At 68.9% G+C, this 44,968-nt stretch carries 39 protein-coding genes and 1 tRNA gene; 11 read left to right on the top strand and 29 right to left on the bottom strand.

Annotation, left to right across the window (positions count from 1 at the left end; all coding sequences use genetic code 11):
- Nucleotides 1-898: 898 nt before the first annotated feature.
- Entirely contained in the window at nucleotides 899-2,203 is a 1,305-nt protein-coding gene (locus tag CXP56_RS04335; protein WP_245566572.1) for a GGDEF domain-containing protein, read from the top strand.
- A gap of 283 nt (nucleotides 2,204-2,486) precedes the next feature.
- Here the strand turns inward: CXP56_RS04335 and CXP56_RS04330 are convergent, their stop codons facing one another.
- From CXP56_RS04330 to CXP56_RS04320, 3 genes are all read right to left on the bottom strand, one after another.
- Complete coding sequence (locus tag CXP56_RS04330) at nucleotides 2,487-3,878, bottom strand: FAD-binding oxidoreductase (RefSeq protein ID WP_028846880.1); 1,392 nt, start codon at nucleotides 3,876-3,878, stop codon at nucleotides 2,487-2,489.
- A gap of 76 nt (nucleotides 3,879-3,954) precedes the next feature.
- Entirely contained in the window at nucleotides 3,955-4,611 is a 657-nt protein-coding gene (locus CXP56_RS04325) for a permease prefix domain 1-containing protein (protein WP_051309892.1), read from the bottom strand.
- Complete coding sequence (locus CXP56_RS04320; RefSeq protein WP_028846881.1) at nucleotides 4,608-4,931, bottom strand: helix-turn-helix transcriptional regulator; 324 nt, start codon at nucleotides 4,929-4,931, stop codon at nucleotides 4,608-4,610. The genes CXP56_RS04325 and CXP56_RS04320 overlap by 4 nt, the downstream gene beginning before the upstream one ends.
- A gap of 118 nt (nucleotides 4,932-5,049) precedes the next feature.
- Between CXP56_RS04320 and CXP56_RS04315 the strand changes: the two genes are divergently transcribed.
- From CXP56_RS04315 to CXP56_RS04305, 3 genes are all read left to right on the top strand, one after another.
- On the top strand, nucleotides 5,050-5,520 hold the full coding sequence (locus tag CXP56_RS04315) for a hypothetical protein (RefSeq protein ID WP_211227487.1): 471 nt from the start codon (nucleotides 5,050-5,052) through the stop codon (nucleotides 5,518-5,520).
- Entirely contained in the window at nucleotides 5,517-7,061 is a 1,545-nt protein-coding gene (locus CXP56_RS04310) for a multicopper oxidase family protein (protein WP_028846882.1), read from the top strand. The genes CXP56_RS04315 and CXP56_RS04310 overlap by 4 nt, the downstream gene beginning before the upstream one ends.
- Before the next feature lie 80 nt (nucleotides 7,062-7,141).
- Nucleotides 7,142-7,654 (top strand): hypothetical protein, encoded by a 513-nt coding sequence (locus CXP56_RS04305; RefSeq protein ID WP_028846883.1) that lies wholly within the window; start codon nucleotides 7,142-7,144, stop codon nucleotides 7,652-7,654.
- Here the strand turns inward: CXP56_RS04305 and CXP56_RS04300 are convergent.
- From CXP56_RS04300 to CXP56_RS04290, 3 genes are all read right to left on the bottom strand, one after another.
- On the bottom strand, nucleotides 7,644-8,405 hold the full coding sequence (locus tag CXP56_RS04300; RefSeq protein ID WP_084609088.1) for a metal-dependent hydrolase: 762 nt from the start codon (nucleotides 8,403-8,405) through the stop codon (nucleotides 7,644-7,646). The genes CXP56_RS04305 and CXP56_RS04300 overlap by 11 nt on opposite strands.
- Nucleotides 8,406-8,809: 404 nt before the next feature.
- The gene (locus tag CXP56_RS04295; protein ID WP_051309894.1) at nucleotides 8,810-10,450 is read right to left on the bottom strand and encodes a BCCT family transporter; all 1,641 of its coding nucleotides are present in this window, start codon (nucleotides 10,448-10,450) and stop codon (nucleotides 8,810-8,812) included.
- Nucleotides 10,451-10,919: 469 nt separating this feature from the next.
- Nucleotides 10,920-11,005 (bottom strand) — tRNA-Tyr (locus CXP56_RS04290).
- Between the two features lie 263 nt (nucleotides 11,006-11,268).
- Here CXP56_RS04290 and CXP56_RS04285 point away from each other — a divergent pair.
- Nucleotides 11,269-11,760, top strand: coding sequence for a YajQ family cyclic di-GMP-binding protein (locus CXP56_RS04285; RefSeq protein WP_028846884.1), 492 nt, complete (start codon nucleotides 11,269-11,271; stop codon nucleotides 11,758-11,760).
- Between the two features lie 139 nt (nucleotides 11,761-11,899).
- On the opposite strand, the gene CXP56_RS04280 is transcribed toward CXP56_RS04285, so the two are convergent.
- On the bottom strand, nucleotides 11,900-12,187 hold the full coding sequence (locus tag CXP56_RS04280; RefSeq protein WP_051309897.1) for a hypothetical protein: 288 nt from the start codon (nucleotides 12,185-12,187) through the stop codon (nucleotides 11,900-11,902).
- A gap of 399 nt (nucleotides 12,188-12,586) precedes the next feature.
- On the opposite strand from CXP56_RS04280, the gene rfbA reads away from it, so the two are divergent.
- Nucleotides 12,587-13,468 carry a glucose-1-phosphate thymidylyltransferase RfbA gene (gene rfbA / locus CXP56_RS04275; protein WP_286899927.1) on the top strand — a complete coding sequence of 294 codons (882 nt, stop codon included), beginning with the start codon at nucleotides 12,587-12,589 and terminating at the stop codon, nucleotides 13,466-13,468.
- On the opposite strand, the gene CXP56_RS04270 is transcribed toward rfbA, so the two are convergent.
- The 3 genes from CXP56_RS04270 to CXP56_RS04260 form a co-directional block, all read right to left on the bottom strand.
- Nucleotides 13,426-13,701 carry a hypothetical protein gene (locus CXP56_RS04270; protein WP_156899123.1) on the bottom strand — a complete coding sequence of 92 codons (276 nt, stop codon included), beginning with the start codon at nucleotides 13,699-13,701 and terminating at the stop codon, nucleotides 13,426-13,428. The genes rfbA and CXP56_RS04270 overlap by 43 nt on opposite strands.
- Before the next feature lie 164 nt (nucleotides 13,702-13,865).
- Nucleotides 13,866-14,033, bottom strand: coding sequence for a hypothetical protein (locus CXP56_RS04265; RefSeq protein WP_156899124.1), 168 nt, complete (start codon nucleotides 14,031-14,033; stop codon nucleotides 13,866-13,868).
- 78 nt (nucleotides 14,034-14,111) lie between these two features.
- Nucleotides 14,112-15,290 carry a helix-turn-helix domain-containing protein gene (locus tag CXP56_RS04260; protein WP_286899924.1) on the bottom strand — a complete coding sequence of 393 codons (1,179 nt, stop codon included), beginning with the start codon at nucleotides 15,288-15,290 and terminating at the stop codon, nucleotides 14,112-14,114.
- A gap of 453 nt (nucleotides 15,291-15,743) precedes the next feature.
- Here CXP56_RS04260 and CXP56_RS04255 point away from each other — a divergent pair, with 453 nt between their 5' ends.
- Nucleotides 15,744-15,920 carry a hypothetical protein gene (locus CXP56_RS04255; protein ID WP_156899125.1) on the top strand — a complete coding sequence of 59 codons (177 nt, stop codon included), beginning with the start codon at nucleotides 15,744-15,746 and terminating at the stop codon, nucleotides 15,918-15,920.
- A 496-nt stretch (nucleotides 15,921-16,416) separates the two neighbouring features.
- On the opposite strand, the gene CXP56_RS04245 is transcribed toward CXP56_RS04255, so the two are convergent.
- From CXP56_RS04245 to ddaH, 3 genes are all read right to left on the bottom strand, one after another.
- Nucleotides 16,417-16,869: a DoxX family protein gene (locus tag CXP56_RS04245; RefSeq protein ID WP_051309899.1), complete on the bottom strand. Its 453-nt coding sequence runs from the start codon at nucleotides 16,867-16,869 to the stop codon at nucleotides 16,417-16,419.
- A 555-nt stretch (nucleotides 16,870-17,424) separates the two neighbouring features.
- Nucleotides 17,425-18,270 carry a zinc metalloprotease HtpX gene (gene htpX, locus CXP56_RS04240; RefSeq protein WP_028846889.1) on the bottom strand — a complete coding sequence of 282 codons (846 nt, stop codon included), beginning with the start codon at nucleotides 18,268-18,270 and terminating at the stop codon, nucleotides 17,425-17,427.
- 772 nt (nucleotides 18,271-19,042) lie between these two features.
- A complete protein-coding gene (ddaH, locus tag CXP56_RS04235) occupies nucleotides 19,043-19,903 on the bottom strand; it encodes a dimethylargininase (protein ID WP_342665094.1) in 861 nt (286 codons plus the stop codon).
- 74 nt (nucleotides 19,904-19,977) lie between these two features.
- Here ddaH and CXP56_RS04230 point away from each other — a divergent pair, with 74 nt between their 5' ends.
- From CXP56_RS04230 to CXP56_RS04215, 4 genes are all read left to right on the top strand, one after another.
- Nucleotides 19,978-20,421: an Lrp/AsnC family transcriptional regulator gene (locus tag CXP56_RS04230; protein WP_028846891.1), complete on the top strand. Its 444-nt coding sequence runs from the start codon at nucleotides 19,978-19,980 to the stop codon at nucleotides 20,419-20,421.
- 34 nt (nucleotides 20,422-20,455) lie between these two features.
- Complete coding sequence (locus CXP56_RS04225) at nucleotides 20,456-21,250, top strand: enoyl-CoA hydratase (RefSeq protein ID WP_051309901.1); 795 nt, start codon at nucleotides 20,456-20,458, stop codon at nucleotides 21,248-21,250.
- A 160-nt stretch (nucleotides 21,251-21,410) separates the two neighbouring features.
- A complete protein-coding gene (locus tag CXP56_RS04220; RefSeq protein ID WP_286899920.1) occupies nucleotides 21,411-23,357 on the top strand; it encodes a 2-oxoacid:acceptor oxidoreductase subunit alpha in 1,947 nt (648 codons plus the stop codon).
- Complete coding sequence (locus CXP56_RS04215) at nucleotides 23,354-24,412, top strand: 2-oxoacid:ferredoxin oxidoreductase subunit beta (RefSeq protein WP_028846893.1); 1,059 nt, start codon at nucleotides 23,354-23,356, stop codon at nucleotides 24,410-24,412. Before CXP56_RS04220 ends, CXP56_RS04215 begins: the two co-directional genes overlap by 4 nt.
- A gap of 206 nt (nucleotides 24,413-24,618) precedes the next feature.
- Here the strand turns inward: CXP56_RS04215 and CXP56_RS18985 are convergent, their stop codons facing one another.
- The 16 genes from CXP56_RS18985 to CXP56_RS04135 form a co-directional block, all read right to left on the bottom strand.
- A complete protein-coding gene (locus CXP56_RS18985; protein ID WP_353744527.1) occupies nucleotides 24,619-26,790 on the bottom strand; it encodes a sunset domain-containing protein in 2,172 nt (723 codons plus the stop codon).
- Nucleotides 26,791-26,849: 59 nt separating this feature from the next.
- Complete coding sequence (locus CXP56_RS04205) at nucleotides 26,850-27,848, bottom strand: polyprenyl synthetase family protein (protein ID WP_038044656.1); 999 nt, start codon at nucleotides 27,846-27,848, stop codon at nucleotides 26,850-26,852.
- Nucleotides 27,849-27,923: 75 nt separating this feature from the next.
- On the bottom strand, nucleotides 27,924-29,516 hold the full coding sequence (gene nuoN / locus CXP56_RS04200) for an NADH-quinone oxidoreductase subunit NuoN (protein ID WP_038044657.1): 1,593 nt from the start codon (nucleotides 29,514-29,516) through the stop codon (nucleotides 27,924-27,926).
- Between the two features lie 6 nt (nucleotides 29,517-29,522).
- Nucleotides 29,523-31,070, bottom strand: a complete 1,548-nt coding sequence (locus tag CXP56_RS04195; RefSeq protein WP_028846897.1) for an NADH-quinone oxidoreductase subunit M — start codon at nucleotides 31,068-31,070, stop codon at nucleotides 29,523-29,525.
- Nucleotides 31,067-32,962 (bottom strand): NADH-quinone oxidoreductase subunit L, encoded by a 1,896-nt coding sequence (gene nuoL / locus CXP56_RS04190; RefSeq protein ID WP_028846898.1) that lies wholly within the window; start codon nucleotides 32,960-32,962, stop codon nucleotides 31,067-31,069. Before nuoL ends, CXP56_RS04195 begins: the two co-directional genes overlap by 4 nt.
- Before the next feature lie 64 nt (nucleotides 32,963-33,026).
- Nucleotides 33,027-33,326: an NADH-quinone oxidoreductase subunit NuoK gene (gene nuoK / locus CXP56_RS04185; protein ID WP_028846899.1), complete on the bottom strand. Its 300-nt coding sequence runs from the start codon at nucleotides 33,324-33,326 to the stop codon at nucleotides 33,027-33,029.
- Entirely contained in the window at nucleotides 33,323-34,198 is an 876-nt protein-coding gene (locus CXP56_RS04180; protein ID WP_286899914.1) for an NADH-quinone oxidoreductase subunit J, read from the bottom strand. The genes nuoK and CXP56_RS04180 overlap by 4 nt, the downstream gene beginning before the upstream one ends.
- Nucleotides 34,195-34,746: an NADH-quinone oxidoreductase subunit NuoI gene (gene nuoI / locus CXP56_RS04175; RefSeq protein ID WP_028846900.1), complete on the bottom strand. Its 552-nt coding sequence runs from the start codon at nucleotides 34,744-34,746 to the stop codon at nucleotides 34,195-34,197. Before nuoI ends, CXP56_RS04180 begins: the two co-directional genes overlap by 4 nt.
- On the bottom strand, nucleotides 34,733-36,109 hold the full coding sequence (gene nuoH, locus CXP56_RS04170) for an NADH-quinone oxidoreductase subunit NuoH (protein ID WP_028846901.1): 1,377 nt from the start codon (nucleotides 36,107-36,109) through the stop codon (nucleotides 34,733-34,735). The genes nuoI and nuoH overlap by 14 nt, the downstream gene beginning before the upstream one ends.
- Nucleotides 36,106-38,652 (bottom strand): NADH-quinone oxidoreductase subunit G, encoded by a 2,547-nt coding sequence (locus tag CXP56_RS04165; protein ID WP_286899911.1) that lies wholly within the window; start codon nucleotides 38,650-38,652, stop codon nucleotides 36,106-36,108. Before CXP56_RS04165 ends, nuoH begins: the two co-directional genes overlap by 4 nt.
- Nucleotides 38,649-39,947, bottom strand: a complete 1,299-nt coding sequence (gene nuoF, locus CXP56_RS04160; protein WP_028846902.1) for an NADH-quinone oxidoreductase subunit NuoF — start codon at nucleotides 39,945-39,947, stop codon at nucleotides 38,649-38,651. Before nuoF ends, CXP56_RS04165 begins: the two co-directional genes overlap by 4 nt.
- Entirely contained in the window at nucleotides 39,940-40,650 is a 711-nt protein-coding gene (gene nuoE / locus CXP56_RS04155) for an NADH-quinone oxidoreductase subunit NuoE (RefSeq protein ID WP_028846903.1), read from the bottom strand. The genes nuoF and nuoE overlap by 8 nt, the downstream gene beginning before the upstream one ends.
- The gene (locus CXP56_RS04150) at nucleotides 40,647-42,038 is read right to left on the bottom strand and encodes an NADH-quinone oxidoreductase subunit D (protein ID WP_286899906.1); all 1,392 of its coding nucleotides are present in this window, start codon (nucleotides 42,036-42,038) and stop codon (nucleotides 40,647-40,649) included. The genes nuoE and CXP56_RS04150 overlap by 4 nt, the downstream gene beginning before the upstream one ends.
- Nucleotides 42,035-42,724, bottom strand: coding sequence for an NADH-quinone oxidoreductase subunit C (locus tag CXP56_RS04145; RefSeq protein WP_051309998.1), 690 nt, complete (start codon nucleotides 42,722-42,724; stop codon nucleotides 42,035-42,037). The genes CXP56_RS04150 and CXP56_RS04145 overlap by 4 nt, the downstream gene beginning before the upstream one ends.
- A gap of 127 nt (nucleotides 42,725-42,851) precedes the next feature.
- Entirely contained in the window at nucleotides 42,852-43,490 is a 639-nt protein-coding gene (locus CXP56_RS04140) for a NuoB/complex I 20 kDa subunit family protein (protein WP_084609049.1), read from the bottom strand.
- Complete coding sequence (locus tag CXP56_RS04135) at nucleotides 43,481-43,873, bottom strand: NADH-quinone oxidoreductase subunit A (protein ID WP_028846905.1); 393 nt, start codon at nucleotides 43,871-43,873, stop codon at nucleotides 43,481-43,483. Before CXP56_RS04135 ends, CXP56_RS04140 begins: the two co-directional genes overlap by 10 nt.
- Nucleotides 43,874-44,968 lie beyond the last annotated feature (1,095 nt).

The following is a 44,968-nucleotide window of genomic DNA, read 5'->3' as shown; positions in this document are numbered from 1 at the left end:
CTCCTCACCGCAGAACCCAACCGGCTGCCGCTGTCAGTTGTCCCGATTCGCCACCGCACACCTCCGCTCGACTCGCTCCCGCTCTCCATCGCCCGCTCAGTTGTCCCGATTGGCCATCACGCACCTCCGCTCAGCCACGCACGAAGACCGCCATCTCCTCGACCGCTCAGTTGTCCCGGTTCGTCATCTCGCACCTCCTCACCACTCGCGAAATCCCTTGCTCGGCGGCCGCTCAGTTGTCCCGATTCGCCATGTCCACACCTCCTCGCCGCACACAGTCGTCCTTCACCTGCGGATCAGTTGTCCCGGTTGGTCATGTCCAGCACCTCCCTTGCGCCCGAAAGCCCACGCGTCACCTGCCGTTCAGTTGTCCCGGTTCGTCACCACGAACACCTCCTCGCCATCCGTCGCCGGCGAACCATCCGCACAGACGTCAGTTGTCCCGATTGGCCATCGCCAACACCTCCTCTCCAGGCCGGACCTGCACCTCGTCCGCTGCTCAGTTGTCCCGGTTCGTCATCTGCGCACCTCCGCTCGACCTGCTCTCACCACCGCGATCGCTCGCTTCAGTTGTCCCGGTTGGTCACCGCGCACACCTCCCATACAGCGCAAAACGGACCCCGATCGGAATACTCAGTTGTCCCGGTTGGCCACCGCGTACACCTCCTCGCGCAAGCAACGACCGGACGCACACGAACGGATGGATCAGTCGTCCCGGTTGGCCATTCACGAACTCCCCTCGACTTGCTGGACGTGGATTGAACGACGGCATCAGTTGTCCCGGTTGCGCATGGCAGGCCTCCTTCCGCGCCAGCCGGGCTTGCCTGTGCATCTTTCCCGAACGGGTGAGGTGTGATTGAGTGGTCACAGACCGTCTGCACCGCGCGGGGGAGCACCCATGAGTATGGACCGACCGGACGCCTTGTCCAGCCCGGACCTGCGCATTTGGTGGAATCGACTGCTCCCTTCGCAGTGGGAGCTGTGGGCGCAGCCGCTCCGGGTACGGCTGTACTGCCTCGTCACCGAACTGGCCGCAGTCGTGGCGGTTATCACTCTTCTGGGATCAGAAGAAATTACCCAAAGTGACATCTGGGTGTTCCTGGCGCTGGTCGCTTTGGGGGTCGGTCAGGCCGAACTCGGACGCCGGGTAGAGCGCATCCGGCGCCGGGTGAGCGGCGTGGCACACATCAACATGACGTCGGTGTGGACCTTCGCCGCGGTCATGTTGCTCCCGCCTCCGCTGACCGCGGCCCTGGTCGTCGTCCTGTACTGGCACCTGGCGGTACGCAGCTGGTACCGCCTGCAACGGGTACCGGTGTGGCGAACGACGAACAACGCCACCGGGGTCATCCTGACCTGCCTGGCCGCCCATCAGGCGATGGTGCTCACCGGCATTCACGACATGCGCGAGGCGCTGGCCCACGACTGGCAGGGCTTCGCGGCGGTCGCCACCGCGGTCGCGGTCTACTTCGTGGTGGGCGCCCTGGTCGTCATCGGCGCCCGGGAACGCATCATCTGGACGCCCAGCGGCCTGTTCGGCAGTTGGACCGACAACCTGCTCGAGCTGGCCACGCTCGGCCTGGGCGCACTCAACGCACTGGCGCTGGTCACCATGCCCGGCCTGGCCCTGCTCATCCTGCCGTCGCTGCTCCTGCTGCACCGCAGCGTGCTGGTCAAGCAGCTGGAGGTGGCCGCCACGACGGACGACAAGACCGGCGTCTACAACACCGCGGGCTGGCACCACACGGCCGAGCGGGAGTTCCACCGCAGCCGGGAGCGGGAGAGCCCGTTCGCGCTGCTGATGATCGACTTGGACCACTTCAAACGGATCAACGACACCTACGGCCACCTGGTCGGCGACGCGGTGCTGCGTGCGGTCGCGCAGGCCATCAAGTCCGAGGTGCGTGATCGCGACGCGGTCGGGCGCTTCGGCGGCGAAGAGTTCGTGGTCCTCCTGCCCGACGTACACGCCGCGGAAGCGCACCTGGTCGCCGAACGCATCCGGCAGGCCGTCATGCGCATCCAAGTTCCGGTGGACGCCGACGCGGAGCTGGTCACCGGGCTGTCCACCTCGATCGGTGTGGCCATCTACCCGGATGCCGGCACGGGCGTGCAAGAACTCCTGGACGCGGCCGACACCGCGCTCTACCGGGCGAAGAACGCCGGACGCAACCAAGTCGTGCACGCCACGCCGGTCGGCTGACTGCGTCGACGCCCTGACCCGCGAGTCACCGAACCCGGACAAGCCGCTACGCCACCACTCGGTTCACACGTGGCGACGCGGCAAGTGGGTACCCGAGCCGCTCGGCTCAACGACGGAACCCACGACTGGACCAGTGGACTGCGACCGTTCGCCGGCTCATGGCCATGATGACCAAGAACGCCCGCTCCGGTACTCGCAGCGCGCGGCAAGCCAGACGCGAACCCGCACCTTCGTGCCACAGCAGCTCAGCCGCCGCCATCCGGCGCTGCAGTTCGGCGGGCAGTCACGTCATGGCGAACATCGACCCCGGGTTGAACAGGTTGTCCGGGTCCAGGGCCGCTTTGATCTGCCGGTGCACGCGCATGCCGACCGGGCCGATCTCCCGCTCCAGCCAGTCCTGCTTGATCTTGCCGATGCCGTGCTCGCCGGTCACCGTGCCGCCGAGCGACAGCCCCAGCGCCAGAATGTCGTTGAACGCCTTCCTGGCTCGTGCGAACTCGTCCGCCGAGGAAGCGTCGTAGACGATCGTCGGATGCATGTTGCCGTCGCCGGCGTGACCGACGACCGCGATGCGCAGCCCCACCTGCTCGCTGATCCGTTCGCAGCCGGTGATCAACTCGGCGATCCGGGTCCGTGGCACGCACACGTCGTCGGTCAGCCAGGTGCCGTAGACCTCGAGGGCCTTCAGCACCACCCGGCGCGCCTGCAGCAACAACGCACCCTCGGCCAAGTCGTCCGTCGCGTAGACGAAATCGGCTCCCGCGTCCTTGCACAGCTGCTCGATCGCCGCCAGCTCACGCTTGGCAGGCTCGCCACCCAGGTCGGACTGGCACAGCAGCAACGCCTTGCAGTTGGACCCTGCCCCGATGTCGGTCTTCAGATACGCCTCGGACGCCTTGATCGACGTGGCGTCCATGATCTCCATCAGCGACGGCACCAGGCCCTCGCGCACCACGCGCGCCACCGCATCCCCGGCCTTGCCGGTGTCGTCGAAGGCCGCCACCAACGTCCCAGGCGCCTGCGGGAGCGGTTTGAGCGCGACCGTCGCCTCGACGATCACGCCCAGCGTGCCCTCGCTGCCGATGAACAGCTTCGTCAGGTCGTAGCCCGCGACGCCTTTGACCGTACGCCGCCCGGTCTTCAGCAGTGACCCGTCCGCCAGCACCACCTTCAGCCCGAGGACCGAATCCGTGGTGACCCCGTACTTGACGCAGCACAGCCCGCCGGCGTTGGTGGCCAGGTTGCCGCCGATCGTGCACCAGTCGTAGCTGGACGGATCCGGCGGGTAGAACAACCCGTGCTTGGCCACCGCCTCGCGGAAGTCCAGGTTCACCACGCCCGGCTGCACCACGGCCAGCCGGTTGCCCGGGTCGATCTCCAGGATGCGGTCCATCTTGGTCAGGACCAGCACCACACAGCCCTCCACGGCATTCGCCGCGCCGCTCAACCCACTGCCGGCGCCACGCGGGACGATCGGGACCCCAGCCTCGGCGCACGCCCGGACCGTGGCCTGCACACCCTCGACATCCTCGGGAAACACCACCGCCAACGGCTGAGCCCGGTCCGCGAGCGGCATCATGTCGTGCGAATACGACGCCGTCACGTCCGGATCGTCCAGCACCGCAGCAGCCCCCAGCTCAGCGCGAAGCCGCGCGACGAGCCGTGCACCGTCCATGGCGAACTACCCCACCTCGGGTCGACTACCCGCCATCGTAGAACGGTCGCGGCGGAGAAAAAGGGGCCAAAAGGCGTCAGCCTTCGCGGTGCGGCCCCGCCAGGTGCAAACAGCGTACGGCCCGCACCACCAGCCACACGCCGAGGACGACCGACACACCGCTGGCGGCGACCACCGTCGGGACGTAGGCGGGATGCTGCGGGACGCCGGTCACGTGCATGGCCACCGACGCAACGGCGATCACCCCGACGCCGGCGATGACGGCCCAGCCGAGGAGGCGCACTGCCCAGGTCGACGGCACTCGGTTGGCGACGGCCAGCAGCACCAGGGCCACCGCACCGCACCCTGCGGTCAGCAACGACGCCGTGTCCACCACGGACGACAGCACCGGGATCAGCGGCCCCGGGTTCCGCCAGGCCGTTGCCGGTGCGAGCTGCCAGATGAGGTCCCACAGCAGGGTCAAGGCACCGAGCACGACCGCCAGCAGCAAGGCGCTGCGCAGCCCGTAGCGCGCGGTCAGTTCGGTTTGCAGCTCCGCGGCGATCACTTCCGCGTCGCCGAACTCCTCTTCGGCGCGCTGCCGCGCCACGGCGGGCGGCAGCCCCGCGGCGCAATAGGCGTCGGTGGCGTCTTCCAGGCCGTCACGCACTTCCGCCAGCATGTCCGCACGGGCGCGGCGCGGCCCCCGCAGCGAGCGGTCCAGCCGGTCCAGTACCGACGACTGCGCTGTCATGCTCCGCCTCCCAGCACCGTGCCGATCACCCCGGTGAACCGCACCCACTCCGAGCGCCTGCGTGCCAGTTCCTTCTTACCCGCGGGACTGAGGGTGTAGACACGGCGTTTCCGGCCGTCGACCACGGTCCAGGTGCCTTCGATCCAGCGGGCCCGTTCCAGGCGCCGCAGTGCCGGGTACACGGTACCGGTGGGCAGCTGCAGCGCGCCTCCGCTGCGGCGCTGCAGGGCCTCGATGATCCCGTAACCGTGCAGCGGCCCGCTTTCCAGCACCGCCAACAGCAGCCCGTCCAGATGACCCCGCACATCACTGGCGTCCATAGTGAGGCAGCCTACAGCGCGAACACGCTCCCCTGAGCCGTTCGTGCCGCACAACCAGGGAAGTTCTCAGGGTTTTCCCGGATTCATATGTAGTTTGCCTACGTATAGCGTGGGCCGCGTGACGACATCCGAACGCTCCGGACCGCGGGTGACGCTGTGGCTGCTGCGCTGCACGACGGCGGTGGTGACCGTCGGCGTGCTGCTGCAACCGGTGCTGGCAGGTGGCTATCTCTCGGGTGACTTCGACCTGCTCTGGTGGCACGCAACGAACGCCAGCGTGCTGATGAGCGTGGCGCTGGCGCAGATCGTCGTCGCGGTCTGCTTCTGGTTGATCGGACGCGGCAAGCCATGGCCGGTCCTGCTCAGCGTGGCGCTGTTCTTCGCGGCCGGGGTGCAGACCGGCATGGGGTACGCGCGCGTTCTGTGGGTGCACATCCCGCTCGGCGTCGCCCTCGTTCTGCTGGCCTTGGGATTGTTCGCGGTGGTGTTCCACCGCTCCGCCAAGGTCGGGCGTCCCAAGCGGGAGGGTGCGGCTGCACTGACCGGCGAACTCGGCCCACCGCGACGCTTGGGGGTGTTCCGCCGATGACCGTGTCTCGCAGGAACTTCTTGGCACTGTCGGCATTGGGCGTAGCCGCGGTGGCACTGCCGTCGTGCGGGCGCAGCGAGGGCATCGAGCAGACGGCCGAGCTGCTGACCAGCGAAGGCCCGCTGCCGAAGCCGTTCACCGTGCCGCTGCCGGTACCTGCGGTGAAGAAGCCGGTGCGTACCGACGCGACGACCGACTACTACGAGATCACCCAGCGAGTCGCCGACGTGGAGATCCTGCCCGGACGGCGTACGCCGGTGTTCTCCTACGACGGCACGTTCCCCGGCCCGACGATCCGGTCGCGCTCCGGCCGCCGGACCGTGGTCACGCACCGGAACAAGCTGGACGTGCCGACGGTCGTGCATCTGCACGGCGGCCACACGCCGCCGGAACACGACGGGTATCCGACCGATTTGGTCATCCCCGAAGGCGGACGGCTGGCCGATCACGTCGGCCACGGCGGCCACCCGCTCGGCGACGTCAGCAAGGGATCGCGGGAATACGTGTATCCGCTCGACCAGCCTGCGGCGACGCTGTGGTACCACGACCACCGCATGGACTTCACCGGCCCGCAGGTCTGGTACGGGCTGGCCGGCTTCCACCTGGTGCACGACGAGGTCGAGGACGAGCTGCCGCTCCCTCGTGACGAGCGGGACATCCCGCTGATGATCTGCGACCGCGCGTTCGACGGCGACGGCCGGTTCCGTTATCCGGCCATCGACCAGAGCCTGCGGCACACCCCCGGCGTGCTGCCCGAGTACATGGAAGGCGTCGCCGGCGACGTGGTGCTGGTCAACGGCGCACCGTGGCCGCTGCTGGAAGTGGACGCGGCACGCTACCGCTTCCGCCTGCTCAACGCGTCGAATGCACGCCGGTACCGGTTGCGGCTGGACGGTGGTGCGTCGTTCGTCCAGATCGGCTCGGACCTCGGCCTGCTCGACCGGCCGGTCCGGCACCCGCACATCGACCTGGCACCCGCCGAGCGCAGCGACGTGATCATCGACTTCTCCGCCGTCCGGCCCGGAACGCGCATCGTCCTGCACAACGATTTCGGCGCGGGCTCGACCGCGGTCGTAATGGCATTCGTCGTCACCCGCCGGGCCGCCGACGACAGCCGGATCCCCGGCCGCCTGGCGCACATCGAGCGGTTGGACCAGCAGCGCGCGGTTCGCGTGCGGACGTGGCATTTCACCCGCGGCATCGTCGGCGGGCACAAGGGATGGACGATCAACGACCGGCCGTTCGACCCGGAACGTATGGACGCCCGGCCTCGGCTCGGCGAGCTGGAGATCTGGCGGTTCTACAGCGATCTGCACCACCCGGTGCACATCCACCTCTCACCGTTCCAGATCGTCAGCCGCGGCGGACACCCACCGGGCCGGTTCGACCGGGGGTGGAAGGACACCGTCGACGTGCGTCCGGCGGAGTACGTGGACGTCGCCGTCCGCTTCACCGGCTACGCAGGCCGGTACATGCTGCACTGCCACAACCTCGAGCACGAGGACATGGCGATGATGAGCGCTTTCGAGACGGTGGCATGAGCAGGCAGCCGCGCGTTCACCCGGATGGCCGGTCGTCACTGAGCTGAGTTGGCGCTGGTCCGCTGTCTAGAGTGCAGGCTATGCGCACCTCACTGCGGATGCTCGCTGTTGGCGCCGTGCTGGCCGCGGCCCCGGTCCTGACGGCGTGCGGCCAGGGAGAAGTCTCGGCCGCCCGGGACGACGGAGACCGGGACTATCGCGCGATGCAGCCCGAGCAGGTCTGCCAGCTGCTCACCGCCGAGGAGGCGGCGCAGATCATGAAACCGCTCACCACGGACCGGCTGACGCCGAGCGGGGAACAGCACAACTCGCTGCCCGCCTGCAACTACGGCGCCGGTGACGGGGCGAAGTATCTGATGCTGTCCATCCACCAGTCGAGCGCGCTGGGCGAGGACGACGACGCGGAGAAGGTGTCCGTGGCGGGCAAGCAGGCGCTGCAGATGCGGCCGTTCACGGGTTGCTCGGTGGCCATTCCGCTGGAGAAGCAGCTGTACCTGCTGGCGATCGTCGAGTCGTGGGAGTCCGGGGACGAGGAGTCCTGCACCGCGGCCACCGAGGCGCTCGCCAAGGCCTACCCGCGGCTCACCGGCTGATCACCTGGGCCGCGACGTCCAGCGCCCACTCGCTCGCCCCCGGCACCAGAGCCACCGCGAGCACCGAGAACAGCGGGACGATCACCCAGTTCTCCGCGGGGCCGCTGGTGCGGAAACGCAACGCCTTCGGCGGCCGGATCTCGTACCACGTCTCGCCGCGGATCGGAATCGGCCACAGGAACGGGCAGCCGGACTTGGTGAGTGCGTCGCCCAGGCAGTGCACGATGCAGCCCAGCGCGACCGCATAGCCCAGCCAGCCGGCCAGAGGACCCAGTTCGTCGATGCCTTCCGGGGTCGAGCTGATCCACCACGTCACCGCCGCGGTGGCCACCGGGAGCAGCCAGTCGCCGAGCGCGTCCTCGGCCAGCAGGACCGCGAAGAGGGCGACGGCAGCCACCGCCCACGGCCCACCCGCCTCGGTGCCCAGCGCGGTCAGCAGGCCGAGCAGCACGGCGAACACCACCGTGTGCGACAGGTGCCGGTGGGTGCCCTTGACCTTCTCGTCGCGCGGCCCTTTGGTCACCGCGTACAACCCCGCCGACGCCCTGCGCAGCAGCCAGGAGAGCGCCTTGGTCACCGGGCCGAGCAGGCGCGACGCCCGGGCTCCCGGGTGATCCAGATCCGGCAACAGCGCGAACCCGGCGGTGACCGTCGCGAACGCGACCGCCTTGTGCAGATCTCCTGCCCCCACCACAGGGGCGAAGGCCAGCCCCGCGCACCATCCGGTGAGCGCGTGCGTCCGACCCATCATCGGCCGGACCTCCTCGCCCTCCCGGCCGTCCCGCATGATCTCGTGGCTCCGAATCGACTCACCAGTTCCCGCTGACCGGGCACAGTCACCCTCCGTCCTTCCGCCAACGCGGGCCGGTCGACCCAGCACCGGCCGTGAGAAGTCGATCATGGAATGTAACGGGCGGTGCCGACGCTTTCGCGGCCCGTGGCACACAAGTACGGAGCGGATGCGGCGGGCCCCGACGATGCGCAGGTCAAGCCCCTTTCGCGCGGTCGGCCGTACGACGGCGGCCCACGCTCGGTACACGCGACGTTCGCAAACCCCTGCAGCGCGGCCGGCCGCCCACCGGAGGCCAGCGCGTGCCATACCAGGGCGAGGCCATGACCGACCGGCCCGTCAGGCCGGATGGCCAGTCGCCCAGGTCAGCCTTCCTGGCTCACGGCCGGGTCGGCAGCCGAGGCCTCGCCGGAGTTCACGGCCGCCGCGCCGTCGCCGGAGCCCGGACCGCGCGCCAGCTCCTGCGCCGCGCGCTTGGCCTCGCGATCACGTGCTTCTTGCCGGAAGGCCTTGATCAGTCCGACGGCGATGAGCGCGAGCACGAAGGAGAACGGCAGCGACATGATCACCGTGATGTTGGTCAGCTGCACCAGCCAGTTCTCACCGCCCACGGTCAGCATGGCGAAGGTGAGCAGGCCGATGGTCACCGACCAGAAGATGCGCACCGGGACCGCGCAGTCGGCCATCGGGTGCGGCAGCTTCGAGGTCAGGTTGCCGGTGACCAGGGCACCGGAGTCGGCGGAGGTCACGTAGAAGAGGAAGCCGGTGATGGTCACCAGCGCGATCAGGATCCCGGCCCCCGCGTACTGCTCGATGAAGTCGTAGAAGCCGGACGCAGGGTCGGCGTAGGTGTTCTCCCCCAGGGTTTCGTCACCGTTGCGCACGGTTCGGATCGCGCTGTTCCCGATCACCGAGCCCCACAGCAGGATGTAGACGAACGGAATCGACATCACGCCGAGGATGAACTGCCGGATCGTGCGGCCCCGCGAGATCCGCGCCAGGAACATCCCGACGAACGGCGCCCAGGCGATCCACCAGGCCCAGAAGAAGAGCGTCCACAGGTTCATCCACGCGGTCACCGTGGTGTCCGGGTCGCCCGCCAGGGTGGCGCCCTCCGCCTGGCGGTAGGCCAGGGTGTCGAAGCTCATGCCGGGAAGCTGGCTGAGATAGTCGCCGAGGTTCATCACCAGGGCGTTGAACAGGAACGCGCTGTCGCCGGAGATCAGGATGTAGCCCAGCAGGGAGACCGACAGCAGCACGTTCAGTTCGGACAACCGGCGGATTCCCTTGTCCACCCCGGAGACCGCCGACGTCGTCGCCAGCACGACCGATGCGACGATGAGCGCGATCTGCAGCGAGGTCCCGGCGCTGACCCCGAGCCAGCGGCTGAAGCCGACGCTGAGCAGGGCGATCCCGATGCCCAGCGACGTGGCGACGCCGAAGATGGTGCCGACGACGGTGGCGATGTCGACGGTGTCACCGGTACGGCCCTGGATGCGCTTGCCGAAGATCGGGTACAGGGCCGATCGGATCGCCAGCGGCAGGCCGCGCCGGAAGGCGAAGAAGCCGAGCGCCATGCCGATCAGGGCGTACAGGGCCCAGCCGGAGAGGCCGTAGTGGAACAGCATCCAGGTGACCGCTTCGCGCGCCGCCTCCGGCGTGCCGCCCTCGCCGGCCGGCGGGTGCAGGTATTGGGCCACCGGTTCGGCGACGGAATAGAAGATCACGTCGGTGCCGATCCCGGCGGCGAACAACATCGCCGTCCAGGTGAACAGGTTGTAGTCGGGCCGTGAGTCGTCCGGTCCCAGCCGGTAGTTGCCGTAGCGGCTGAAACAGATGACGATCACCACCACGAGCATCGCCGCGATCAGAGCGAAGTACCACCAGCCGAACGCGTCGCTGACCCACGCCACGACGGTGCTGGTGACGGTGCTGGCCCATTCGGGCGCGACCAGGCTGACGATGGCGATGCCGAGGACCGTCGCGGCGGAGCCGAACAAGACCACGAGGTTCGTGCGCGGTTTCGCGTCCCGGGGTCCAGCTGACGGTGTCGAGGATGTGCTGCCCGGATCCGGGCGGTCGGGCCGAGCGTCGGCTGCGGGCTGTTGGTGTATCGACTTGTCCATCTGCCGTCCTCGTCGTCCTCGTCGGCCGCCCGCAGGGATCACGAACCGTGACGACAGCAACCCCAGGAGCGACCGGTCAACCCACCCGCCGGCTGGACAGCACGGCTGGACGGATCGCGGCCGTCACCGAACGGGTGCCAAGGATGCAACCGAACGTGATCGCCGTCAAGCGAACGCCGGGCACCGCGACCCCTCGGCCATGCGATGCCGCCTCGGCGCCGGCATCTGGGCGCAGCGGGTGAAGGGGCGAGGACACGGCCGGGCAGGCCGATCGCGCCCGGCACCCTGCGGCGGCAATGCAAAACGCCCCGCCGACCGCATTGCCGCTGGTCCGCGGGGCGTTTGCCGCTGGTGGCAGGTGAGGGATTCGAACCCCCGAAGGCGTAAGCCGTCTGATTTACAGTCAGATCCCTTTGGCCGCTTGGGTAACCTGCCGTGTCTGGGTCAACCCCAGCTGCCATCAGATTACCCAACGACACCCAGGGGCCGCGCAAGGGGGATGCTTTTCTCCGCACCTCCGCCCACCCGCGGCTCGCACCGGACTCGGCGGATCACCGGGCCGTCCCCGTCTCATGATCATCAGCGCCGTGCGCTTGCCCGGAGGGGAGGCCGGGCAGCACGACCGAGCCCGCACGACGGTGCGGCCGCGATAGAGTGCGGCCGACGAGTTGGTACGACGCACGGGGTGTGAGTTTCCAGTGGCGGATTCATCGTTCGACGTGGTGAGCAAGGTCGACCGGCAAGAGGTGGACAACGCGGTCAACCAGGCTGCCAAGGAGCTGGCCACGCGTTTCGACTTCCGCGGTACCGGAGCCACCGTGTCCTGGGCTGGCGAGTTCGCGGTGACCATCGAGGCGGAGACCGAGGAGCGGGTCAAGGCCGCCGTCGAGGTGTTCAAGGAGAAGCTGATCAAGCGCGGCATCTCGCTGAAGGCGTTCGAGGCGGGCGAGCCCACGCTGTCCGGCAAGACCTACAAGGTCGCGGGCAAGATCCTCCAGGGCATCCCGTCCGACAAGGCGAAGAAGATCGCCAAGTTCATCCGCGACGAAGGCCCGAAGGGCGTGCAGGCGCAGATCCAGGGCGACCAACTGCGGGTGTCCAGCAAGAAGAAGGACCATCTGCAGGAGGTCATCGCCATGCTGAAGAAGGAGGACTTCGGCGTCGCGTTGCAGTTCACCAACTACCGGTGAGCCACGCGCTGCAACCGTGAGAGGGCATCGGGGGGCAGCGCGCATCGCGCTGCGCCAAGCGGAGACCAGGCGGTCGTGTTCACGTGCGGTCCTGCGTTGAGCCGCCTGGGCAGCGGCGATACGCGCTGCCCCGATCGCGCTATCGCTTGCGGAAGATCAGGTAGCTGACGCCGAGAATGATGTCGACGCCCGCCCACAGGACGATGATCAGCCCGACGCCGATTCCTGTCCCGATCGCGGTGCCTGCCTGACACGCCTCGAGCACCTGGCCGGTCTTGCCGTCGCAGTTGTCGGCGACGGCATTGAGGCCGCTGACCAGCCACAGCACGAACAACACCTGCACGGCGAGGAAGAACCACCGGAACACGTGCCGTTTCTTCTTGCCCTGGGCAGTCACGTCGCCGACCTGAGACGATTGCTGAATCACGTCGTTCCTTTCCGACAGAACCGCACGTGCGGTGGGGTGCTGGCAGTGGATCCGAAGCCTTCATCCCGGCCATCAGGACGTCGTTACCGGGGGTGCACGCACGTTGCTACCGACGCATTCACACGCATCACCCGGCCGGTCTCTTGCCCGGCCACCGCACACCCGGTGTCAACCACCCGGTGTGCTAAGAAGAAGCCGGGCATTCGCACGAACCGGTTGCACTCGCAGCCGAGGTCACCCTAACGTGTGGATCGCCGTGACCCCGTTGATCATTCAGGGGAGCGCGGCACACTGGGGTGGCGTGATGCGTGCGCCAGACGCAACGACGAGGGGTCGCATGGTGAACGGCAGTCCACGCCGCAACTCCGCCCGGCCGCTGACGACTCGTGGGTTGATCGCGTGAAGGGGATCGTGCTCGCCGGCGGCAGCGGCACCCGCCTGCACCCGATCACGCAGGCGGTGTCGAAGCAGCTGCTGCCGGTCTACGACAAGCCGATGGTCTACTACCCGCTGTCGGTGCTCATGCTGGCCGGCATCCGGGAGATCCTGCTCATCTCCACCCCGACCGACCTGCCCAGCTTCCAGCGCCTGCTGGGCGACGGCAGCAAGTGGGGCCTGAACATCAGCTACGCGGAGCAGCCGACGCCGAACGGTCTGGCCGAGGCCTTCCTGATCGGCGCCGACTTCATCGGCGACGACCCGGTGGCGCTGGTGCTGGGCGACAACATCTTCTACGGCCAAGGCTTCTCCCGCCGGCTGCGCAAGGAAGTCCGCGAACTGGACGGCTGCACGCTGTTCGCCTACCCGGTCAAGGACCCGCAGCGCTACGGCGTCGGCGAGGTCGACGAGAACGGCAACCTGATCTCCATCGAGGAGAAGCCGAAGCACCCGAAGTCGGACAAGGCGATCACCGGGCTGTACCTGTACGACAACACGGTGGTCGACATCGCCAAGGAGCTCACCCCGTCGGCGCGCGGCGAACTGGAGATCACCGAGGTCAACCAGGCCTACCTCCGCCAGGGCCGGGCGCGCCTCGTCGACCTCGGCCGCGGCTTCGCCTGGCTGGACACCGGCACGCACGACTCGCTGCTGGAAGCCGCGCAGTTCGTGCAGGTGCTGGAGCACCGCACCGGCGTCCGGATCGCCTGCCCGGAGGAGATCGCCTTGCGCATGGGCTTCATCGACGCCGACCAGTGCATGGCGCTCGGCCGCAAATTGGCCAACAGCGGGTACGGCGACTACGTCATGTCGGTGGCGCGCAGCTTCGGGGCGAGCGACTGACACCCCGCAGGGGAATCGTCGACCCTGGAAATCACTGTGTCGCCGATTCGGCGGACACGCTCACCTGGCTGACGCTGAACTTCTGGATCGAGCAGGCCACAGGCGGCGTCGAGCTCGTTGATCAGGATGTGCAGGGTGCGAACAATCCCCGGATGGGTCTGCGCGACCGCGGTGAACAGCTCGGTGTCACGGTCGACAGCGTCTTTCATCGCTTTCGATTTGTCGTTGCACATCGGATGCCGCAGCCGCCACGCTCCTGTTCGCACCAGCCAACGCAACGGCGTCCTGGCGCATTGGCTTCAGAATTCCCTTTGGTCCGCACCGCTGTCGGCGATGAGCCCTTACCGCCGTGGGTCTTGTCGTCGTGCGGATGGTTCACTCCGGCCGGGGAGATCATTCACGACGTCTCGGACCCCTCAGCACTCATTTCTTCCTCCGCCAACCGTTCGGCCTCTTCGTCACGAACGTCGGCGTCCTCGATCCGCACGATTCGACCGTCGAAGTCGGTCACGAACGCCGCACCGCCGTGAGCGGCGCCAACACATCCCCCTGAGTTCCACGACATGTACTCAGCGTGACCTCGGTTCGGGTAGCACGCCGGGACGATTCCTCCCCCTTTGTCTGCGGGTACAGGTCGTACCCGTCAAGCGGTGACACCGAGCGCAGTTGCGAGGCGCTCGGCATCGTCACGCACCGTTGCCCCACCGCTGTTCGCTAGCTCGGTGACAGCGAACCGGGCGAAGAGGTTGTAGCGGGTGGTTTCCGGGGCGATTTCGTTGGCCCGCCTGAGGAGGGCGACGGCAGCCACGTACTCACGTTGTGCGTAGAAGGCGCGTGCCGTCTCGATGGTGTGGAACGCGCGACGCGTCATGGATCCCAGCGCCGCAAAATCCAGCGCATCTGCCCGACGCACGGCCTCACCAGACTTCTGCAGATCCGCCAGCATCGTGACCTGGTAGGCATGCACCATCCCGGGGCCGAACTTCAGCCACGGATGTTCGACACCGCGCGCCGCCTGCTCGGCCACGTCCCAAGCCCGCCACGCGTCGCCTTCACGGCCAACCTTGGCGTGGGACAACGCAATGGCCAGGTACAACAGGCCGTACTCCGCGCGATCGCGCTCCGGGTCGAGAAGGCGCGCGGTGTCGTGAGCCAACTGCACCCGCACTTCCTCCGCTTCTCCGGCATCGCGATGCACGTGGTTGACGTACCAGGCCGCGGCCGCCATCGCCCGCGGATCGTCCGCGTCTTGCGCCGCGGTCATGGCCCGGTCAGCGGCAAGCATCACGAGGTTCGGCACGGGCTGGAACGACAAATACAGCTGTGTCAGGTGATACACCTGCGCCAAGGCGACCAGGGCACGGCGGCGATCGTTGCCCTCGACCAACCGAGGCAGGACGCGCGCATCGCGCAACAGTGACGGTAGAGCCACGGCAACGGCGGTGCGGTGCCGTCGGGAGCCGTGCCAGAGCTCCCACGCTTGCTCGACCCGTCTGACGATCCCGTCGACGTCCGGTTCGACGTCATCGGTCAGCGGGTAGTTCAGCAAGGCGCGGGAAATTGCGGGCAACTGCTCATGGGCCGCGTTGCTGTAGCTGGGCATGGCCAGCCGCTCGTCTCCGGTCAACTCTGCCAGGTCGTCGGCCCTGAGCGCTTCCGCGAGCCGCACCATCATCGGAAGGCGGGGCGGCAAAATGCGGCCCGTCTCCAAGGCCTTGACCCATTCGCCACTGCGGCCAACCAGGCCACCGAGTTGTGGCCTGGTCATCCCGGCACGAGTGCGCAGCCGCTTCAATCGCGATCCGAACGTTTCCTCGTTCACCGGCGTCACCCGTTTCCGCATTCGAGCACTTGGCGCATCCCACCGATGGTCTTCGTGGCAATCAGATACCACAGTAACCGTTCGATCACGCACAGCACGCGTAGCAATTGAGCAGGCCGTCAATACCGACATGAACGCCACCGTGGAGCGACGCCAATGGCGGTGAACCGGCTTTGCCGCGGCTGCCCGACGAGCCAGCCGCCTCGCTGCGCACTGCTGAACTGATCAGCGTCAGACACGTCGACATGTCGGCGTCTCGGCTCTGTCATGGCCTGTGCCGAACTCCGAGGCACTGCCGGACCGCCGATACGCCGATGCCGAAAGCGGGCCTCGAGCGACAGCGGGCAGGTTGGAGCAGGGCACGATCTTCGTCTCGGTAGCTGGCCGTGCGCGAAACGTGAGGGAGGGTCGTGCTGGGGGCGAGCGATCTGCGGACGAGCGGGCGCCCGAGAGATGGAACAGGCAGGTACGCTCGCCCTGGAAGCGCTGGCTGTCGGGCGTCGCTACCGATCAGAACGGATAATCCTGCGCGTTCGCGGTCTGCGCGCCGCACTGCCCCAGCGCACCACCGCGACGAAGGAACTGGACGAATCCCTGACCGCGCTCTTCACCGAGGACACTGCGCCGTGACCCGAGTCGCCATCACCGGCCATCGCGGACTTCCGGCCGCCACGGAACGACTGGTCGACGCCGCGTTGCGCGCGGAGATCGCCCGGTACGAATCCGGTTTGATCGGTCTCAGCGCGCTCGCCGACGGCGCCGATGCTCTGTTCGCTCGGGCCGTGCTCGACGCCGGCGGGGATCTCGTGGTGATCGTTCCCGCCAAGAAGTACCGCGACGGCTTGGCCGCCCGAACACTACGCCACCTACGACGGCCTGCTGTCGCAGGCCGCCAGGGTGATCGAGCTGGATTTCGTCGAATCGGACAGCCACGCGCACATGGCCGCCAGCCGGCGCATGCTCGACGAGACCGACCATCTCATCGCGGTGTGGGACGGCAAACCGGCGCGCGGTTACGGCGGCACTGCCGACGTGGTAGCCGCCGCCCGTGAGCGCGGTGTTCCCATCACGGTCGTGTGGCCCGAGGGGGGCCACACGGGACTGAAGAAGGCGTTGCCGCCTGCGACTAGGCCGCCTCGGCAACGCGGCGCGACCGCCGCGCGCGGGCCAGCACCGACTCCAGGGCCCAGGCGCCCGGGCCGATGAACACCAGCACCAGCATGGCCCAGCAGAACAAGGCGGCCGCCAAGCCACCGTTCTGGTGCGGCATCAGGCCCAGCGGCTGGTGCACCACGAAATAGGCGTAGGCCATGGCTCCCGAGGCCACGAACGCGGCACCGCGCATCCCGACGCCGAGAGTGACCAGCGCACCGGTGACGAACTCGATGAGCCCGGCCCACCACTGCGGCCAGGAGCCGAACGCGACGGGATGCCCGGGATTGGCTGGGTCACCACCGAAGATTCCGAACAAGACGGCCGCGCCATGGGCGAAGAACATCACCCCGACGGCGATCCGGAACAACGCGATGACGCGATCCCGATTTCCTTCCACCACTTCGCGCACACGCTCGGCAGGCATTGCTGTCCTCCGTTCCCCCGCGTGGAGGCACGTTGCACCCCCATGAACGAGTTCGTTTTCCTCGAGCAGGACCGGCCTCCCACGGGCCGTCTCGCCGCGGACGGCGCTGCCCACGGCCATGATCAACCTGCTCGTGAGGCACAACGGGATGGCGGGAGAACCTGTTCAACGCGTCAGCGTCGTTGCCCTCGACGTCACACCCCTACGCCTGAAAGGGCAACGACTGGCGAGCGCAAGCCGCCGCTCGTGGGTGGGAGTTCCCAGTTGACCAATTCCCAGTCGACCAAGGCCGTGTGCGTGCGGCGACGGACACAAGGCCCGGATGGGCAGCAGAAGGATCCGGACCGACACCTGGGCGTCAAGACGATCCGGGGCGGCACCCGCGGGTCGAACGACGAGCGTCCTGGTCGTTCCGGCATGTCCATCGGCGTCGAGGTGGCGTCGGCCGCCAATGTCGATGGCACAGCGTCCGCCACCCTCGGCGGGTTGACCGCTACCGCTACAGGTCCCGGTGGCATCCGCTGGCGGGCACGGAGCACTTGTGTCGCGAACGGCTCAGCCGCGCCGGGCGAGTTCCTCCAGCCGCCGGATCCGCTCCTGCATCGGCGGGTGGGTGGAGAACAGCCGGGCGAAGTTCTCCCCCGGCCGGAACGGGTTGGCGATCATCAAGTGCGACTGCGAAACCAGCCGCGGCTCCGGGGCCAACGGCCGGGCCGCCGTGCCGCTCTCCAGCTTGCGCAGGGCGGACGCCAACGCCAGCGGATCGCCGGTCAGCTCGGCGCCGGACTGGTCGGCCTGGAACTCCCGGGACCGGCTGACCGCCAGCTTGATGATCCCGGCCGCGATCGGGCCGATGAACACCAGCAGCAAGCTCAGCAGCGGGTTGGCGTTCTCCCTGTTGCCGCCGAACATCGCGAGGTACGACAGGAAGGTCACCACGCTGGCCAGCGCCCCGGCGATGCTGGAAATCAAGATGTCGCGGTTGTAGACGTGCGACAGCTCGTGCCCGAGCACCGCACGCAGCTCACGCTCGTCGAGGATCTGCAAGATCCCGGTGGTGCAGCACACCGCGGAGTTGCGCGGGTTCCGGCCGGTGGCGAACGCGTTCGGCGCCGGCGTCGGGCTGATGTAGAGCCGCGGCATCGGCTGCCGCGCGGCCGTGGCCAGCTCGCGCACGATCCGGTACATCGTGGGCTGCTCCGCTTCGGACACCGGCCGGGCGCGCATCGCACGCAGCGCCAGCTTGTCCGAGTTGAAGTAGGCGAATCCGTTGACGGCCAGCGCAATGAGCAAACCGATGTACACCGCACCACGCCCGAAGAGGCTGCTGATGCCGATGATGAGTGCGCTCATCAAGCCCAGCAGCAGCACGGTCTTGATGCCGTTCTGATGCCTGTGCACTTGCTTGCGCCTCCCGATGGCCGGTTTCTCGCCCCTCCGTCCACGATTCAACGCGCCTGACCACACCGAAGTTCCGATGATTCCGACCACAGCGCCCTGACCAGGCACTTCATCGCGTGTCGACGGCCGGAGCCGTCAATCGACCGACGATCCGTAACCGGTCGATCACGAAGCGCTTCCGAACAGTTCGGCAAATTTCGTCCGCAGCACACGGTCAGCCCGCCTCGCGCACGCTCTGATTGCCGCCATTTGCCCAGTCCGCGCTCGTACCGCCGATGACCTGTTCGCCCCGAACGTCTGTTTCGTGCCACGCCCTGCTCGATTCTTCATCAATCAAATGGCGGGAGCGCAGGAAAGATCACGCCAGCGTGTTCAGAATCCGTCTTACCGATCCAGGAGCGGCGACGGCCTGGTGCCGATGGCCGAGCGTGGCGAACAGCCCACGGTGCGGACGGCGAGCAGGTCGTCCGAGCCGGCAACCCGGCGCCAGACGCATCCGTTCGAGCCGACGCCAAGGAGAAAGGCTCCCTGGCACACGCCTCCGGGAGCCTTTCGTCATCGGTCTCGGTCATGCGTACCTGCGCGCCGGCACCCGACGCCGTTGTCGGCTACCTTCGCGGGCTTGGCCTGCCGAGAAGCACGTGGGTCGCCCGTACCCGCACGCGCTGTGCCGCCTGCACCCGTGGCCCAGCGTGGCGGCTGATCCACCCAGAACACACAGGCTGCCCGTACCCGCGCGGCCGGCCCGAGGTTCGTGCGCCGATCGGCCAGCTCAGTCGCGCAGCTCCAACGTGCAGCACTTCGGGCCGCCGCCCGCCTTGCGCAGCTCGGACATGTCGACCAGGTGCGGCTGGTAGCCGCGCTCGGCAAGCTGCTCGGCCAAGCCGACGGCCTGCGCGGACAACACCACGTTGCGGCCGTCGGAGACTCCGTTCAACCCGAACGTCTCCGCGTCCTCGTCGCTGGCCAGCACCGCGTCCGGGAACATCCGCTGCAACACCCGCAGGGAGCCGGGCGAGAAGGCCTTCGGGTAGTAGGCCACCTCCGCCGGGCGGTCCTCGGTCGCCGTGGTCAGCACCATCAGCGCGGTGTCCAGGTGGTAGTAGCGCGGGTCGACCAGCTGCAGCGTCACCACCGGCACGCCGAGGACCTCCTGCGCCTCGGCGTGCGCCGCCGGATCGGTGCGGAATCCGGTGCCCGCCAGCAGAACCGACCCGGTCCAGGTCAGGTCGCCCTCGCCTTCGTTGATCTTGGTGGGCATCACCACGTCGCGGTAGCCGTGCTCGACGAACCAGCGCCGGTAGTACTCCGCCTCGGCCTGGCGCTGCTCGGCACGGAACCGTGCACCCAGCACGCGACCGTCGATCACCGTTCCCGAGTTCGCGGCGAACACCATGTCGGGCAGGCCCTCGACCGGCTCGATCTCCTCCACGGTGTGGCCGAGCTTGCGGTAGGTGTCCCGCAGTTCGGTCCACTGCAGCATGGCCAGATCCACCGACACCGGCTTGCTCGGGTCCATCCACGGATTGATGGCGTAGTCCACCGCGAAGTACCGCGGTGGGCACATCAGGTAGTGACGTGGTTCCGCCTGCCGGTGGGCAGGCGACGTCTGGCGAACAGCAACGGCGGTCATGCCGTCAATCTACGATGCAAGCACAGCGGCGATCAATTGCTCACTTTTGCGCATGCACGTGCTAAACATTGCGTATGAACTCGATTGACCAGCGAATCATTTCGTGTTTGGTCGCCAATGCCCGGTCTTCGTACGCGGAGATCGGCAAGGTGGTCGGGCTGTCCGCCCCGGCCGTCAAGCGCCGCGTCGACAAGCTGTTGGATTCGGGGGTACTGCGCGGCTTCACCGCGGTCGTCGACCCGCGCGCGCTGGGCTGGGGAACCGAAGCTTTCGTGGAAGTGCACTGCCGGGGCAACGTTCCGCCGTCGCGGATCCGGTCGAGCCTCATCGAGTTGCCGGAAGTGGCCGCCGCGTACACGGTGTCCGGTGCCGCGGACGCCATCGTGCACCTTCGTGCCGCCGACATCCATCATCTGGAGTCGGCGCTGGAGCGGCTGCGCGGCCTGGAGATCATCGACCGCACGGTGTCCACCGTCGTGCTGTCCACGCTGCTGGAGCGGCCCCCCGTTCCGCACTGACACGTCGCGGCACCCGCTGGGTACTCTCGGCCGCATGGTCGCAGCAACCCCGCACCCGGCCGACGAGGCCGGAATCCGCCAGGACCGCATCGGCAAAGTCGCCGTGCTCACCGTGCACAACCCCAAGCGCCGGAATGCCCTCACCGTGGACCTGTCAGCGGAGCTTGCCGCCGCGGTCCGCGCGGCAGAGGACGACCAGGACGTGCACGCCGTGGTCGTGACCGGCACACCCCCGGCGTTCTGCGCAGGTGCCGATCTGGAGGCGCTGGCGTCCGGCACCGAGGAAGGGCTGCGCTCCATCTACGCCGGGTTTCTCGCCGTGGCGGAATGCTCGCTTCCCACCCTGGCGGCGGTCGGTGGCCCGGCCGTGGGCGCCGGCCTCAACCTGGCGCTGGCCGCCGACGTCCGGTTCGCCGGTCCGCACGCCCGCTTCGACACCCGGTTCCTCCAGCTGGGCATCCACCCCGGCGGCGGCATGACGTGGATGGCACACCGCATCGTCGGGCCGCAACAGGCAGCGGCGATGACGCTGTTCGGCGAAGTTCTCGGCGCCGAACAGGCACACGCGGCGGGACTGGTCCACCGCGTGGTGGACGGTGACCACGAACAGCTTGTCGCCGCCGCCGTGGAATTCGCCAGGGGCGCGGAGAAGGCGCCCCGCGATCTGCTGGTGACCACCAAGCGCACCATGCGTCAGACCGCCACGATGGCCCGTCACGCGGACGCCGTGAACGCCGAGATCGTGCCGCAGCTGGCGTCGATCGCCTCGGAGACATTCGCCACCCGGCTCGCTGAGATGCGCACCACAATCAGCAGGTCAGGGCGCTGATTCGGGTAGTCGACACGGTCGACGGCAGGTGTCCACGGACTGGAATCACATCGAGCCGGTTCGTCGGTTCGGCACACGTCGAGCTAACCTCGAGGTGAGTCGAGCCTAACTTCGGTAGGCGACTCGTACTCGAAGCGCAGAGAGGGATTCCCTCATTCACATGTCCACCAGCGAAAACACCCCGGGTCAGGCTGCCGGAGAACGCACCACCACGGTCGAGAAGCTCGACCGGGTGGTCATCAGGTTCGCCGGCGACTCCGGTGACGGCATGCAGCTGACCGGTGACCGGTTCACCTCGGAAACCGCGGCCTTCGGCAACGACCTGGCGACCCTGCCCAACTTCCCTGCCGAGATCCGCGCCCCGCAGGGCACCATGGCGGGCGTCTCGTCGTTCCAGGTGCACTTCGCCGACTACGACATCCTCACCCCAGGCGACCGGCCGGACGTGCTGGTGGTGATGAATCCCGCGGCGCTGAAGGCCAACATCGACGACCTGCCCCCGGGCGGCACGATCATCGCCAACACCGACGAGTTCACCAAACGCAACCTGGCGAAGGTCGGCTACACCGACAACCCGCTGGACGACGGTTCGCTGGACCAGTACCAGGTGCACAAGGTGGCGATGTCCACGCTGACCCGTGGCGCGGTCGAACACCTCGGCATCGGCAAGAAGGACGCCGAGCGGGCCAAGAACATGTTCGCCCTCGGCCTGCTCTCCTGGATGTACCACCGCCCCACCGAGGGCACGGAGAACTTCCTGCGCACCAAGTTCGCCCGCAAGCCGGACATCGCCGAGGCGAACATCCTGGCCTTCCGCGCCGGATGGAACTACGGCGAGACCACCGAGGCCTTCTCGGTGACCTACGACGTGGCGCCGGCGAAGCTGCCGCCGGGTACCTACCGGCAGATCACCGGGAATCTCGCGCTGGCTTACGGCATCATCGCGGCCGGGCAGCGCTCGGGCCTGCCGGTGGTGCTGGGTTCCTACCCGATCACCCCGGCCTCGGACATCCTGCACGAGCTGAGCAAGCACAAGGCGTTCAACGTCATCACCATGCAGGCCGAGGACGAGATCGCGGGCATCGGCGCCGCACTGGGGGCCTCCTACGGTGGCGCGCTCGGTGTGACCAGCACGTCCGGCCCCGGTGTCGCGCTGAAGTCGGAGACGATCGGCCTGGCGGTGATGACCGAACTGCCGCTGGTGGTGATCGACGTCCAGCGGGGTGGCCCGTCCACCGGCCTGCCGACCAAGACCGAGCAGGCGGACCTGCTGCAGGCCCTCTACGGCCGCAACGGTGAGTCCCCGGTGCCGGTGGTGGCGCCGTGCTCGCCGGGTGACTGCTTCGACATGGCGTTGGAGGCGGCGCGCATCGCGCTGACCTACCGCACCCCGGTCATCCTGTTGTCCGACGGCGCGCTCGCCAACGGCTCCGAGCCGTGGCGCATCCCGAACGTCGACGAGCTGCCGGACCTGACCGTGACGTTCGCTTCCGAGCCGAACGCCATGGACGGCAGCAACGAGTTCTGGCCGTACGTGCGGGACACCGAGACGCTGGCCAGGGAATGGGCCATCCCCGGCACCCCTGGCCTGGAGCACCGCATCGGCGGGCTGGAGAAGGCCGACAACAAGGGCAACATCTCCTACGACCCGGACAACCACGACCGGATGGTGCGGCTGCGCCAGGCGAAGATCGACGGCATCAAGGTTCCGGACGTCGAGGTCGACGACCCGACCGGGGACGCGCGGGTGCTGGCGCTCGGCTGGGGTTCGTCGTACGGGCCGATCGGTGCGGCGTGCCGGAGGGTGCGCCGCTCGGGCATGCGCATCGCCCAGGCGCACCTGCGCTACCTCAACCCGCTGCCGGCCAACCTCGGCTCGGTGCTGGAACGCTACGACGTGGTGATCGTGCCGGAGATGAACCTGGGCCAGCTGGCCGGCGTGCTGCGCGCCCGCTACCTGGTCGACATCCGGTCACACACCAAGGTGGCCGGGCTGCCGTTCAAGGCGGCCGAACTGGCCGAGGTGTTCACCGACGTCATCAACGACACCGAGCCGCCTGCCGCCGACGGATCCGACGTCCACGCGCTGACGGAGGCTGTGGAATGAGCATCGACCTCGGACTCCCGCGCATCGGCGGGCTGGACGGAGTGCCGACCACCGACGAGGCCTACAAGGCCAAGGACTTCAAGTCCGACCAGGAAGTGCGCTGGTGCCCCGGGTGCGGCGACTACGTCGTGCTCAACACGATGCAGGCGTTCCTGCCCAGCCTGGGCGTCAAGCGGGAGAACATCGTGTTCGTGTCGGGCATCGGCTGCTCCAGCCGGTTCCCGTACTACATGAACACCTACGGCTTCCACTCGATCCACGGCCGGGCGCCCGCGATCGCCACCGGGCTGGCGGTGGCCAGGCCGGATCTGTCGGTGTTCGTCATCACCGGTGACGGCGACGCGCTGTCCATCGGCGGGAACCACCTGATCCACGCGCTGCGGCGCAACGTGAACATCAAGATCCTGCTGTTCAACAACCGCATCTACGGCCTGACCAAGGGCCAGTACTCGCCGACCAGCGAGGAAGGCAAGATCACCAAGTCCACCCCGATGGGCTCGCTGGACCATCCGTTCAACCCGATCAGCCTGGCGCTGGGCGCCGAGGCGACGTTCGTGGCGCGGGCGCTGGACTCGGACAAGGCCGGGCTGACCGAGGTGCTCACCGCGGCGACGCAGCACCGCGGGTCGGCGTTCGTGGAGATCTACCAGAACTGTCCGATCTTCAACGACGGCGCGTTCGACGTGCTGAAGGACAAGGACGAGTCGGCGCGGCGGATCGTGCCGCTGCGGCCGGGCGAGCCGATCGTGTTCGGACCGGAGAACGAGTACGCGGTGGTGCGCGGCGACTTCGGCTTCGACATCGCCAAGGTGGCCGACATCGACCCGGACACCATCGTCACCCACGACCCGACGATCGCCGACCCGGCGTACGCGTTCGCGTTGTCCCGGCTGGGCGGCCAGGACCTGTCGCACACCCCGATCGGGATCTTCCGCCAGGTCGACCGCACGACGTACGACGACGCGGTGCGGGCGCAGGTGGAGTCGGCACGCCAGAAGCAGGACGCCGACCTGCAGGCGCTGCTCAACGGCAGCGACACCTGGACCGTCGCGTGACGCAGGCTTGATCACTCGGCCGTCGAGGCTGGAAGCTCGACGGCGAGCGCGGTTCCGGCGCGACCGTCACGGCGCGCAACCCGGTACCCGACCGCCCTGGCAGCACGAGTCGCCCGGCGCACGGCGAGGGGACGTGCCAGCCGTCGGCCGCAGTCCCGTCGGCCCGCGGCCATGTCGACCCGCGGCCTTGGCAGCCCGCGGCCGTGTCAGCCCTCCAACGGCCGGAAACCCACCCGCTCGGCGTCCGCCACGCTGGTGAACCACACTTCCGCGACCATCTCGTTGAACCGCGGCGAATCCTCCGGGCAGTACCGCAACGCGGTCACGCTGCCCTTCACCCGGTACTCGGGTCCCGGACGGCCACCGCCGGGCAGCGGCATCGCCGACCCGGGCCCGAACGGCCCTGGCGGCGGCAGCTGCGCGCCGGACGGCTGCGCCTTCGCCCCCTTCGACGACGCCGGCTCGAACAGCGAGCCGCCCGACGGAACGTTCGCCTGCGGAACACGCCGGGCCACCGGACGCATGCTCGGCTTGATCGGCTTCGGCGGCTCGAACCCGCCGCGGATCTGGTGCGTGGCACCCCTGGTCCGCTTGGGCAAGCCGGTTTCCGGATCCAGCTGCGGCTCGATGTCCGGCAAACGGCCGTCCGGGCCGACCTCCGGCGCCACGGCCGGTTTCTCCGGCTCGGTGAACAGGCTCGGTTGGTCGCCGTGGTCGCCGTGGTCGCCGACCGCCGATGCGGCGACACCGCTGGGTGCGCCTTCCCGACTGTCCCTGCATTCCGGGGAGTCCGGAGTCCACTCGTCGCCCTGCTGCGGAGCCGCCGAAACGGGCTCGGCCGGAGCGTCCGGGAGTTGCGTTTCGCCCGGCTGGGCCTGCGGCGCCGGGGCAGAGAAACCGCTCGGCGTGGGCGCCTGCACGTCGGGTGCTTCCGTGGGCCGGAACGCGACCGGGGCGTCCGGCCGTATCGCCGAGGTGTCGGCGGGCTGGAAGCCCGTTGTCGTCTCGGGCTGCGCTGCGGACGTTTCCGCCGCCTGGTGTCCGGCGGCCGCCTCGGCTTGCGCCACCTCCGGCTGGTGGAACATCGCAGGCACTTCCGGCTCAGCGGCAGGCCCCGCAGCGGATTCCGTCTCGAACTCGGTGCTTTCGAATCCCGCCGGCTGCTGAGGTGCGGCCGGAGCACTCGGCTGCTCAGGCGCCGGACCCTCTGTCGGAGCATCCGTCTGAGCAGACGACACTGGCGCATACGCGCCGGTGGATTCCGCCTGCGTGGACGCAGACTCTGCGCGGCCCGGCGCTGCCGGGGCAGCAGATTCGGCCGACGCTGTCGGCGCGGGCTGCGGCCGTACCGGCGGCGGGGTCGACGCAGAACGCCGCGGCACACGCCGCGTGAACTCCTCCAGCTCCTGGTCACCGGCCAGGTCGATGTCCGCCGACCCGAGCACTCGGGGCTGGATCTGCGTGGGGGTCTCCGGCCACGTGTCCACCGGCGGCGCGGCATGCTCCGCGGCCTGCGCCTGCCCGGTGGCCTGGTCTCGGTCGGCGCTCGGAGCCCGCTCGACCTCCTCCGACGGATCGTCGAGCGCCGCAAAGCCCGGGGTGTCCGCCGTGTCGTCGGCACCGCCGAGCCGGTCCGCGATCGACCCGCCTGCGGGCTGGTCGGGCTCGAACAAGCTCCCCGGCGGCTCGTCGTCGACGTCCCGGGGGGTCCGATCCGAGGCCGCGGCCGAGATCACCGGCTGCACCCGGGTGACCTCGCCGTCGTCAGCGGCCGACGGATCGGCCTCGGCTGCTCCGGCGCGTTCGTGGAACCGGCCCGGCTGCTCGTCGGCCGGATCACCGCGGTGGTCGAAGTCCTCGTGGTCGGCTTGCGGGTGCGACCACTCGCGCCGATACGGCTCCTGCTCGAAAGGCTCAGGACGGTCCGGCTCGAAGTCGTCCTCGGCGTAGCCGGCAGACCGGTCGTGCTCACGGGTGGGCGTGCCGCGCATTTCCTCGGCGTACTCGTGGTACTCCGCCCGCTCGCGCTCGTCCTCGTCCCGAACGAACTGGTCGACGGCGTCGGGCTCGTCGTCGTTCCGGGGCCGCGCCGACAGGCTGTCCCGTTCCAGCCAGTCGTGCCGGCGGGTCGGCGGCACCGGCTCGTCGAAGACCGAGCTCGACGACTGCCGGTACTCCGGCGCCTGCTGCGGCCGTCCGCCGGGCTCCGCCTGCCCCGGCTGGGCCCGCTGGGTCCCGCGCGCCACCTCGTGCAGCTGCTGCTCGAGGTGGTTGGCCCGCTGCTGCAGGGGCCGTACCAGCAGCACCCAGGTGAGCAGCGCGCCGAGCAGGAACGACAGCAGGCTCCAGAACCAGACTTCTCCGAACAGGGAGGACATGGTCTGCGCGGTCTCCTTCCGTCCATCCGCCGGCGGCGGGCACCGGCGGCCCGGAGCGTCTAGGTCGTGCGAGCGGCGAGGTAGTCGGCGACGGACTCGCACGCGTCGCGTGCGGCCGACTCCGGCAACGACGCCAACTCGGCCCTGGCCCGCAGAGTGTATTCGCGCAACGTCTCGCGCGCGTGCCGCAAGCCCGCCGACGAGCGCAGCAGCTCGATCGCCTCGGCGATCTCGTCGTCGTCGGTGAGCGGGGTCGTCAGCAACTCGATCAGACGGGCATTGTCCTTGTCGTCGTGCAAGGCGTACAGCATCGGCAGAGTCCGCACGCCTTCGCGCAGATCGGTGCCCTGTTCCTTGCCCAGCACGTCCGATCCGGACGCGATGTCGATGATGTCGTCGGAGATCTGGAACGCGACGCCGATGATCGCGCCGAACTTCCGCATGGCGGCCACGTGCTCGGCACTCGCCCCGGACAGCAAGGCCCCGAACCGGCCGGACGTGGCGATCAGCGATCCGGTCTTCTGGGCGATCACGGTCAGGTAGTGCTGGATCGGGTCCTCGCCGTCGCGCGCCCCCACCGTCTCCCGGATCTGGCCGGTGACCAGCTCGTTCATCGTCTCCGCGATGATCCGCGTCGGCTCGGTGCCCAGCTGGGCGACCAGCCGCGAGGCGTGCGCGAACAGCAGGTCACCGGTGAGGATCGCCACGGTGTTGTCCCACCGGGCGTTGGCGCTCTGCGCACCCCGCCGCATGGTGGCCTCGTCCATCACGTCGTCGTGGTAGAGCGTGGCCAGGTGCACCAGCTCGACCGCGGCCGCGGCGGTGATCACGTCGTCGGATGCCCCGTTGCCGAACTGGCTGGCCAGCAGCGTGAACATGGGCCGGAACCGCTTGCCGCCCGCCTCGGTCAGGTGCCGCGCCGCGGCGTCGACGAACTCGACGTCACTGCGCACGGCTTCCCGGAGCAGCTTCTCCACCTTCGCCAGGCCGGTGGCCAGCTCGGCAAGCAATGCCTCGTCGGCGATGCGCAAACCAACTGCGGCCTGCAACTCGGCCATGCGCTTGGCGTCAGACACGCCAGTCAGCCTAACGGGCGTCGCCCGGCCCGCTTCCACTGGCCGAGGAGCCGGCCGTCAGAAGACGAAGCCACCGGCCGACGCCCAGTCGAGCGCGAACGTGGGCACGATCCCGAGCACCAACGTGGCGATGGTGCCGACCGCGATCGCCGTCGTGGTGAACACGCCGGGCACCGTCACCGCGGGGCCGTCCGGCGCGGGCTCGCTGAAGTACATCAGCACCACCACGCGCAGGTAGTAGAACGCCGCGATGGCGCTGGCCACCAGGGCGATCACCACCAGCGGCGCCATCCCGTCGGACAGCGCGGCCTCGAACACCGCGAACTTGCCGACGAAGCCGCTGGTCAGCGGGATGCCGGCGAGCGCGAGCAGCAGCACCGTGAACGTCGCGGCGACCAGCGGCGACCGCTTGGCCAGGCCGGCCCATGCCGACAGGTCCGTCGCCTCGCCGCTGGAGTCACGCACCAGCGAGACCACACCGAACGCGGCCAGCGTGGTGAACCCGTAGGCCAGCAGGTAGAACAGCGTGGCCGACAGGCCGTCCTCGGTCAGCGCCATGGCCCCGACGACCAGGAACCCGGCGTGCGCGATGGACGAGTAGGCGATCATCCGCTTCACGTCGCGCTGGGTCAGGCCCAGGATGGCGCCGATGGCCATCGACACCACGGCCACCACCGACAGCACGCTGCGCCACTCCCACGAGGTCGACTCGAAGCTGACAGTCAGCACCCGCAGCAGGCCGCCGAAGGCCGCCACCTTGGTGCAAGCCGCCATGAACGCGGTGACCGGGGTCGGGGCGCCCTGGTAGACGTCCGGGGTCCAGGTGTGGAACGGGCCGACCGAGCCCTTGAACAGCAGCCCGATGGCCAGCAGGCCCAGCCCGGCGAACAGCAGCGTGTCGGACCGGTCGGTGCCCTGCGCCGCGACGGCGATGTCCGCCAGCTTCACCGAGCCCGCGTACCCGTACAGCAAGCCGAGGCCGTACAGGAAGAACGCCGAGGCGAACGCGCCCAGCAGGAAGTACTTGACCGCGGCTTCCTGGGAGATCAGCCGGCGCCGCCGGGCCAGGCCGCACATCAGGTACAGCGGCAGCGACAGCACCTCGAGCGCGATGAACATGGTGAGCAGGTCGTTCGCCGCGCAGAAGGTCATCATGCCGCCGAGCGCGAACAGCGTCAGCGGGAAGACCTCGGTCTGCATGCCGGTGAACGTCTGCTCCTTGGTCAGGGTGTCCGTGCCGCCCGCGGCACCGCCGCGCAGGGCCGCCTTGCTGACGAACGCCCCGCCCGGCTCCACCGACCGGTCGGCGATCAGCAGCAACGCCAGCAGGCCGAGCACCAGCAACGTGCCCCACAGGAACAGTGCCGGGGTGTCCACCGCCAGCGCGCCGGACGATGCCTCCTCGGCACGGAACGTCGTGGTGCTCTCGAAATCACCCGTGACGTACACCGCCAGCGCCACACCCGCGCCGACGACCGACGTCAGGCTCAGCGCGACCTGCGCAGGCCAACGCTGGTTCCGCGGCAGCACGGCCTCCAACAGCACGCCAACCGCGCCGGCGGTGAAGACGATCAACAGCGGCAGCACGGCCGCGACATCGATACTCGGCACGCCCAACGCAGTGGCGGGACCGCCTTGCGCGAGGTCCATCACTCGTTACCTTCCTTCACCGACGGAAACGGTGGGTTGCACCGACGGGGTCACGGTGTCCAGCACCGGCTTCGGATAGACACCGAGCCCGATGATCAACGCGACCAGCGGCACCAGCACGAACAGCTCGCGGCTGCCCACGTCCTTGATGGCCCTGCGGGCCGCGGTTGCGGGCGCCTGCGCGGTGCCCGGGCCGCCCCCGGCGCCGACCAGCGCGTCACCGCGCACCGGGCCCTGCATGATCCGCTGGTACAGCCACAGCACGTAGATGGCCGCCAGGATCATGCCGATGGTCGCCAGCGTCGCGTACACCGGCTGCGCGGCGAACGAGCCGAGCAACACCAGGAACTCGGAGACGAACGCGTTGGTGCCGGGCAGCGACATGGTGGACAGGCCCGCGACGAGCAGGAAGCCCGCCAGCAGCGGGGTCACCTTGCTCATGCCGCCGTAGTCCGGGATCTGCGTCGAGCCGCCGCGCGCGATCACCATGCCGAGGACGAAGATCAGCATGCCGGTGGCCAGGCTGTGGTTGAGCATGTAGGTCACCGAGCCCACCTGCGCCTGCTCGGTGAACGCGAAGATGCCCAGCGCGATGAAGCCGAAGTGGGCGATGGACACGTACGCGACGAACCGCTTCATGTCCGTCTGGCCCGCGGCCACGATCGAGGCGTACAGGATGCCCGCCACGCCCAGCACCAGCACCAGCGGCGCCAGCTCGGCCGAGGCGTCCGGGAACATCGGCAGGCTGTAACGCAGGAAACCGAACGTGCCGACCTTGTCCAGCACGCCGACCAGGAGCACGGTCACCCCGATCGGCGCCTGCCCGGCGGCGTCCGGCAGCCACGTGTGGAACGGCACCAGCGGCGCCTTCACCGCGAAGGCCACGAAGAAGCCCAGGAACAGCCAGGTCTGGGTCTCCAGCGGCGCCTGCGACACCGCCTGGGACAGCGTCTGCCAGTCGAACGTGCCCTGGCCGAGCTCGTCGGCGGCCACCGAGTAGGCGCCGATCGCCGCCGCCAGCATGATCAGGCCGCCGAGGAACGAGTACAGGAAGAACTTGACCGCCGCGTACTGCCGGTTCGAGCCGCCGTAGTTCCCGATGAGGAAGTACATCGGGACGAGCATGACCTCGAACAGCACGTAGAACAGGAAGACGTCGGTGGCGGCGAACACCGCGATGGTCAAGCTCTGCTCGAGCAGGATCAGCGACAGGAACCCGCCGGGCGTGCGGCCCCTGGGCAGCTTGTCGGTGATGCCGAACAGCAGCACGATCATCGGCACCAGCACCGCGATGACCGCGATCATCACCAGCGCGATGCCGTCCACGCCGAACGAGATGTGGATGCCCCACGCCGGGATCCAGTCGATCGACGTGGTCTGTTGCAGCCGCTCGCCGTCCGGGTCGTAGCTCAGCCACAGCGGCACCACCATGGCCAGCGTGACCAGCGAGAAGGCGAACGCGGTGAGCTTGGCGACCCGGCGGTTGTGCCGCAACACGGCGACCGCCGCCGAGCCGATCAGCGGTAGCAGGATGAGTGCGAGCAGCCAGGTCATCCGAACCTCACCATCAACAGGGCGCCGACCAGCGCGAAGCCACCGATCAGCATCGTCAGGGCGTAAGACCGGACGAACCCGGTCTGCAGCCTGCGCAGCCGCCCGGAGCTACCGCCGAGCAGCGCCGCCAGACCGTTCACCAACCCGTCCACGCCACGGTTGTCCACGAACACCAGCGCCCGCGACAGCCAGATGCCTGGGCGGGCGAACAACGCCTCGTTCAGCGCGTTGCCGTACAGGTCCGCGCGTGCTGCCCGGACCACCGCGCTGACCTGCTGCGGCCGCTCCACCGGGACGTCCTTGCGGCCCACGAACAGCCAGGCCAGCAGCACACCGACGGCGGAGATGCCGACCACCAGGAACGGCACCAGCGAGTGGCCGATCACGCCGCCGTGGCTTTCCTGCAGCGCGCCGACCGACGGGGTCAGCCACTCCGCCAGCGTGTCGCCGAGCGCGAGGAACGCACCCGCCCCGACCGAGCCGACCGCCAGCAGGATCATCGGCACGGTCATCACCGGTGGCGACTCGTGCGGGTGGTACTCCTTGCCGTCGGCGGTCTTCAGCTCCTGCCAGCGGGCCTTGCCGAAGAACGTCATCAGCACCAGACGGGTCATGTAGAAGGCGGTGATGCCCGCGCCGAGCAGGGCCGCGCCGCCGAACACCCAGCCGCGCCAGCCTTCCTGGCCGAACGCCGCGGCGATGATGGCGTCCTTGGAGAAGTAGCCCGCGGTGAACGGGAAGCCGATCAGGGCCAGGTAGCCGAGACCGAACGTGACGAACGTGATCGGCATCTTCCGCCACAGGCCACCCATGCGCCGGATGTCCAGCTCGCCGTGCATGCCGTGCGAGACCGACCCGGCGCCGAGGAACAGCCCCGCCTTGAAGAAGCCGTGGGTGAGCAGGTGCATGATGCCCAGCGCGTAGCCGAACGGACCGAGCCCGACGGCCAGCATCATGTACCCGATCTGGCTCACCGTGGAGTAGGCCAGCACCTTCTTGATGTCGTCGTAGGCGCAGCCGATGATCGCGCCGAGCAGCAGGGTGAACGCGCCGACAAGCGCCACCGCCAGCTGCGCGTCCGGGTTCGCGTTGTAGATCGGGGAGGACCGGGCCACCAGGTAGACGCCGGCGGTCACCATGGTCGCCGCGTGGATGAGCGCGGAGACCGGGGTCGGGCCCTCCATCGCGTCCGGCAACCAGGCCTGCAGCGGGAACTGGCCGGACTTGCCGCACGCACCGAGCAGCAACAGCAGGCCGATGGCCAGCACCACGTTCTGGTCCACCTGGCCGATGCCTGCGAAGACCTCGCTGTACTGGGTCGACCCGATGTGCGACCACATCAGGAAGATGGCCAGCGCAAGGCCGACGTCGCCGACCCGGTTCATCACGAACGCCTTCTTGGCCGCGGTGGCCGCCGCCGGCTTGTTCTGGTACCAGCCGATCAGCAGGTAGGAGGCCAGGCCGACGCCTTCCCAGCCCAGGTACAACGTCACGAAGCCGTTGCCGAGCACCAGGATGAGCATCGCCGCGACGAACAGGTTGAAGTACCCGAAGAAGCGGCGACGGCCGGGGTCGTCGGCCATGTAGCCGGTGGCGTAGATGTGGATCAGCGACCCGACGCCGGTGATCAGCAGCACGAAGGCCAGCGACAGCGCGTCGATGCGCAGCCCGAACTCGACCTGCAGGTCGGACACCGGAATCCAGGAGAAGACCGTGGTGTCCTGGGTCGATCCGTCACTGGAGAGGAACAGGATCAGGCCGTACACGAACGACGCGATCACCGTCGCGCAGCCCAGCCAGTGGCCCCAGGCGTCGGTACGTCGCCCACCAGCCAGCAGCACGAGCGCGCCGAACGCGGGGAAGGCGATCAGCAACCACGATGTTTCGATCACGATGCCACTCCGGGAGTCGTCACGCGCGCCCTACGCCAGCACATCGGCAAATCTCCCCACATGATCAGTACTTGAGCAGGTTGGTGTCGTCGACCGAGGCCGACCGGCGGGACTTGAAGATGGCCATGATGATGGCCAGGCCGACCACCACCTCGGCGGCCGCCACCACCATCACGAAGAACGCCATCACCTGGCCGTCGAGCTCGCCGTTGATCCGGGCGAACGTCACCAGCGTCAGGTTCACCGCGTTGAGCATCAGCTCGATGCACATGAACACCACGATGGCGTTGCGCCGCACCAGCACGCCGACCACGCCGATGGTGAACAGCAGCGCGGACAGCAGCAGGTAGTAGGTGGGGGTCATTTCGCCTCCTCCTCACCCGGCGAGCCCTCCCGGCCGGACGAGCCGCTCACCAGCGCCTTGGCCTGCTCGGCCCGCTTGGCGTCCTCGGCCGCGACGGCAAGCCGCTCGTGCTTGGCGATCAGCTGCGCGGCGGTGGTCGACTCGATCAGGTCGGACAGCGACTCGGGCGCCACCCGGCCGTCCGGCAGCAGCGCGGGGGTGGCCACCGAGTTGGAGGTGGCGAACACGCCGGGACCGGGGAACGGCGTCTTGCGCTTGTACTCACCGCGGAAGCGCGCCTCGACCAGTTCCTTCTGGGTCTTCTTCGCGCCTTCGTTGCGGCGGTCGCGGGTGGCCAGCACGATACCGGCCAGCGCGGCCACGATGAGCAAGATCGCGGTGAGCTCGAAGCCGAACAGGTAGTCGGTGAAGATGAGCCTGCCGAGCCCGCCTGCCCCGCCGCCGGTGGGGCTGTTCGGGTCGAGCTGCGGCGCCGGGGTCACGTTGGTCAGTGCCCTGGTCACCCCGGCGACCAGCAGCCCGGCGAAGCCGATGCCGAACAACGCCGCCAGCACCCGCTGGCCGCGCAGCACCTCGACCACCGAGTCGGCGTTCTCCCGTCCGGCCATCATCAGCACGAACAGGAACAGCATCATCACCGCGCCGGTGTAGACGATGATCTGGGTGAAACCCAGAAACGGCGCCGACTGCACCATGTACAGCACGCCGAGGCTGAGCATGCTCAGCACCAGCCACAGCGCCGAGTGCACCGCGCTGCGGCTGAAGATCATGCCGAGGCCGCCCGCCAGCGCGGCGGGACCGAGGATCCAGAACGTGACGGCTTCCCCGGTGGACACCTCGCCGGCGGCTTGCGCCAGCACCATCGAGCTCATTGCGCGCTCACCTCGCTGGACTGCCGGTCCTGGCCGGCCTGCCGAGCCAGCTCAGGCCCCCGCACGTAGTAGTCCTGCTCGTCGTCGCCCAGCCGCATCGGGTGCGGCGGCGCCTCCATGCCCGGCAGCAGCGGGGCGAGCAGGTCCTCCTTGGTGTAGATCAACTTCTGCCGGTCGTCGTCGGCCAGCTCGTAGAAGTTGAGCATGGTCAGCGAGCGGGTCGGGCACGCCTCGATGCACAACCCGCAGCCGATGCAGCGCAGGTAGTTGATCTGGTAGTTCTTGCCGTACCGCTCACCGGGGGAGTAGCGCTCCTCCTCGGTGTTGTCGGCGCCTTCCACGAAGATCGCGTCCGCCGGGCAGGCCCACGCGCACAGCTCGCAGCCGACGCACTTCTCCAGGCCGTCCGGGTGCCGGTTGAGCTGGTGGCGACCGTGGTACCGCGGGGCAGTCGGGTAGAAGACCTCCGGGTACTCCTCGGTGACCACCTTCTTGAACATCGTCGAGAAGGTGACGCCGAAGCCCTTGATCGGATCAAGCATCCCCATCGTCGCTGCCCTCCTTGTCGGCACTGGCCGACGAGCTCGTGGTGCTGGCGGCACCGGCCTTGGCCAGCCGCTTGCGCTTGCGCTCGGCCTTCTCCAGGGCGAGCTGCCGCGGTGTCTTCTCCGGCACTTCCAGGTCCGCGGGCGGCACCGGGAAGCCGCTGCCCGCCAGCGGGATGCGGTCGGTGACCTCGACCTTGCGTTCCGGGATCAGCAGCGTCAGCAGCACGATGAGCAGCACCGCGGCGCCGCCGAAGATCACGATCTCGGTGGAGCCGACGTTGCCGTCGGTGCGCAGCGCCCGCACCCCGGCGATGAGCACCACCCAGGCCAGGCTGACCGGCACCAGCACCTTCCAGCCCAGCCGCATGAACTGGTCGTAGCGGAACCGGGGCAGCGTGCCGCGCAGCCAGATGTAGAAGAACAGGAACGCCAGCATCTTGACGAGGAACCACAGCACCGGCCACCAGCCGGTGTTGAAGTACCCGTCGCCGATCGCCGAGATGGGCCATGGCGCCATGTACCCGCCGAGGAACAGCGTGGCGGCGAAGCCGGACAGCACCACCATGTTCACGTACTCGGCGAGGAAGAACAGCGCGAACTTCAGCGAGCTGTACTCGGTGTGGAAGCCACCGACCAGCTCGGACTCGGCCTCCGGCAGGTCGAACGGCGCCCGGTTGGTCTCGCCGACCATGGCGATCACGAAGATCACGAAGCTGGGGAACAGCAGCAGTGCGAACCAGCCGTTCTGCTGCGCGTCCACGATGTCACCGGTGGACAGCGACTGCGCGTACAGGATGACCGCGACCAGGCTCAGGCCCATCGCGATCTCGTAGCTGATCACCTGGGCCGCCGAGCGCAACGCACCGAGCAGTGGATACGGCGAGCCGGACGCCCAGCCGCCGAGCACGATGCCGTACACGCCGACGGCCGAGCAGGCCAGCACCACCAGCACACCCACCGGGAGGTCAACCAGCTGCAGGTAGGTCTCCTCGCCGAAGATCGTCACCTTCGGGCCGAACGGCAGCACGGCGAAGCCGACGAACGCCGTGGTGGACGAGATGACCGGGGCCAGCCAGTAGACCTTGCGGTCGGCGCCGTCCGGGATGATCTCCTCGACGAACGCCAGCTTCAGGCCGTCGGCGAGCGACTGCAGCCAGCCGCCCGGCCCGACCCGGTTGGGGCCGACGCGGTGCTGCATCCGGGCGACGACCTTGCGCTCCCAGTTGATCATGAACAGGGTCATCACCACGCCGAAGGCGAACAGCACGACCACCTTCAGCAGCACCAGCCACCAGGGGTCGTCGGCCAGCACTTCGGCGCGCGATGCCTCCTGCTGCGCCTGCGCCAGGAACAGCGTGCTCACGCCGCACCTCCCGTTTCACCGGCGGGACCTTCCGCGGATTCGGCACCGGCGGCGGTGCCCGCGCTCAGCTGCACCAGGCCGCCGTGTCCGACACCGAGCGCCTCGTACACGCCCACGGGCGAGCGGGACGGCACCCACACCACGTCGTCGGGCAGGTCGGCGATCTCCGCGGGGAAGCTCAGCTCGCCGCGCTCGGTGCGGATCGTCGCCGGCTCGCCCGGGACGATGCCGTGCCGCTGCGCGGTCGCCTCGTTCAGCCGCAGCACGGCAGGACGCGCGGTACCCGCCAGGTGCGGCTCCTCAACCTGCAGCGACCCGTTGTCGATCAGCTGCCGCCAGGTGGACAGCTTCACGTGGCCGTTCGTCTCGGCCTTCGCCTGCTCGGCCTCGGGGGCGGCCTCGACGGGCGTGGCCGCCGGGCGGGTGACCGAGTTCGCCGCCCGGTCGAAGTCCGCCCGCGCCGCCTTCGGGGTCTGGGTGAACAGGTCGACATCCATCTCGACCGCCAGGGTGTCCAGCACCCGGCAGTCCGGCACCGCGCCGGTGTTCTGCAGCGTGACCTCGAACGGCCGGTCACGGCCCTCCCAGTTGCGGAACGTGCCAGCCTTCTCCGCGGTCGGGGCGATCGGCAGCACCACGTCGGCCCGCTCGGTGACGGCCGACGGGCGCATCTCCAGGCTCAGCACGAAGCCGACCTTGTCCAGCGCTTCGCGCGCCGCCCGCGGGTCGGGCAGGTCGTCCGGGTCGACACCGCCGACCACCAGCGCGTCCAGCTCGCCTGCGGCGGCAGCGGCCAGGATGCCCGCGGTGTCCCGGCCCGGCTCGGCAGGCAGCGAGCCCTCCGGCAGCCGCCACAGCTTCTCCAGCGCGGCACGGGCCCCGGCGTCGGTGACCGGCGCGCCACCGGGCAGCAGCGTCGGCACCGCACCGGCGTCCAGCGCACCACGCTCACCCGCCCGGCGCGGAATCCACGCCACGCGGGCGCCGGTGCGTTCGGCCAGCCGCTGCACCGCGGCGAACAGCCCGGGCATGGTGGCCGCCCGCTCGCCGACCAGGATGACCGCGCCCTCGGCGGACAGCGCCTCGACGATGTCCTTGGCGTGCTCGGCGATCCCGTCGAGCGCGGCGGCCTCGCCGCCGGGCTCACAGGCCAGCAGCTCGCCGGAGGTCTTGCGCACCGACGAGGTGGTCCACTGCCCGACGAAAGCCACCCGGGTGCCCATCTTGCGGGCCGCCTTGCGCAGCCGCAGGAACACGATCGGCGCCTCGTCCTCCGGCTCGAAGGCCACGCACAGCACGATCGGCGCCTTCTCCAGCGACGCGAAGCTGACGTGCTCCGGGGTGGTGCCGGCCACCTGCGCAGCCAAGAACTGCAGCTCCTCGGCGGAGTGCGCGCGAGCGCGGAAGTCGATGTCGTTGGTGCGCGCGGCGACGCGGGCGAACTTCTGGTACGCGTAGGCGTCTTCCAGCGTCAGGCGGCCACCGGTCAGCACACCGATGCCCTTGCCGTCCCGCGCCTTCAGCAGCGCCTCCGCGGCCAGCCGCATGGCCTCAGGCCACGACGCCTCGTGCAGCTCGCCGTCCTCCCCGCGCACCAGCGGCTTGCGGATCCGGTCCCGCGCCGTGGTGTAGCGGAAGGCGAACCGGCCCTTGTCGCAGATCCACTCCTCGTTGACGTCCGGATCGTCGCCGGCCAGCTTCCGCATGATGCGGCCGCGGCGGAAGTCGGTGCGCTCCGCGCAGCCGGACGAGCAGTGCTCGCAGACGCTGGGCGAGGACACCAGGTCGAACGGCCGGGACCGGAACCGGTACTGCGCCGAGGTCAGCGCGCCCACCGGGCAGATCTGGATGGTGTTGCCGGAGAAGTACGACTGGAACGGCGTGCCGTCCGGGGTGTGCGACGCCGACTTCTCCAGCTCGGCGGTCTCCGACGTGCCGATCTGCTGCTGCGCCCCGCGCTCCAGCAGGTCGATGAACGGGTCGCCGGCGATCTGCTGGGAGAACCGGGTGCAGCGCTGGCACAGCACGCAGCGCTCCCGGTCCAGCAGGATCTGCGTGGAGATCTTCAGCGGCTTGGGGAACGTGCGCTTGCGGTCGACGAACCGGGAGTCGGTGCGGCCGTGCGCCATCGCCTGGTTCTGCAGCGGGCACTCGCCGCCCTTGTCGCAGATCGGGCAGTCCAGCGGGTGGTTGATGAGCAGCAGCTCCATCACACCCTTTTGCGCCTTGTCCGCCACCGGGGAGGTCAGCTGGGTCTTGACCTCCATGCCGTCGGCGACCGTGATGGTGCACGACGCCTGCGGCTTGGGCATGGGCCGCCCGCCCATGGACACCTCGACCAGGCACTGGCGGCAGGCGCCCGCCGGGTCGAGCAGCGGGTGGTCGCAGAACCGCGGGATGACGATGCCCATCCGCTCGGCGGTGCGGATGACCAGCTCACCCTTCGGTGCGATGACCTCCTGGCCGTCGATCGTCAGCCGCACGTGCCCCTCGGGCACCTCGGTCTGCGCCGTCTCGGAAGGCTTCTGGTGCGCAAGTGTCATGCCGAGGCTCCCACCAGCTCGCGCTTGTTGGCTTCACACAGCGCCACGAACTCGTCCCGGAAGTACTTGATGCCGCTCTGGATCGGGCTCACCGCGCCGTCACCGAGCGCGCAGAACGAACGGCCGAGGATGTTGTCGCAGACGTCGAGCATGGTCTCGATGTCCTCTTCGGTGCCCCGGCCCTCGACCAGCCGCTCCAGGATCTGGGCCAGCCAATAGGTGCCCTCCCGGCACGGCGTGCACTTGCCGCAGGACTCGTGCTCGTAGAACTTGGTCCACTTCATCACCGCCCACGGCACCGACACGGTCTCGTTGAACACCATCACCGCGGTGGTGCCCAGCATCGACCCGGCCTCGGCGGCGCCTTCGAAGTCCAGCGGCACGTCCAGGTGGGCGGCGGTCAGCAGCGGCGTGGACGACCCGCCGGGGGTCCAGAACTTCAGCGGGATGCCGTCCTTCATGCCGCCCGCCATCTCCAGCAGCTGGCGCAGCGTGGTGCCCAGCGGGGCCTCGTACTGACCGGGCCGTTCGACGTGCCCGGAGATCGAGTAGATCTTCGGGCCGGGCGACTTCTCGGTGCCCATGGAGCGGAACCAGTCCGCGCCGCCGTTGATGATGTACGGCACGGTGGCGATGGTCTCCACGTTGTTCACCGTGGTCGGCTTGGCGTACAGGCCGGCGGCGGCCGGGAACGGCGGCTTGAGCCGCGGCTGCCCGCGGCGGCCCTCCAGGGAGTCCAGCAGCGCCGTCTCCTCGCCGCAGATGTACGCGCCGGCTCCTGCGTGCACGGTGATGTCCAGGTCGAAGCCGCTGTCCAGGATGTTCTTGCCCAGGTACCCGGCGGCGTAGGCCTCCCGGATCGCGCTGTTCAGCCTGCGGATGCAGTGCAGCGCCTCACCGCGCACGTAGATAAAGCAGCGGTGCGCGCGCATCGCGTAGGAGGCGATGATGCACCCCTCGATGAGCGAGTGCGGGTCCGCCATCATCAGCGGGACGTCCTTGCACGTGCCCGGCTCGCCCTCGTCGGCGTTGATCACCAGGTAGTGCGGCTTGTCCTCGTTCTGCGGCATGAACGACCACTTCACGCCCGCCGGGAAGCCCGCGCCGCCGCGGCCGCGCAGGCCGGCCTCCTTGACCAGCTCGACGATCTCCTCCGGCGTCATGCGCAGCGCCTTGCGGATCGCGGTGTAGCCCTCGAGCTGCTCGTAGGTGGCCAGCCGCCACGACTTCGGGGACAGCCAGCGCTTGGTCAGCACCGGCGTGAGCGGGTCGGTCTTGGACGCTGTGTCAGCCACGCGATCCCTCCTCCGGCATCGGGGGCGCGATCCAGCCGCGCTCCTGGGCCAACGCCGCACCGCGCAGGGTCTCCTCGGCGGCCGACGGCCCGTCCACATCCGCAGCGAACCGCTCCTCGTCCTCCGGGAAGAACCCGGCCAGCTGCAGTTCGGCGGTCTTGAAGTCGGTCAGCTCGGCGCCCCGGGTCGGCTTGGGCCGTTCCCCGTTGCGCAGCTTGTCGACCAGTTCGACGGCGGACTCGACGGTCTGCTTGTCGAAGTACTCGTAGTTGACCTGGATGACCGGGGCCAGGTCGCACGCCGCCAGGCACTCGGCGTGCTCGAGCGTGATCGAGCCCGGCTCGCCCGGCTCACCGGCGGTCTCCTCGTGGCCGACGCCGAGGTGCTCGCTGAGCTTCTTGTAGATGGCGTCACCGCCCATCGCCGCGCACAGCGTGTTGGTGCACACGCTGACCAGGTGCTCACCGCACGGGCGGCGCTTGTACATGGTGTAGAAGGTCGCGACCGCGGACACTTCGGCCTCGGTCAGGCCGAGCTGCTCGGCGCAGAAGGCGATGCCCTCGCGGCTGACGTAGCCCTGCACCGACTGCACCAGGTGCAGCATGGGCAGCAGGGCCGAACGGGACTCGGGATAGCGCCCCTTGAGCTCCTGCGCCTTGGCGACGATGTCGTCGCCGAAAACCGTCTCGGGTGCCTGAGTCACCGGTCACAGCCTCCCATCACCGGGTCCAGCGAAGCCACGGCGGCGATGATGTCGGCGACCATCCCGCCCTCGGTCATCGCAGGCATGGCCTGCAGGTTGACGAAGCTCGGTTCGCGCACGTGCACGCGCAGCGGACGCGTGCCGCCGTCGGAGACCATGTGGTAGCCCAGTTCGCCGCGCGGGGACTCCACCGGGGAGTACACCTGGCCGGGCGGCACCTGGAAGCCCTCGGTGACCAGCTTGAAGTGGTGGATCAGCGACTCCATCGACTGGCCCATGATCTTGCGGACGTGCTCGAGCGAGTTGCCCATGCCGTCCGAGCCGATGGACAGCTGCGCAGGCCAGGCGATCTTGCGGTCCTCCACCATCACCGGGCCCGGCTCCTTCAGCCGCTCGGCGGCCTGCCGGATGATGCGCAGCGACTGGTGCATCTCCTCCACCCGGATCAGGTACCGGGCGTAGCAGTCGGCCGCGGTGTCGGTGGGCACCTCGAAGTCGTAGGTCTCGTAGCCGAGGTACGGCTCGGTCTTGCGCAGGTCCCACGGCAGTCCGGCGGAGCGCAGCACCGGGCCGGTGATACCGAGCGCCAGGCAGGCGTCCACCGGCAGGTAGCCGATGCCCTTGAGCCGGTTCTGCCAGATCGGCTGGCCGGTGAGCAGCCGGTCGTACTCCGGCAGCCGCTTGTCCATGACCTTGCAGAAGTCGAGGATCTTCTCGACCGCGTCCTCCGGCACGTCCTGCGCCACCCCGCCGGGCCGGATGAACGCGTGGTTCATCCGCAGACCGGTCAGGTACTCCAGCAGGTGCAGCACCTCTTCCCGCTCGCGGAAACCGGCGGTCATGCCGGTCAGCGCGCCCAGCTCCATACCGCCGGTGGCGATGGCCACCAGGTGCGAGCCGATCCGGTTGATCTCCATCAGCAGCACCCGGATGACCTGGGCCCGCTGCGGCGCCTCGATGCCGAGCAGCCGCTCCACGCCCATGCAGTAGGCCGCCTCGTTGAACAGCGGGGACAGGTAGTCCATGCGCGTCACGAACGTGACGCCCTGGGTCCAGGTGCGGTACTCGACGTTCTTCTCGATGCCGGTGTGCAGGTAGCCGACGACCGAACGCAGGTCGGTGACCGTCTCGCCTTCCAGCTCGACGATCAGCCGCAGCACGCCGTGCGTGGACGGGTGCTGCGGGCCGAGGTTCATGATGATCTTCTCGTCACCGCTGACGTCGGCCATCACCTCGTCCCAGTCGCCGCCGGTGACGGTGTAGACCCGGCCCTCGGTGGTCTCCCTGGACGGGGCGTAGGGGTCGCTGGTGCTGCCACGCTCGGTGGTGTCGGTACCGGTGGTGACGTCGCTGAGCCGCTGGGCGCCGTGCGTCGTCTTCTCCGTCATGAGTACGCCCTCCGCTGGTCGGGCGGCGGAATCTCGGCGCCCTTGTACTCCACCGGGATCCCGCCGAGCGGGTAGTCCTTGCGCTGCGGAAAGCCGTCCCAGTCGTCCGGCATCAGGATTCGGGTCAGCGCCGGGTGGCCGTCGAAGACGATGCCGAACATGTCGTAGGTCTCGCGCTCCTGCCAGTCGGCCGTCGGGTAGACCTCGACGATGGACGGCACGTGCGGGTCGTCGACGTCCAGCGCGACCTCCAGGCGGATCCGCCGCCGGTAGGTCATCGACGTCAGGTGGTAGACCACGTGCAGCCGCTGGGGGACGTCCACGCCGTAGTCGACGCCGGAGACCGAGCTGCACAGCTCGAACCGCAGGCCCTCGTCGTCGCGCAGCACGCGGCAGACGTCCACAATGGCTTCGCGCTTGACGTAGAAGGTGATCTCGTTCCGGTCGACCGTGGTCTGCTGAATCACCGACGGGTCGATGCCCGCGTCGTTGAGCGCGGCGTAGAACTCGTCGGCGAACGCGTCGAACCAGCCGCCGTAGGGGCGCTCGGACGCCGGCGGGGTGTAGGCGGGCAGGCGCAGGCCTCCGTAGCCCGACGTGTCACCGGTTCCTTGCACGCCGAACATGCCGCGGCGCTCGCGGCCCGCGACGATCGCGCGTGCGGGTTCTGCCCCACGCGGCTCCAGCCCGGCGCCCGGCCGGTCGGCGGACGAGCCCGCGGTGCCCGGCTGGGGGTCGGTGTTGGCGGCAGCCTCGGCCGACTGCTGCTGTGGTGGTGGGGTGGCGTCAGATTCGGGCTTGTCGGTCACGGCGTCATTGCTCCAGCAATTCCAGCGGGATCGTGCTGCGGCGCTTGCCTTCCCGCTCGTTCGGCGGGATGGCGGCTTCCCGCTCCTTGCGGTCCTTCTTGCGCGCGTACCGCAGCGAGGACGGCGGCAGCGCCAGCTCTTCACCGCGTTCGGCCTTGAGCCTGGCCCGCGCCGGGCCGAGCGGCTCGTGCTTGATCTTCTCGTGGATCTTCAGGATCGCGTCGATCAGCATCTCCGGCCGGGGCGGGCAGCCAGGGAGGTACATGTCGACCGGGACGATGTGGTCGACGCCCTGGACGATCGCGTAGTTGTTGAACATGCCCCCGCTCGAGGCACACACGCCCATGGCCAGCACCCACTTCGGCTCGGCCATCTGGTCGTAGATCTGCCGCAGCACCGGGGCCATCTTCTGGCTCACCCGGCCTGCGACGATCATCAGGTCGGCCTGCCGGGGCGAAGCGCGGAAGACCTCCATGCCGAACCGGCTCAGGTCGTAGCGCGGCGCGCCGGTGGTCATCATCTCGATGGCGCAGCAGGCCAGGCCGAACGTGGCGGGCCACAGCGACGAGCGGCGCGCCCAGTTGGCCAGCTTCTCCACACTGGCCAGCAGGACGCCGCTGGGCAGCTTTTCCTCTAGTCCCATTCCAGACCGCCCCTCGCCCACTCGTAGACGTACGGGATGGTGATCGCGACGATGAAGATCGTGACCGCGATGAACCCGAACATGCCCACCGCGTCAGCGGCCACGGCGTACGGGTAGAGGAACACCATCTCGATGTCGAACAGGATGAACAGCATCCCGGTCAGGTAGAACTTGACCGGGATCCGGCCGCCACCGGCCACCGGCTGCGGCGACGGTTCGATTCCGCACTCGTACGGCTGCAGCTTCTGCCTGTTGTAGCGCTTCGGGCCGACCAGCGGAGCGATCGTCACGGAGAAGACCGCGAAACCGAAGGACAACAGAAGCAGCAACACCAGCGGCAGGTAGGTACCAAGTCCGCTTGCCGCGGTCGCCGTGTCCGGCATGACGACTCCGTCCTTCCTCGACACGCTTGTGAAATTCTTCACGAGCGTGTCCGCTCGCGTTGTGAAGGTCTTCACAAACGGCTGTAGAGGCAGTGTAGGACGACCATAACTCTTCTGTCGCCCGGGTATCCCGTGGGTCCCCCGGTCTTGCCCTCATGATCATCGGCGGGCTTCTGAACAGGGAAAACGGCGGATCGGTCGCGGGTCGGCAGATACCCGGGGCAGTGTGGGCCCACCGGACGGTCGCACGGTCCAGACCTCGTGGAACGGTGTCGCCAGCGGCCACGACGGCCGTGCTCCGGGGCTGCCGAGGAGCGGGCAGCGAGTGGATGGGGTGCGCAGACTCACACGGGCTGGGGATCCGACTGCCGCAGGCGGGCGCCAGAACGCTCGTGGGCAACTCGCTGCGATGCCCGATCTCCCGCTGCGATCCACGCCGGGCCAGGCGGCGTGAACGCGGCACGGAGCAACCGGTCATCGAGGCCGGCTTGGGCATCGAGGGCTGGGCGGCGTGCGGTGGGAGACGAACCGACCCACCCGCCGTCCACTGCTGCGTCACGGGCGGCTCGAGTTTGCGTCGGCTGGTCGGCCGGGTGGGTCTCGGCCGTGACCGGTCCCGGGAGCCCGTTGGCTGCCGTCTGGGCCGACCGCTCGCCAGGTCGCTGAGCCGTCGTGCCCGGCCAGGGGGAGCCTGCCTGTCTTCTCGTGTTCGGTCGTGGCCGACCCGGGAGACCGCGCTCCTTGTGTTCGGTGGCAGCCCGGGGCGGGAGACACGCCCACCCCGCGTTCAGTGGGAGCCCGGGTCGGAAGACACGCCCACCCCGCGTTCAGTGGCAGCCCGGGGCGGGGCACACGCCCACCCCGCGTTCAGTGGCGACCTGAGGCGGGAGTCCACACCGCCCGGCGTCCGACTGCGACCCACCCCCGAGAAGCCCCGCCAGCCCATGCCCGATGACGACACGGGCCGAAGAATCACGCCGCCCTCTGCCCGGCTGAGAACACGATCACAGGAAGTCCACACCTGGCCCGCGTTAGATGGGCGCCCCGGATCGGGAGAACACACGCCCGTGTTCGGTGGCGGCCCGGGGCGGGAGA

Origin of the sequence: Thermocrispum sp. (genome assembly GCF_002919275.1) — a bacterium.
GTDB lineage: Bacteria > Actinomycetota > Actinomycetes > Mycobacteriales > Pseudonocardiaceae > Thermocrispum > Thermocrispum agreste.
The sequence above is the reverse complement of the archived record's forward strand: the minus strand, read 5'-3'. Positions and strand labels throughout refer to the sequence as shown.

What these genes read in the sequence shown, in the direction of transcription:
- CXP56_RS04335 (WP_245566572.1), top strand. Translation starts at nt 899, where the DNA reads ATGAGTATGGACCGACCGGACGCCTTGTCCAGCCCGGACCTGCGCATT.
- CXP56_RS04330 (WP_028846880.1), bottom strand. Translation starts at nt 3,878, where the DNA reads ATGGACGGTGCACGGCTCGTCGCGCGGCTTCGCGCTGAGCTGGGGGCT.
- CXP56_RS04325 (WP_051309892.1), bottom strand. Translation starts at nt 4,611, where the DNA reads ATGACAGCGCAGTCGTCGGTACTGGACCGGCTGGACCGCTCGCTGCGG.
- CXP56_RS04320 (WP_028846881.1), bottom strand. Translation starts at nt 4,931, where the DNA reads ATGGACGCCAGTGATGTGCGGGGTCATCTGGACGGGCTGCTGTTGGCG.
- CXP56_RS04310 (WP_028846882.1), top strand. Translation starts at nt 5,517, where the DNA reads ATGACCGTGTCTCGCAGGAACTTCTTGGCACTGTCGGCATTGGGCGTA.
- CXP56_RS04305 (WP_028846883.1), top strand. Translation starts at nt 7,142, where the DNA reads ATGCGCACCTCACTGCGGATGCTCGCTGTTGGCGCCGTGCTGGCCGCG.
- CXP56_RS04300 (WP_084609088.1), bottom strand. Translation starts at nt 8,405, where the DNA reads ATGATGGGTCGGACGCACGCGCTCACCGGATGGTGCGCGGGGCTGGCC.
- CXP56_RS04270 (WP_156899123.1), bottom strand. Translation starts at nt 13,701, where the DNA reads ATGTGCAACGACAAATCGAAAGCGATGAAAGACGCTGTCGACCGTGAC.
- CXP56_RS04265 (WP_156899124.1), bottom strand. Translation starts at nt 14,033, where the DNA reads ATGTCGTGGAACTCAGGGGGATGTGTTGGCGCCGCTCACGGCGGTGCG.
- CXP56_RS04255 (WP_156899125.1), top strand. Translation starts at nt 15,744, where the DNA reads ATGGAACAGGCAGGTACGCTCGCCCTGGAAGCGCTGGCTGTCGGGCGT.
- CXP56_RS04245 (WP_051309899.1), bottom strand. Translation starts at nt 16,869, where the DNA reads ATGCCTGCCGAGCGTGTGCGCGAAGTGGTGGAAGGAAATCGGGATCGC.
- ddaH (WP_342665094.1), bottom strand. Translation starts at nt 19,903, where the DNA reads ATGACCGCCGTTGCTGTTCGCCAGACGTCGCCTGCCCACCGGCAGGCG.
- CXP56_RS04230 (WP_028846891.1), top strand. Translation starts at nt 19,978, where the DNA reads ATGAACTCGATTGACCAGCGAATCATTTCGTGTTTGGTCGCCAATGCC.
- CXP56_RS04225 (WP_051309901.1), top strand. Translation starts at nt 20,456, where the DNA reads ATGGTCGCAGCAACCCCGCACCCGGCCGACGAGGCCGGAATCCGCCAG.
- CXP56_RS04220 (WP_286899920.1), top strand. Translation starts at nt 21,411, where the DNA reads ATGTCCACCAGCGAAAACACCCCGGGTCAGGCTGCCGGAGAACGCACC.
- CXP56_RS04215 (WP_028846893.1), top strand. Translation starts at nt 23,354, where the DNA reads ATGAGCATCGACCTCGGACTCCCGCGCATCGGCGGGCTGGACGGAGTG.
- CXP56_RS18985 (WP_353744527.1), bottom strand. Translation starts at nt 26,790, where the DNA reads ATGTCCTCCCTGTTCGGAGAAGTCTGGTTCTGGAGCCTGCTGTCGTTC.
- CXP56_RS04205 (WP_038044656.1), bottom strand. Translation starts at nt 27,848, where the DNA reads ATGGCCGAGTTGCAGGCCGCAGTTGGTTTGCGCATCGCCGACGAGGCA.
- nuoN (WP_038044657.1), bottom strand. Translation starts at nt 29,516, where the DNA reads ATGGACCTCGCGCAAGGCGGTCCCGCCACTGCGTTGGGCGTGCCGAGT.
- CXP56_RS04195 (WP_028846897.1), bottom strand. Translation starts at nt 31,070, where the DNA reads ATGACCTGGCTGCTCGCACTCATCCTGCTACCGCTGATCGGCTCGGCG.
- nuoK (WP_028846899.1), bottom strand. Translation starts at nt 33,326, where the DNA reads ATGACCCCCACCTACTACCTGCTGCTGTCCGCGCTGCTGTTCACCATC.
- CXP56_RS04180 (WP_286899914.1), bottom strand. Translation starts at nt 34,198, where the DNA reads ATGAGCTCGATGGTGCTGGCGCAAGCCGCCGGCGAGGTGTCCACCGGG.
- nuoI (WP_028846900.1), bottom strand. Translation starts at nt 34,746, where the DNA reads ATGGGGATGCTTGATCCGATCAAGGGCTTCGGCGTCACCTTCTCGACG.
- CXP56_RS04165 (WP_286899911.1), bottom strand. Translation starts at nt 38,652, where the DNA reads ATGACACTTGCGCACCAGAAGCCTTCCGAGACGGCGCAGACCGAGGTG.
- CXP56_RS04150 (WP_286899906.1), bottom strand. Translation starts at nt 42,038, where the DNA reads ATGACGGAGAAGACGACGCACGGCGCCCAGCGGCTCAGCGACGTCACC.
- CXP56_RS04140 (WP_084609049.1), bottom strand. Translation starts at nt 43,490, where the DNA reads ATGGGACTAGAGGAAAAGCTGCCCAGCGGCGTCCTGCTGGCCAGTGTG.
- CXP56_RS04135 (WP_028846905.1), bottom strand. Translation starts at nt 43,873, where the DNA reads ATGCCGGACACGGCGACCGCGGCAAGCGGACTTGGTACCTACCTGCCG.